Origin of the sequence: uncultured Allofournierella sp. (assembly GCA_944382705.1) — a bacterium.
Lineage (GTDB): Bacteria > Bacillota > Clostridia > Oscillospirales > Ruminococcaceae > Allofournierella.
Genome location: CALWNE010000034.1, coordinates 1 through 56680, shown reverse-complemented (window position 1 = coordinate 56680; position 56680 = coordinate 1). Strand labels below are relative to the sequence as shown.

General features: G+C 55.3%; 52 protein-coding genes (1 of these 52 cut by a window edge). 13 read left to right on the top strand and 39 right to left on the bottom strand.

The window, feature by feature from the left end:
• The 20 genes from ftsY to ACH2EM_RS05055 form a co-directional block, all read right to left on the bottom strand.
• On the bottom strand, nt 1–189 hold the beginning of the coding sequence (gene ftsY / locus ACH2EM_RS05150; protein WP_395151063.1) for a signal recognition particle-docking protein FtsY. Its footprint begins 747 nt before the window's first position; the window shows 189 of its 936 coding nt (coding positions 1–189); it begins with the start codon at nt 187–189; the stop codon falls past the left edge of the window.
• Between the two features lie 76 nt (nt 190–265).
• Complete coding sequence (smc, locus tag ACH2EM_RS05145) at nt 266–3826, bottom strand: chromosome segregation protein SMC (protein ID WP_395151062.1); 3561 nt, start codon at nt 3824–3826, stop codon at nt 266–268.
• A 35-nt stretch (nt 3827–3861) separates the two neighbouring features.
• Nucleotides 3862–4527 (bottom strand): ribonuclease III, encoded by a 666-nt coding sequence (gene rnc, locus ACH2EM_RS05140; RefSeq protein ID WP_395151061.1) that lies wholly within the window; start codon nt 4525–4527, stop codon nt 3862–3864.
• Nucleotides 4528–4532: 5 nt separating this feature from the next.
• The gene (gene plsX, locus ACH2EM_RS05135) at nt 4533–5540 is read right to left on the bottom strand and encodes a phosphate acyltransferase PlsX (RefSeq protein WP_395151060.1); all 1008 of its coding nucleotides are present in this window, start codon (nt 5538–5540) and stop codon (nt 4533–4535) included.
• Between the two features lie 68 nt (nt 5541–5608).
• Complete coding sequence (gene trmFO, locus ACH2EM_RS05130; protein ID WP_395151059.1) at nt 5609–6919, bottom strand: methylenetetrahydrofolate--tRNA-(uracil(54)-C(5))-methyltransferase (FADH(2)-oxidizing) TrmFO; 1311 nt, start codon at nt 6917–6919, stop codon at nt 5609–5611.
• Nucleotides 6920–6927: 8 nt separating this feature from the next.
• Nucleotides 6928–9009, bottom strand: a complete 2082-nt coding sequence (gene topA / locus ACH2EM_RS05125; RefSeq protein WP_395151058.1) for a type I DNA topoisomerase — start codon at nt 9007–9009, stop codon at nt 6928–6930.
• Between the two features lie 57 nt (nt 9010–9066).
• On the bottom strand, nt 9067–10167 hold the full coding sequence (dprA, locus tag ACH2EM_RS05120; RefSeq protein ID WP_395151057.1) for a DNA-processing protein DprA: 1101 nt from the start codon (nt 10165–10167) through the stop codon (nt 9067–9069).
• The gene (locus ACH2EM_RS05115; protein ID WP_395151056.1) at nt 10164–10946 is read right to left on the bottom strand and encodes a TrmH family RNA methyltransferase; all 783 of its coding nucleotides are present in this window, start codon (nt 10944–10946) and stop codon (nt 10164–10166) included. The genes dprA and ACH2EM_RS05115 overlap by 4 nt, the downstream gene beginning before the upstream one ends.
• 74 nt (nt 10947–11020) lie before the next feature.
• Entirely contained in the window at nt 11021–11374 is a 354-nt protein-coding gene (rplT, locus tag ACH2EM_RS05110; RefSeq protein WP_395151054.1) for a 50S ribosomal protein L20, read from the bottom strand.
• Nucleotides 11375–11448: 74 nt separating this feature from the next.
• Complete coding sequence (gene rpmI / locus ACH2EM_RS05105) at nt 11449–11646, bottom strand: 50S ribosomal protein L35 (protein WP_395151053.1); 198 nt, start codon at nt 11644–11646, stop codon at nt 11449–11451.
• Between the two features lie 25 nt (nt 11647–11671).
• Nucleotides 11672–12274 (bottom strand): translation initiation factor IF-3, encoded by a 603-nt coding sequence (gene infC, locus ACH2EM_RS05100; RefSeq protein WP_395151052.1) that lies wholly within the window; start codon nt 12272–12274, stop codon nt 11672–11674.
• 199 nt (nt 12275–12473) lie between these two features.
• Nucleotides 12474–12983, bottom strand: coding sequence for a hypothetical protein (locus ACH2EM_RS05095; protein ID WP_395151051.1), 510 nt, complete (start codon nt 12981–12983; stop codon nt 12474–12476).
• 189 nt (nt 12984–13172) lie between these two features.
• Nucleotides 13173–16661, bottom strand: coding sequence for a helicase-exonuclease AddAB subunit AddA (addA, locus tag ACH2EM_RS05090; RefSeq protein ID WP_395151050.1), 3489 nt, complete (start codon nt 16659–16661; stop codon nt 13173–13175).
• Between the two features lie 15 nt (nt 16662–16676).
• Nucleotides 16677–19910, bottom strand: a complete 3234-nt coding sequence (locus ACH2EM_RS05085; protein ID WP_395151049.1) for a PD-(D/E)XK nuclease family protein — start codon at nt 19908–19910, stop codon at nt 16677–16679.
• 205 nt (nt 19911–20115) lie between these two features.
• Nucleotides 20116–20901: a peptidoglycan-binding protein gene (locus tag ACH2EM_RS05080; protein WP_395151048.1), complete on the bottom strand. Its 786-nt coding sequence runs from the start codon at nt 20899–20901 to the stop codon at nt 20116–20118.
• A 99-nt stretch (nt 20902–21000) separates the two neighbouring features.
• Nucleotides 21001–21651 (bottom strand): stage II sporulation protein R, encoded by a 651-nt coding sequence (locus ACH2EM_RS05075; protein WP_395151047.1) that lies wholly within the window; start codon nt 21649–21651, stop codon nt 21001–21003.
• Between the two features lie 76 nt (nt 21652–21727).
• The gene (gene ispE, locus ACH2EM_RS05070; RefSeq protein ID WP_395151046.1) at nt 21728–22633 is read right to left on the bottom strand and encodes a 4-(cytidine 5'-diphospho)-2-C-methyl-D-erythritol kinase; all 906 of its coding nucleotides are present in this window, start codon (nt 22631–22633) and stop codon (nt 21728–21730) included.
• Nucleotides 22634–22652: 19 nt separating this feature from the next.
• The gene (locus ACH2EM_RS05065) at nt 22653–23798 is read right to left on the bottom strand and encodes a DUF362 domain-containing protein (protein ID WP_395151045.1); all 1146 of its coding nucleotides are present in this window, start codon (nt 23796–23798) and stop codon (nt 22653–22655) included.
• The gene (locus ACH2EM_RS05060; RefSeq protein ID WP_395151072.1) at nt 23791–24972 is read right to left on the bottom strand and encodes a pyridoxal phosphate-dependent aminotransferase; all 1182 of its coding nucleotides are present in this window, start codon (nt 24970–24972) and stop codon (nt 23791–23793) included. Before ACH2EM_RS05060 ends, ACH2EM_RS05065 begins: the two co-directional genes overlap by 8 nt.
• Nucleotides 24972–25451 carry an Lrp/AsnC family transcriptional regulator gene (locus ACH2EM_RS05055; RefSeq protein ID WP_395151044.1) on the bottom strand — a complete coding sequence of 160 codons (480 nt, stop codon included), beginning with the start codon at nt 25449–25451 and terminating at the stop codon, nt 24972–24974. Before ACH2EM_RS05055 ends, ACH2EM_RS05060 begins: the two co-directional genes overlap by 1 nt.
• Before the next feature lie 188 nt (nt 25452–25639).
• On the opposite strand from ACH2EM_RS05055, the gene ACH2EM_RS05050 reads away from it, so the two are divergent.
• The 3 genes from ACH2EM_RS05050 (at nt 25640) to ACH2EM_RS05040 (ending at nt 27650) form a co-directional block, all read left to right on the top strand.
• Nucleotides 25640–25909: an ACT domain-containing protein gene (locus ACH2EM_RS05050; protein ID WP_395151043.1), complete on the top strand. Its 270-nt coding sequence runs from the start codon at nt 25640–25642 to the stop codon at nt 25907–25909.
• Nucleotides 25910–25930: 21 nt separating this feature from the next.
• Entirely contained in the window at nt 25931–27292 is a 1362-nt protein-coding gene (locus ACH2EM_RS05045) for a PFL family protein (RefSeq protein ID WP_395151071.1), read from the top strand.
• A 136-nt stretch (nt 27293–27428) separates the two neighbouring features.
• Nucleotides 27429–27650: a DUF378 domain-containing protein gene (locus tag ACH2EM_RS05040; RefSeq protein WP_395151042.1), complete on the top strand. Its 222-nt coding sequence runs from the start codon at nt 27429–27431 to the stop codon at nt 27648–27650.
• 56 nt (nt 27651–27706) lie between these two features.
• Here ACH2EM_RS05040 and ACH2EM_RS05035 read toward each other — a convergent pair whose 3' ends face one another.
• On the bottom strand, nt 27707–28891 hold the full coding sequence (locus ACH2EM_RS05035) for an FtsW/RodA/SpoVE family cell cycle protein (protein WP_395151041.1): 1185 nt from the start codon (nt 28889–28891) through the stop codon (nt 27707–27709).
• Nucleotides 28892–29099: 208 nt separating this feature from the next.
• On the opposite strand from ACH2EM_RS05035, the gene tsaE reads away from it, so the two are divergent.
• The 5 genes from tsaE (at nt 29100) to ACH2EM_RS05010 (ending at nt 32099) form a co-directional block, all read left to right on the top strand.
• The gene (gene tsaE / locus ACH2EM_RS05030; RefSeq protein WP_395151040.1) at nt 29100–29525 is read left to right on the top strand and encodes a tRNA (adenosine(37)-N6)-threonylcarbamoyltransferase complex ATPase subunit type 1 TsaE; all 426 of its coding nucleotides are present in this window, start codon (nt 29100–29102) and stop codon (nt 29523–29525) included.
• The gene (gene tsaB / locus ACH2EM_RS05025; protein ID WP_395151039.1) at nt 29522–30226 is read left to right on the top strand and encodes a tRNA (adenosine(37)-N6)-threonylcarbamoyltransferase complex dimerization subunit type 1 TsaB; all 705 of its coding nucleotides are present in this window, start codon (nt 29522–29524) and stop codon (nt 30224–30226) included. The genes tsaE and tsaB overlap by 4 nt, the downstream gene beginning before the upstream one ends.
• Nucleotides 30223–30669 (top strand): ribose 5-phosphate isomerase B, encoded by a 447-nt coding sequence (gene rpiB, locus ACH2EM_RS05020; RefSeq protein WP_395151038.1) that lies wholly within the window; start codon nt 30223–30225, stop codon nt 30667–30669. The genes tsaB and rpiB overlap by 4 nt, the downstream gene beginning before the upstream one ends.
• Nucleotides 30670–30756: 87 nt before the next feature.
• Nucleotides 30757–31389 (top strand): uracil phosphoribosyltransferase, encoded by a 633-nt coding sequence (upp, locus tag ACH2EM_RS05015; protein ID WP_395151037.1) that lies wholly within the window; start codon nt 30757–30759, stop codon nt 31387–31389.
• Between the two features lie 35 nt (nt 31390–31424).
• A complete protein-coding gene (locus ACH2EM_RS05010) occupies nt 31425–32099 on the top strand; it encodes a hypothetical protein (RefSeq protein ID WP_395151036.1) in 675 nt (224 codons plus the stop codon).
• Between the two features lie 237 nt (nt 32100–32336).
• Here the strand turns inward: ACH2EM_RS05010 and ACH2EM_RS05005 are convergent, their stop codons facing one another.
• From ACH2EM_RS05005 to ACH2EM_RS04995, 3 genes are read right to left on the bottom strand one after another with little or no spacing between them, the layout of a single operon-like run.
• Complete coding sequence (locus ACH2EM_RS05005) at nt 32337–34043, bottom strand: glycosidase (RefSeq protein WP_395151035.1); 1707 nt, start codon at nt 34041–34043, stop codon at nt 32337–32339.
• Nucleotides 34044–34065: 22 nt separating this feature from the next.
• Nucleotides 34066–34254, bottom strand: coding sequence for a hypothetical protein (locus ACH2EM_RS05000; protein ID WP_395151034.1), 189 nt, complete (start codon nt 34252–34254; stop codon nt 34066–34068).
• Nucleotides 34255–34266: 12 nt separating this feature from the next.
• Complete coding sequence (locus ACH2EM_RS04995; protein WP_395151032.1) at nt 34267–34431, bottom strand: hypothetical protein; 165 nt, start codon at nt 34429–34431, stop codon at nt 34267–34269.
• Nucleotides 34432–34554: 123 nt separating this feature from the next.
• Between ACH2EM_RS04995 and ACH2EM_RS04990 the strand changes: the two genes are divergently transcribed.
• Complete coding sequence (locus tag ACH2EM_RS04990) at nt 34555–35535, top strand: LacI family DNA-binding transcriptional regulator (protein ID WP_395151031.1); 981 nt, start codon at nt 34555–34557, stop codon at nt 35533–35535.
• A 162-nt stretch (nt 35536–35697) separates the two neighbouring features.
• Here the strand turns inward: ACH2EM_RS04990 and ACH2EM_RS04985 are convergent, their stop codons facing one another.
• The 9 genes from ACH2EM_RS04985 to ACH2EM_RS04945 all read right to left on the bottom strand — a co-directional run bounded on the left by ACH2EM_RS04985 (nt 35698) and on the right by ACH2EM_RS04945 (nt 44909).
• Nucleotides 35698–36708: a glycosyltransferase family 2 protein gene (locus ACH2EM_RS04985; RefSeq protein ID WP_395151029.1), complete on the bottom strand. Its 1011-nt coding sequence runs from the start codon at nt 36706–36708 to the stop codon at nt 35698–35700.
• A gap of 11 nt (nt 36709–36719) precedes the next feature.
• Nucleotides 36720–37832, bottom strand: a complete 1113-nt coding sequence (locus ACH2EM_RS04980) for a polysaccharide pyruvyl transferase family protein (RefSeq protein WP_395151028.1) — start codon at nt 37830–37832, stop codon at nt 36720–36722.
• 17 nt (nt 37833–37849) lie between these two features.
• The gene (locus ACH2EM_RS04975) at nt 37850–39079 is read right to left on the bottom strand and encodes an oligosaccharide flippase family protein (RefSeq protein WP_395151027.1); all 1230 of its coding nucleotides are present in this window, start codon (nt 39077–39079) and stop codon (nt 37850–37852) included.
• Nucleotides 39080–39096: 17 nt separating this feature from the next.
• Nucleotides 39097–40278, bottom strand: a complete 1182-nt coding sequence (locus ACH2EM_RS04970) for a hypothetical protein (RefSeq protein WP_395151026.1) — start codon at nt 40276–40278, stop codon at nt 39097–39099.
• 19 nt (nt 40279–40297) lie between these two features.
• Nucleotides 40298–41224 carry a glycosyltransferase family 2 protein gene (locus tag ACH2EM_RS04965; protein ID WP_395151024.1) on the bottom strand — a complete coding sequence of 309 codons (927 nt, stop codon included), beginning with the start codon at nt 41222–41224 and terminating at the stop codon, nt 40298–40300.
• Nucleotides 41211–42194, bottom strand: coding sequence for an acyltransferase family protein (locus ACH2EM_RS04960; RefSeq protein WP_395151023.1), 984 nt, complete (start codon nt 42192–42194; stop codon nt 41211–41213). The genes ACH2EM_RS04965 and ACH2EM_RS04960 overlap by 14 nt, the downstream gene beginning before the upstream one ends.
• A gap of 6 nt (nt 42195–42200) precedes the next feature.
• Nucleotides 42201–43262: a glycosyltransferase family 2 protein gene (locus ACH2EM_RS04955; RefSeq protein WP_395151022.1), complete on the bottom strand. Its 1062-nt coding sequence runs from the start codon at nt 43260–43262 to the stop codon at nt 42201–42203.
• Nucleotides 43263–43373: 111 nt separating this feature from the next.
• The gene (locus tag ACH2EM_RS04950) at nt 43374–44054 is read right to left on the bottom strand and encodes a sugar transferase (protein WP_395151020.1); all 681 of its coding nucleotides are present in this window, start codon (nt 44052–44054) and stop codon (nt 43374–43376) included.
• 366 nt (nt 44055–44420) lie between these two features.
• Nucleotides 44421–44909: an AraC family ligand binding domain-containing protein gene (locus ACH2EM_RS04945; protein WP_395151018.1), complete on the bottom strand. Its 489-nt coding sequence runs from the start codon at nt 44907–44909 to the stop codon at nt 44421–44423.
• A 295-nt stretch (nt 44910–45204) separates the two neighbouring features.
• Between ACH2EM_RS04945 and ACH2EM_RS04940 the strand changes: the two genes are divergently transcribed.
• Nucleotides 45205–45885: an extracellular solute-binding protein gene (locus ACH2EM_RS04940; RefSeq protein ID WP_395151017.1), complete on the top strand. Its 681-nt coding sequence runs from the start codon at nt 45205–45207 to the stop codon at nt 45883–45885.
• A gap of 179 nt (nt 45886–46064) precedes the next feature.
• Here the strand turns inward: ACH2EM_RS04940 and ACH2EM_RS04935 are convergent, their stop codons facing one another.
• Complete coding sequence (locus ACH2EM_RS04935; RefSeq protein ID WP_395151016.1) at nt 46065–46769, bottom strand: YoaK family protein; 705 nt, start codon at nt 46767–46769, stop codon at nt 46065–46067.
• 18 nt (nt 46770–46787) lie between these two features.
• Entirely contained in the window at nt 46788–47981 is a 1194-nt protein-coding gene (locus ACH2EM_RS04930; protein WP_395151015.1) for a nucleotidyltransferase family protein, read from the bottom strand.
• 198 nt (nt 47982–48179) lie between these two features.
• Here ACH2EM_RS04930 and ACH2EM_RS04925 point away from each other — a divergent pair, with 198 nt between their 5' ends.
• Nucleotides 48180–49379, top strand: a complete 1200-nt coding sequence (locus ACH2EM_RS04925; protein WP_395151014.1) for an acetate/propionate family kinase — start codon at nt 48180–48182, stop codon at nt 49377–49379.
• Between the two features lie 114 nt (nt 49380–49493).
• On the opposite strand, the gene ACH2EM_RS04920 is transcribed toward ACH2EM_RS04925, so the two are convergent.
• Together ACH2EM_RS04920 and ACH2EM_RS04915 are read right to left on the bottom strand one after the other, a co-directional pair.
• Entirely contained in the window at nt 49494–49718 is a 225-nt protein-coding gene (locus tag ACH2EM_RS04920; RefSeq protein WP_395151013.1) for a hypothetical protein, read from the bottom strand.
• 148 nt (nt 49719–49866) lie between these two features.
• Entirely contained in the window at nt 49867–50067 is a 201-nt protein-coding gene (locus ACH2EM_RS04915; RefSeq protein ID WP_395151012.1) for a hypothetical protein, read from the bottom strand.
• 108 nt (nt 50068–50175) lie between these two features.
• On the opposite strand from ACH2EM_RS04915, the gene asnA reads away from it, so the two are divergent.
• Nucleotides 50176–51183 (top strand): aspartate--ammonia ligase, encoded by a 1008-nt coding sequence (gene asnA, locus ACH2EM_RS04910; RefSeq protein ID WP_395151011.1) that lies wholly within the window; start codon nt 50176–50178, stop codon nt 51181–51183.
• A 267-nt stretch (nt 51184–51450) separates the two neighbouring features.
• Here the strand turns inward: asnA and ACH2EM_RS04905 are convergent, their stop codons facing one another.
• Together ACH2EM_RS04905 and ACH2EM_RS04900 are read right to left on the bottom strand one after the other, a co-directional pair.
• Nucleotides 51451–53601: a Tex family protein gene (locus ACH2EM_RS04905; RefSeq protein WP_395151010.1), complete on the bottom strand. Its 2151-nt coding sequence runs from the start codon at nt 53599–53601 to the stop codon at nt 51451–51453.
• A gap of 114 nt (nt 53602–53715) precedes the next feature.
• Nucleotides 53716–56061: a YfhO family protein gene (locus tag ACH2EM_RS04900; RefSeq protein ID WP_395151009.1), complete on the bottom strand. Its 2346-nt coding sequence runs from the start codon at nt 56059–56061 to the stop codon at nt 53716–53718.
• Between the two features lie 116 nt (nt 56062–56177).
• Between ACH2EM_RS04900 and yfbR the strand changes: the two genes are divergently transcribed.
• Nucleotides 56178–56680 (top strand): 5'-deoxynucleotidase (yfbR, locus tag ACH2EM_RS04895; RefSeq protein WP_395151008.1); only part of this gene is annotated, 503 nt, incomplete at its 3' end.

Below are 56680 nucleotides of genomic sequence, written 5' to 3'. Positions count from 1 at the left end.
CACCAGACGCAGTGCCTGGTCGGCGCCGGTATCTGCCAAAATCAGCTGCTCCTCCAGGTCATCGTACATGGAATCGTCAATGTCCCCTGCGTTGAGCATCTCCAGAATGCCTGCAAAAAATCCTTTGCGGGTCTTGGCCAGACCCTGATCCATCTTTTCTTTCTTTTCTTTACGGCTGAAAAAGCCCATGCTGTTCACCTCGTTGGCAGGTTTTCCAAGCTGGCATAGCGGCCTGGTTCAAACAAAAGTATCCATCTTTTTTATATCACGAAACCAGCGTTGCGTCCACCTGTTCCAGGTCCAGACGGAGCAATTTGGAAACACCGTCCTCCTGCATGGTCACGCCATACAGTACATCGGCGGCTTCCATGGTGCCCCGTCGGTGGGTGATTACAATAAACTGGGTGAAGGCGGTAATGCGCCGCAGGTACTGGGCGTACCGGGCCACATTCACATCGTCCAGGGCGGCTTCAATCTCGTCCAGGATGCAGAAGGGCGCCGGGTTGACTGCCAGAATGGCAAAGTAGATGCTGATGGCCACCAGTGCCTGCTCGCCGCCGGACAGGGCCGCCAGATTGCGGATGACCTTGCCGGGGGGCGATACCTGGATTTCAATGCCGCTTTCCAGTACATCTTCCTCGTTTTCCAGCCGCAGGCTGGCGGTGCCGCCGCCAAACAGCTCGTGGAAGATGCGGGCAAAATGCCGGTTGATTTGGGCAAAGCTCTCGCTGAAGATGGTGCGCATTTCGTTGGAAAGCTCGCTGATTAAGCGGCTGAGTTCCGCCTTGCTCTTTTCCACATCTGCCACCTGTTCTTTCAAGAAGGTATAGCGGCCGCTTACCTCCTGATACTCCTCGATGGCACCCACATTCACATTGCCCAAACTGCGGATGCGGCTTCTGGTTTCGGCCACCTGCCGCCGCAGTTCGTTGAGATTTTCAAAGGGTACGCAAAGCTCCTGGGCCTCGCTCATGGTCAGCTGATACTCCTCCCACAGCTTGGCAATCACCTCGTCGTACTCTTTTTCCGCCGTGCTCTTGCGCTCGTTGAGACGGGCCATTTCCTGGCTCATCTTTTCTCGCTGGTCGGTAATCTGGCGCTGGGCCTGGCTCTGCTTGCTGATGCTGGCTTCCTTTTCCATACGCAGCTGCACCGCCTGCCGGATGGCCTGTTCCAGCTCCTGAATGCGCTGGGCGTCCTGCTTGCGCTGGGCGTGTATGTCCGCAATGGCCTGCTGATGCTGCTGGTTTTGTTCCGTCAGCTCATCCACCGTGCGGCGCAGGCTCTGGTGGCGGGCATGGCTTTCGCCGTGGCGGCTTTCCAGCTCCCGGATGGCCGCCTGGTGCAGGCCAATGTCCTTTTCTGCGGCCAGCCGCTCCAGCCGTTTCTGGCTCAGCTGCTCCGAAAGGGCCGAGCGGTTCTGCAAAAAGGCATCGTCGCTGCCGGCCAGCTGACGCAGTTCCTCCTCCAGGGCTGCAATCACCCCGGTAAGGCGCTGTACCTGTGCCTGGGCACGGGCCATTTCGCTGCGCTGCTGCTGAATTTCATCCTCCAGCTGTGCCCGCTGCTCCATCCGCTCCCGGCCTGCCTGACAGGCTGTTTCCAGTGCGGTGCGGATGCGGCTCAGTTCGGTTTGCGCCCGGATGCGGTCGCCGCCAGCGGTTACTGCTTCGGCTGCGGCCTGCTCCAGCTGGGCTGCAAGCTGCTCCACCTCCTGCTGGGCCTTCTGCAAAGCCTGACTGGCTTTTGCCTGACGCTGCTCCAGCTGGGCAGCCTTTTTTTCCAGCTCCTCAATCTCCTGTCGGCGGGTAAACAAACCGGCAGACTGGCTTACGCTACCACCGGTAAAGGAACCGCCTGCGTTAATCACCTGTCCATCCGTTGTTACAATGCGGTTGCGGTAATCCAGCTGGCGGGCCACCTGACTGGCCTCGTTGATTTCGTCCACCACAATGATGCGCCCCAGCAGGTTGGCCACGATGCGGTCATACTTGGGGTCGTACTCCACCAGGCTGGAGGCCACACGGGCACTGCCGGACAGGCGGGAGGCATCAAAGTGGGTTCCCTTTACGGTATCCAGAGGCAAAAAGGTGGCGCGGCCAGCCCGTTCCTCCCGCAAAAAGGCCATGGCGGCCTTGGCGGCACTCTCCCCTTCCACCACAATATTTTGCAGTGCAAAGCCTAAGGCAATTTCAATGGCCACCTCATAGCCGGGCTTTACGGTCAGAATGCTGCTGACCGGGCCAATGATGCCCCGCAGCCGGTGATGTTCCGCTGCACGGATGACGGTTTTGACGCTGTGCTGGTAGCCGTTCATATTCCGCTCCAGATCCTTGAGCAGCTGCAGCCGCTGGGCGTTTGCTTCCCGCTGGCGGGTGACCTGCTGAAGGCTGTCCTGTGCTTGCTGAAGCTGGGTGGTGCGGCTGTCCAGCTTGAGCTGAAGCCCCTGGCGGATGTTTTCCAGCCGTGTCACCGTTTGTTCCACCTTTTTCAGGTAGAGGGCAGTTTCCTGCTCCTCCTGCCGCAGCTGGTCAAGCACCTGTTCCTGGGCGGCGTGCTGCTGGTCCAGACTTTCCAGCCGCTGGAGGGTGGTTTGGGCCGCACTTTCGCAGCCCGCAGCCCGCACCTTTGCTTCGGTTTGGGTGCTGCTGGCCTGGGCCAGCTGGCCGCTTACCTGGCCCCTGCGCTGCCCGGCCTGGGCATTCTCCTGGGTCAGGCGGTCCAGCTCCTGTTCCAGCTGGGTGATTTCCTCAGCCAGCTGCTCCATGGTCTGTTCAATGGCCTGGCAGCGGCTGCGGTGCTCCTCCATCTGGGCGGTATAGCCCTCTCGCCCGGCTTCACTCTGGGCGATTTCCTCATTCAGCTGCTGGATGGATTGCTGGTTGTGCTGGATGTTGTTTTCCAGCACGGCAATGCGGCTTTCACTGGTGGACATCTCCTGAGTAATGGAGCGAATCTCACCGTTGTGGTCCTCCACCTCCATGGTAAGCCGGTTCATCTGGTTGTGGATTTCCTGGGTTTGCTCCTCCAGCTGCTCCAGCTCCTGGGTCAGCCGGTTATAGTCCGCCTGGGCCGTTTCAAACAGCCGCTGCTGCTGGCGCACGGTTTCCCGGGCGTTTTTTACGCTGTCCACCCAAAGGGTGACTTCCAGCTCCTTACGGCGGGCAGAAAGCTCCAAAAACTGCTGGGCTTTTTTGCTTTCCCGTTCCAGCGGCTCCACCCGGGCGGCCAGCTCATCCAGAATATCCCGCAGTCGTTCCAGGTTATCCTCCGCACTGGCAAGGCGGCGTTCCGCCTCATTTTTGCGGTAGCGGTAACGGGCAATGCCGCTGGCTTCCTCAAAAATTTCCCGGCGTTCGCTGCTTTTGGCACCCACGATTTCTGCAATGCGGCCCTGGCCGATGATGGAATAGCCATCCCGGCCCAGACCGGTATCCAAAAACAACTCGTAAATATCCTTCAGGCGCACGCTTTTGCCGTTGATGGTGTACTCACTTTCGCCGCTGCGGTAATACTTGCGGCCAATGACCACCTCATCGGCGTTTACATCAATGCGTCGGTCGGTATTGTCCACCGTGAGGTTTACGCTGGCATAGCCCATGGCTCCACGGGTTTGGGTGCCGCCAAAAATCACATCTTCCATTTTACCGGCGCCACGCAGCTGGCGGCTGCTGGTTTCGCCCAGCACCCAGCGGATGGCATCGGAAATATTGCTCTTGCCGGAACCATTGGGCCCCACCACCGCCGTAATGCCCTTATCGATGGGCACTTTAATGCGGTCTGGAAAGCTCTTGAAGCCCTGGATCTCCAGTTCTTTTAAAAGCATAAATCTCTCCTAGGTATGGTGTATCGGGGGTCTGGTCAGCGCACCAGGCCCATCAGCCGCAGGGCTTCCTTGGCGGCAGCCTGTTCCGCCGCCTTTTTGCTGTGCCCTTCTCCCTGGCCAATCTGGTTGGAGTTCAGGTACACCGCCATGCAAAACCGCTTGTCGTGGTCCGGGCCACGCTCGCCCACCAGCTCGTAGTGAAGGTGTTCCTCGGGATTTTGCTGAATAACCTCCTGCAGCTGGGTTTTGTAGTCTGCTTCGGCGGTTTTGCCCTGGCTCAAAAAGGGCAGGATAAAACTGCGGGCCACCTCAAGACCGCCGTCCAGATAGAGAGCGGCAATCAGGGCCTCAAAGGCATCCGATACCACGCTGGGCCGGTTGCGTCCGCCGCCCCGTTCCTCGCCCTTGCCCAGCCGCAAAAAGCTGCCCAGATGAATCTCCTTGGCAAACTCATACAGAGCACTTTCACACACCAGGCTGGCACGGGCACGGGTCAGCTCGCCTTCCTGCTGGTCGTTGGACTGATGAAACAGGTAGTCCGCCGCCACAATGGACAGCACACTGTCCCCCAAAAATTCCAGCCGCTCATTGTGCTGGATGGGGGTTTTGCTTTCGTTGGCAAAGCTGGTGTGGGTGAGGGCGGTTTCCAGCAGGGCAGGATTTTTGAAGGTATAGCCAATCTTGCGTTCTAATTCATGCATCGGGTTCACCCCTCTTCCTTTTGTTGGGTCAGGTTGCGGGCCATAACGCCGCACAAATCATTTTCCACGCAGAGCATGGCTTGCCGGATGGCCTGATGAATGGCCCGTGCATTGGAGGAACCATGGGCCTTGATAACCGGCTTTGCCGCTCCCAAAAAGGGGGCGCCGCCGTACTCATCCGCATCCATGCCCTTTTTAAAGTCCGCCACCTGCTGCTTTACCAGCAGATAGGCCAGGTTGCCCCCAAGGCCGCTTTGGAACATCCCCTTCAGCTTGCTGCCAAAGTATTTGGCCAGGCCCTCGGTGAGTTTTAAAATCACATTGCCGGTAAAGCCATCGGCCACCACCACATCCGCTTTGCCCAGCATCAGCTCCTTGGGCTCGATGTTGCCCACAAAGTTCAGCTGGGTGTTGGCTTTCAGCAGCTGGTGTGCCTCCACATAAAGGGGGGTTCCCTTGCTTTCTTCTGCACCGTTGTTAGCCAGGGCTACACGGGGGTTTGCAATGCCCATAACCTGCTCCATGTACACGCTGCCCATTACACCAAAGGCTTCCAGCATGGCGGGGCGGCACTCCACATTTGCGCCGGAGTCCAGCAGCATAAAGGGGCCGGCGCCAGGCAGCACGGTGGCCAAAGCAGGCCGCTTGATGCCCGGAATGGTGCGCACAATCAGGCTGGTGCCCACATGGAGGGCCCCGGTGGAACCGGCGCTCACAAAGGCATCGCCCTTGCCCTCGGCCAGCAGCCGCAGACCCACCACCATGCTGGAATCCTTCTTTTGGCGAATGGCCTTTGCAGGCTCGTCGCACATTTCAATTACCTCGGAGGCATGCACAAGCTGAATCTGGTCCAGCTTCAGTTTAAGCTCCTGGGCACAGGCACGGATTTTTTGCTCGTCGCCCACTGCAATGATTTCCAGCTTGGGGCCAAAGGTCTCCACCGCAGCAGCCGCACCCTTCAGGATTTCGGCGGGGGCATTGTCGCCACCCATGGCATCCAGAATGATTTTCATAAAATTGCACACCCTTTCTGTATCAAAGAACGATTCCGCTCAAACTTGCAATCGCTTACCTGGTGGGTTCAGCAGCTTTCAGCTGCCCACTGCTCCATGGCAGCCACCGCCCGCTGGGCCAGGGCCATGTAGCGCTCCCGCTTGTCACGGATGGGAGTTTCCAGCCCGGGCAGAATGCCCATGTTGGCACCCATGGGCTGGAAGTTCTTGTTTTCGGTGGTGATGTAGCGCACCAGCTGGCCCAGCATAGTCTCTGCCGGCAGCATGGTCAGGCTGCGGCCCTGGAGCCGTGCCAGAATGCTGCGGGCAGCCAGCAGGCCGCAGGCTGCACTTTCCATATAACCCTCAAAACCGGTAATCTGGCCCGCAAAAAACACATTGGGGTGCTGCTTGAGATACAGCTGCCAGTCCAGCAGATGGGGGCTGTTTAAAAAAGTGTTCCGGTGCATGACACCGTACCGCACAAACTCGGCGTTTTCCAGGCCGGGAATCATGCCGAACACTCGTTTTTGCTCGCCAAATTTCAGGTTGGTCTGAAATCCTACAATGTTGTACAGGCTGGCCTCGGCGTTTTCCCGCCGCAGCTGTACATTGGCCCAGGGCCGGTGACCGGTGCGGGGGTCAGTAAGGCCCACCGGACGCAGGGGGCCGTAGCGCATGGTGTCCGCTCCACGGCTGGCCATCACCTCAATGGGCATACAGCCCTCGTACACGGTGAGGGTGCCGTCAAAGTCGTGAAGGGGGGCACGCTCCGCCTCCAGCAGGGCGGCATGGAATGCCTCGTACTGCTCCTTATTGAACGGGCAGTTTAGATAATCCGCATCCCCCCGGCCATAACGGCTGGCCGCAAAGATTTTGTCCATGTCCAGGCTTTCGGCTGTAACAATGGGGGCAGCCGCATCGTAAAAACTCAGCTTATCGTCGCCGGTCAGGCGGCTGATTTCCTGTGCCAGTTCCCCTTCGGTGAGGGGGCCGGTGGCCACCAGGGTGAGCTGCTGGGGGTCGATGGTGGTAACCTCGCCGGTGTGCACCGTGATGTTGGGGTGCTGCTGCACCATCTGGGTGACGGTTTGGCTGAACAAATCCCGGTCCACTGCAAGGGCGCCGCCCGCTGCCACACGGCAGTCACGGGCAGCCTTCAGCAGGCTGGAGCCCAGCAGGTCCATTTCTGCTTTCAGCAGACCGCTGGCCGAGTCCAGCCGGTCGGCCTTGAGGCTGTTGGAGCAAACCAGCTCCGCAAAGCCCTGGCTTTTGTGGGCGGGGCTGAACTTGCCGGGCTTCTGCTCGTGTAAATCCACCTGAATGCCCTGGTCTGCCAGCCAGAGGGCCGCTTCGCACCCTGCCAGACCGGCACCCAGAATTGTTACTCGCTGTTCCATAGTTCTCCTTATTTGGTTATCTGCTTTTCAAATCCGCAGCCTTCCTTGGCGCAGTACAGGCGGCTGCCCTTTTTAAACAGGGTTGCGCCGCACTTTTCGCATACATCGGCCACCGGCTCATCCCAGGTCATAAAGTCGCAGTTGGGGTAGCCTTCGCAGCCGTAGTACACCCGGCCCTTGGCACTCTTGCGCAGCAGCATACGGCCGCCGCACTTGGGGCATTTGCCGCCGGTGTCCTTTACCAGCCGCTTGGTATTGGTGCATTCGGGGAAGCCGGGGCAGGCCAAAAACTTGCCGTACCGGCCTGTTTTAATCACCATTTTGCGGCCGCACTTCTCACAAACCTCGTCGGTTTCCTCGTCCGGCACCTTGATTTTTTTGCCTTCCATGTCCTTTTCGGCCTTTTCCAGTGCCTGGGCAAAGCCCTGGTAGAACTGGTCAATGGTCTGCTGCCAGTCGGCCGAGCCATTTTCCACCTTATCCAGATTCTTTTCCATACCGGCAGAGAAGGTTACATCCACAATGTCCGGGAATTCCTGCATCATCAAATCATTGATGGCCCGGCCCAACAGGGTGGGTTTGAGCTTTTTCTGCTCCCGTTCCACATAACCCCGGTCGATGATGGTGGTAATGATGGGGGCATAGGTGGAGGGACGGCCAATGCCGTTTTCTTCCAGGCTGCGAATCAGGGTCGCTTCGGTGTAGCGGGCGGGGGGCTGGGTGAACTTTTGTTCCGGCTTCAGCTCCCGCAGCTTGAGCACCTGGCCCTCCTCCAGGGGAGGCAGGGAGGTTTCCTTTTTTTCTTTGTCGTCGCTGGCTTCCTCGTACAGAGCGGTAAAGCCATCGAAGGTGACCACATAACCGCTGGCACGGAACTGGTAGTCCCCTGCGGTGATGTGGGCGGTGACGGTATCCTGCTCGCAGTCGCTCATCTGGCTGGCAATAAACCGGCTCCAGATCAGCCGGTACAGCTTGGCAATATCGCCGGAGATGCTCTTTTCCACCTCGTCCGGCGTCAGGCTGGGCACACTGGGGCGGATGGCCTCGTGGGCGTCCTGCGCAGCGGTGGCGTTGCGGCTTTTGTAGGTACGCTTGTTGGGGCAGACATACCGCTCACCATAGGCACCGGTGATGTAATCCTTGGCGCCGGCCACTGCCTCATCCGAGATGCGCAGGCTGTCGGTACGCATGTAGGTAATCAGACCCATGGTGCCGTGGCCCGCCACATCCACGCCTTCGTACAGGGTTTGGGCCGCCCGCATGGTGCGCAGAGCGGTAAAGCCCAGCCGACGGCTGGCCTCCTGCTGCAAGGTGGAGGTGATGAAGGGCGGGGCGGGCACCTTTTTGCGGCTGCCTTTATTCAGGCGGGTAACGGTATAGTCCTTGCCTTCCAGTGCCTGCACAATGGTTTCGGCCTCCTGCTGGCTTTTGACCTCCAGCTTTTTGCCGGCAGCAGTGCCGTACAGGCGGGCAGCAAATTTCTTTTGGCTGGAGGGCGGCGAAAGAGTAGCGTCCAGGTTCCAGTATTCTTCTGGTTTAAAGTCCTCAATCTCCTTCTCCCGGTCCACAATCAGCCGCACGGCCACGCTCTGCACACGGCCTGCGCTCAGGCCACGGCGTACCTTGCGCCACAAAAAGGGGCTGAGCTTGTAGCCCACCAGCCGGTCCAGAATCCGGCGGGCCTGCTGGGCGTTGAACAGGTCGATGTCGATGGCACGGGGATGGGCCATGCCTTCTGCAATGCCCTTGCGGGTAATTTCCCCAAAGGTTACACGGTTGGGCTGGGTTACATCCAGGCCCAGAATGTTGGCCAGATGCCAGCTGATGGCTTCACCTTCCCGGTCCGGGTCAGTTGCCAGATAGACCTGCTCGGCCTTTTTTGCCTCGCTTTTTAGTTCTTTAATAAGTTTTTCCTTGCCCTTGATGCTGATGTACTGGGGGGCATAGCCATGCTCCACATCAATGCCCAGCTGGCTGGCGGGCAGGTCCCGGATATGGCCCATGCTGGCGGTGACCTCGTAGCCATCGCCCAGATATTTACGAATGGTTTTCGCCTTGGCAGGCGACTCCACAATAACCAATTTTGACATAGTTTACACTCCCTTGCAATGCAAAGGGCAGGGCCTGGGTGTACAGGCCCGGTTCCCTTATCTGCTTCGGTATTGTCCGCCGGCGGAGCTTACGGCAAGGCCGCTGAGCTCCAGTTCCAGCAAGGCCGCCAGTGCCTGCCCGGCATTCAGGCCGGTGGCAGCGGCCAGGGGTTCCAGCCCCTGAGGCCGGGCGGTAAGCACCTTGGCCATGGCCGCCGCCTGGGGGCTGAGTGCGCCGGTTTCCTGCCGGGAAGGCCCGGTGGTCCGGCGCTGGGGAGCCGTTGGTTCTCTCCCCAAGTCTTTTAAAATTCGCTGGGGACTGCTGGCGGCCATAGCCTGGCCCTGCTCCAGCAGAAGATTGGTGCCTCCGCACAGAGGGCTGAAGATGGCACCGGGCACGGCATACACCGGGCGGCGGTACCGCCTGGCGTGCTCCACGGTGTTCATGGTGCCGCTTTTTTCCCGGGCTTCCACCACACACACCGCATCGCTCAAACCGGCAATCAGCCGGTTGCGCAGTAAAAAGCTGCCTGCGTTGGTGGCCTGCCCCGGCCCAGCTTCGCTGATCACCGTGCCCACCTGCTCCACCTGCTGGCGCAGGCGGCGGTTGGCAGCGGGATAGGTTTTGTCAATGGCGGTGCCCAGCACAGCCACCGTGGGCGTGCCTTCGGCCACCGCCGCTTTGTGGGCTTCGCTGTCCAGCCCTTCGGCCAGACCGCTTACCAGGCATACGCCCTCCTGGGCCAGCCCATTGCTCAGGCATACAGCGGCCTCCACCCCATAGCTGCTGGGGCGGCGGCTGCCAATCATAGCCACCGAATCGGCGGCGTTAAGGGCCGAAACATCCCCGGTGCAATAAAGCACCGGCGGAGCGTCCGGCAGGTATTTTAATCTTTGGGGGTAGTCCGGGTGGTTCCAGCAAAGCAGCTGCACCCCCAGCCGCTGGCAGCTTTCCAGCACCGGCGCAAACTCTTGAGGTGTTTTGTCCTGCAAACGGCGCAGCTGGGCGGGGCTGAACAGGGCGCTCATGTCCTCTCGGCCCACGCACTCCCACAGCTCCTGGGCGGTGCCGTACAGTTCCAGCACCGAGCCGCTGCGGGCCGCTCCAGGGCCCAGTACCCAGGCAAACCAGAGCCAGGGCAGGCTGGCGGCACTCATACCAAATCTCCCCGGAAATGCCACAGCAGCACGCTGCCCGCCACGCTGGCGTTGAGGCTTTCCACCCGGGAGGTGATGGGAATGCGCACGGCGGCATCGCAGGCGTCAATCACCTGCTGAGAAAGGCCCTGTCCCTCGCTGCCAATTACCACACATACACCACCGGCGGGGTTGGGGTCCACCTGGTGCAGGGGCTGGCTGTTGTAGAGGGCGGCAGCCAAACAGGTGCAGCCCCAGGCCCGCAGCTGGGCCAGTGCGTCCGGCAGATTGGGACAAAGCACCACCGGCAGCTGGGCGGCAGCGCCCATGCTGGCCCGCAGCACCTTGGGGCCGAACACATCGGCACAGCCGGGGCCTACAATAACCCCATCAAACCCAAAAGCAGCGGCACTGCGGATGAGCGCCCCCACATTGCCAGGGTCCTGCACCCGGTCCAGGGCCAGAAAGCGGCCCTTTTGGGGCAGCTGGCCAAACTGGGTTTGGGGCCGGGCGAACACACCGAACACCCCCTGGCTGGACTGTACCCCAGCCAGTTTTTCGGCCACATGGTCCTGCACCAGATACTGCTCGCAGTTAAGCTGGGCAAGCTGGGGCCATTTGGCGAGAGCTTTGTCGGTATAATATATTACCTTTAAAGGGCAAGCGGCTGCAAGATCTGTGCAAAGCTTGAAGCCCTCCGCAAAGAACGCTTGTTCTTCAAGGCGGAAGGCTGCACTTTGGGCCAGCTTGCAGGCATATTTAATTTTTGCGTTTTCACGGCTTGTAATGCGTTCTGGCATAGTTTGTGCTCCCTATGGCTAGATACAAAGCGACGCCCGTGCGCAGGCGCGGGCGTTGCTTTGTATGTATCAACTTACAGAGCCTTCTTGGCGGTCTCCACCAGAGCGGTGAAGGAAGCGGGATCGTTGATAGCCATCTCGCTCAGCATCTTGCGGTTCAGCTCGATGCCAGCCTTCTTCAGGCCGTTCATGAAGCTGGAGTAGTTCATGCCCTGAGCACGAACAGCGTTGTTGATGCGTGTGATCCACAGGTTGCGGAACTGACGCTTCTTCAGCTTACGGCCAACGAAAGCGTAGTTGCCGCTCTTCATGACCTGCTGCTTGGCCATCTTGAAATGCTTGGACTTGCTGCCGTAGTAGCCCTTAGCCAGCTTCAGAGTCTTCTTTCTGCGTTTGCGGGTCATCATAGCGCCTTTAATACGAGCCATTGTTATATATCTCCTTTACAGTCACAATCTAAAGAATTACGATTACCTTGCCTGTGTGGCCGCGCAAGCGGTGATTAGGCGTAGGGCAGCATAGCCTTAACAGCTGCTGCGTTGGTCTTGTCGGCGTAAGCGTTCTTACGCATGCCGCGCTTGAGCTTGGTGCTCTTCTTGGTCAGGATGTGGCTGTGGAAGGCGGGGCCGCGCTTTACCTTGCCGTTCTTGGTCAGCTTAAAGCGTTTCTTTGCACCGGAGTGAGTTTTAATCTTAGGCATTTTGAATTTCCTCCTAATGTTTGAATTACTTGGTCTGATTGGGCTTGGGGCTCATGAACATCTGCATGCTCCGGCCTTCCAGCTTGGGCTGCTTATCCACCACTGCGTCGGGCAGCGCATCAGCAAAGCGCTTTTGTACCTCCAGGCCCAGGTTGGTGTGAGCCATCTCACGGCCCCGGAACCGGATGGATACCTTGATCTTGTGGCCGGCCTTCAGGAACTTTGCAGCCTGGTTGACCTTGGTGTTGAAGTCGTTCGTGTCGATGTTGAGGGAGAGACGGATTTCCTTGATTTCAATAACCTTCTGGTTCTTCTTGGCTTCCTTCTCACGCTTCTGCTGCTCAAAACGATACTTGCCGTAGTCCAGAATCTTGCACACGGGGGGAACCGCCTGCGGGGCGATTTTCACCAGATCCAGATTCTGCTCCTCGGCCATGCGCAGGGCCTCACGGCTGGACATGACGCCAAGCTGGCTGCCGTCCGCACCGATCAGGCGGATTTCTTTATCACGAATGCCCTCGTTGATTTCAAGATCTTTTTTGCCGTTCGTAGCGATATGGATACACCTCCAATTTGATGTTATCACTGTAAAACAAAATGAAATGCGGCCGCCAGTTGGCAGCCGCATTGAAACACACACGCAGTAAGGGATTTTTAAACTTGTATTAAGTTTTATCCACTTACAACCTATGACCCGGCTCCTGACTGGAACGCAAGGTGAGCACGGCGGCTAGCCGGTTGCTGCTTTCTTTACTGGCTAAGTATAGCACAGCTTTTGCCCTGCGTCAAGAGGGAGTTTTGGGTGTTTTTTTAATTTTTATACCGGCTTATTCCAGGCCGTTCAGGGTAATGGCATCCATCTTCCAGCTGCCGTCCTGCTGTACCACCACCACTGCACCGGTGGCGGTGAGGGTGCTCTGCCCGGCCGAGAGGGTAACGGTGTAGTTGTACTGCTCGCCTTCCGTTTCACCGGAGCGCTCCTCCAGCTCCACCTTTACATTGGTAAAGTCCTCGCCCTGCTCCTGGGCTGCCTTCATAATTTTGGTGATGATGCGGTTTTCCGCCGCCTGCTCGTAGCCCTGCTGGGTCATGATGCCGGCGTACTCAGCAGCAATGTACTCCTCCAGCCCCTGCTGGCTTTCCAGACCCGGCTCCTGGCTGGGCTCTGCCGGAGAAACCTGCTGCATAAAGTCCTGGTAGTCCTGCTGGGTAACCTGAAACAGCTGCTCCAAGCCTGCCACGGCGGCCTGCTGGGCTCCATTATTACCACAGGCGGTAAGGCCCATAGCCAGCGCCGCAGCGCCAACCAGACAGGCAAAAGCTTTTGTGTGCTTCACAAAACTCCCCCTTACTCAATTCAATGGTTTAAGGCATTGGGTATGTCTGAAAGCTGCGCCCTTATGTGGGGCAGACACCCCATTGCACCGTACATGAATATACTACCATTTTAAATTTACAGTTTAAAGGTTTTTTGTAAATTTTATGCAAAACACCAGCAATTCCACCAGCTGCATACAATGGTATGGTTACAATTCAATCTCCTGGCCCAAAGCAAAGCTGTACAGGGTCATGCGGCGGATGGGTTTGGGGAACCGGCGGCGGATGGCCTGGGCGTACAGCTCCAGCTGGGGGCGGTACTCCTGCGCCAGCTGCTGGGCGGTTTTGCCCCGGTCGGTTTTGTAGTCCACCAGTTCAATAAAGTCCTCAAATTCCAAAATCAGGTCTGCCACACCCTGCACCAGTACCTGAGCGGCGCCGTAATCCGCTGTTTTGTCCACCGCCGCCCGCTGGGCAGGCAGCGCCGTAATAAACTCAAACTCCCGGTGCACCTTTTGGGCGGTTTGCAGCCGGGCATACAGTCCGCTGGCAAAAAAGGTCTCCAGCTTGGCAAAATCCAGCTTGTCGTACAAATCCGGCAGCAGCAGCTTCTGCTTGACCTGGCGCTGGGCCTCCGCCCGCACATCCCGTGCTGCGGCGTCCAGGTCTGCGTGCTGCAAAAAGGCGTGGAGGGCTGTGCCCCGCTCGGCGGCGGTAAGCCCTTCTTTGTATAAAAAGGCAGGCCGCTCCAGGGTCATCTCCCGGGCGGTATGCACCAGCGAGGTAACGCTTACCTTGGCAGGCACCTTGGTGAGCGCCTGCCGGGGGTACTGCCAGTCCAGCCGCTGAGCCAGTGCCTGTGCAAAGGCCTCATCCGGCTGGGCCTGGGGCAGGCTGGCAGGGCTTGCCGGCAGAACCTCCTCCGGCTCGTCCAGCTGGAAATTCACCTGAAAGCAGTGGGCCAGCTCCTTCTGGCTCACCAGCGCACCGGGGGCGATGTCCACCTCCATCTGGCGGCAGAGGGACTGGGCCGCAGGGTGCAGCAAGGCCGCCTGCATCACCCACTCGCCCCGGCTCTGGCAATGCTCCAGCAGATAGGGGTCCGGGGCACCGCCTCCCAGCCGCAGGGCCATTTTTTGCACCAGCTTTGCGGCATCCTTGGTGGGCATGGTAAGGACCAGCCGGTCCCGTGCACGGGTAAAGGCCACATACAGCACCCGCATCTCCTCGCTGAGGCCCTCCTGGGCCAGGGCGGACTGCACCGCCCGGTAAGGAGCGGTGGTAAAGGTTCCCCCCTGCCCTGCCCGCAGGGTCAGGCCAATGCCCAGTTGGGGATGAAAGACCGCCGCCGCCCGCAGGTCCTCCTTGTTGAATTCTCGGCCCAGGTCGGCACAGAATACCACCGGAAATTCCAGCCCCTTGGAGCGGTGCACCGTCATAATGGTTACACAGCCGGGGCGGCTCTGGCCCTGCTCCGGGCCGGGCACGCCGCCGCTGGCCAGGGCCGCATCCATGGCACGCACCAGGCCGGGCAGCCCCTGGCGGCCACAGCTGGCCGCAAACTGGGCAAACTGACGCAGATTTTCCCGCCGGGCTTCTCCGTCCGGCATGGCGCCGGCAGCCGCCAGGCAGCCGGTGCGCAGAAAAATCTCCTCCATCAAACGGTCCACCGGAAGGCTGCGGGCTAGGCCACGCAGGGTGGCCAGCCACTGGCCAAACTCCTGCACTTTGGGCTGCTGGCTGGCCATCACCGCACCGTAAAAGCTGCCCTTGCGGCATTCGGTACGGATGCGCACCAGGTCATCCGACACAAATCCCCCCAGGCCGCTGAGCATCACTGCTGCCAGATGGATGTCCTGGGCAGGGTTATCCAGCACACGCAGCAGACTGGCCACCGGGCGCACCTCCGGCGCATCCAGCAGATTTTCCGCCCGGTCCACATACACAGGGATGCCCTGGCTTTCCAGCTGGGCTGCGTAATCGCTGAAGGCACCCCGGCTGCGCAGCAGAATGCAAAAATCCTCGTACACTGGGGGACGGGGGCCATCCTCCCCCCGCACGGTAAAGCCGCTGGCTGGGTCCATCATCTGCTGGATGCGCCGGGCAATGAGGGCTGCATCCCCTGCGGGCTGCTGGCTTTCCACCAGTTCCAGCTGGCAGTCTCCGGTATAACCGCCGTAGTTCTCCACTTCACCCAGGCCGGGCACCAGCCGCTCGCCGGGGCCGTAATCCACACCGCCCAAACTGCGGGTCATGATGGGGGTAAACAGGGCGTTCACCGCCCCAATCACACCGGGTGCGCTGCGGAAGTTTGCATCCAGAAACAGCTTTTGGTCGCCGGGGGTTCCGTATTCCACAAAGTCCCGGAGTTTTTGTTGAAAAATGGTGGGGTCTGCCTGCCTAAACCGGTAAATACTCTGCTTTAAGTCCCCCACAAAAAACAGATTGGAGCCATCCGGCTTTGCCAGGCAGTGATAGAGGGTGTCCTGCAAGGCGTTGGTGTCCTGGTACTCGTCCACCATCACCTCATAAAAATGCTCGCTGATTTGCGCGGCCAGCGGGGTGGGGCTGCCGTCCTCATTCTGCAACAGCCGCAAAGCCAGGTGCTCCACATCGCTGAATTCCAGCATTTTTTCTTCCAGCTTGGCAATGGTAAACCGCCGCTCAAACTCCTGCTGGGCTCTGGCCAGCGCCCGCACCAGGGGGGCTGCCTGGGCCTTGTCCTGCTGGAATTCCTCCTCGGTGCAGATAAAGACCTTTTCCTGCAATCGTTTGAGGGTGTCCTTGAGCAAATCCCGCCGGTCCTTCACCGTCTGTATCACGGTGCCCGTGTAGTCCTTTACCGGCTTGAGCCGCTCGTATTTCAGGCTTCGGCTGGCGGCACACAGCCCGTCCCAGGGCTGCTGCTCCACTGCATCCAGCAGGGTTTCCACCGCCTGTACATCCCCTTGCAGGGCAGGCAGATAGGCCGTTTCCAGCTGGGGGTCCTGCTCCGCCTGCTCCAGATTCAGCTGGGCCAGCTCCAGGGCAGACTCCAGCCCTCGCCGTGCTTGCTGCCGCAGAGCCTGCCCCCACAGACTTTCGTCCAGGGTGCCGGGCTGCTCCCACTGGGCGCAAAACTGCTCCAGTGTTTTGGCCGGATAAGGCATACTGCTTAAAAAGTCGTGAAGCTGCTCCACCACCCGGCTGGCCATGGCGTCGCTGCGGCCCTTGCCATAAAGGTCTGCAAAGGCGCAGAAATCCGGGTCCTGGCAGGCAACCTCCAGCGCATCGGCCAGAGCCTGCCGCCGCAGCTGGGCAAGCTGAGGCCCATCTGCCGTGGTGAAATCCGCCGGGATGTCCAGGGTTTGGAAGTTGGCCTGCAACAGCTGCAAACAGTAGGAGTCAATGGTGCAGATGGGGGCCCGCTGCAACAGCATCCGCTGCCGCTGCAGGTGGGCGGAACCGGGGTTTTTGGCCAGCTGGGCCGCCAGCCGCTGGCTCAGCTTTGCCCGCAGGCTGGCAGCTGCCGCCCGGGTAAAGGTAACAATAAGCAGCCGGTCAGCGTCCACCGGGTCCTGCTCCCGGCACATCAGCCGCACCGCCCGTTCCACCAGAACCGCCGTTTTGCCGCTGCCTGCTGCTGCACTCACCAGCAAGGCCCCCTGCCGGTGCTCAATGGCACGGGTTTGGTCGGTGGTAAATTTGATTGATGCCATGGTTGCCTCCTTGTGTTATTCTTCCTGGTGTCCGCACACGCTGCGGTAGTCGCAGTACTGGCAGGGGGTATCGCCCCGTTTGCCCCGGGCCAGGGGCTGGGCCGGAATGCGCCCCTCGTACAACTGGTTTGCCATCTGCACCACCAGTGCATCCAGCTCCTTTTGCAGCTGCTCCAGTGCTTCCAGGCTGGCCAGTGCCGCCGATGTTTTGGGGGTGCCGTCCTTATCGAACTTAAAGGGCACATACAGGCCCTTGCGCTCGCTGTCCATTGCATCGATGACGGCATATTCATCTGCCACCAGGCCCTCTACCTTGTATTCCAGGCCCTTGGCCGCCTGCTGGCGGCTGCCCCGTGTGGGGGCTGGGTCTGCCATCAGATAGAGTACGCCGGCTGGGGCTGCCTGCCCAAAATTCTGCTCCCCCTGCCGGGTAAGGGTGAACAGATACAGCAGCATCTGGCAGTTCAGGCCCTTGCGCACATCCTCCAGCAAAAATTCCTTGCTGCCGGTTTTGTAGTCCACTACCCGCAGCCAGGTGGTTCCGTTTTGTTTAAAGGCGTCCACCCGGTCGATTTTGCCAATCATCCGCACGGTTTCGCCCCCATCGGTGGTAAGCACCACCGGGGGCACATCCTCCGGCCCGGAGCCGATGCCCATCTCAAAGGCCACCGGCACAAACCGGCCCTGCCGCTGCTCCTGCTGAATATATTCCAGCAGGTTAGCCGCACTTCGCTCCAGCCGCCGCACCAGATACTGGAACCGATGGGCTGCCAGGGGCATTGCTTGGGCCACATACTCCTGGGCAATTTCGGCCGCCAGCTGCCGCAGCTGCTCCACCGTGAGATTTACAAACTCCGGCCCGGTACGGCGCAGGGCCTGTTCCAAAATGTAGTGTACCAGATTGCCGCTCTGGTCCGCCGTGAGGGCGGCCTGCTTGCGGGGCTTTGCCCCCAGCACATACTCCATAAAGTAGGAGAAGGGGCAGGAATAATACCGCTCCATCCGGCTGGGACTGAGCCACAGTTCCCGGCCCAACAGCCCCCGCATGGCGGCCCGGTCCTGCACCGCAAAGGGCTCGGTGCTTACTGCACGCTCCACCGGCTGCAAGGTTTGAGGGCTGCGGCTGCTGAGGGTCTGGTACAGGGCAGCGGTGCAGCTGCTTTCCGCATCCCAGGTTTGCCCCAGCAGGTCTAGCGCCATGGGGCCGGTGGCTGCCCGGTCTGCCGCCTCCAGCTGGGGGGCGGCAGGCTGCATGGCACCCTGCACCCCGGTGAGGGCACTGGTGACCGGCAGGCCGGAAGGCCCGGCCGCCCAGCTGAGCCACAACCCCTTGGAAGATGCTGTAAGGGCTTTGTAAAAACACACCTGCTCACGAATCATGCGGTTTTCAAAGCAGTCGGGCATATCCACCCCCTGGCGAATCAGGCTGTCACGCTCGGTGTGGGTGAGCAGACCCTGGTCACCGGGGGCTTTGGGAAACTCCCCTTCGGCCAGCCCCAGCACAAAGCACCAGGCAGGGTTGTCCAGCCGCATACGGCCCGCTGTGGTAAAGATAACTGCGTCCAGTGTTTGGGGGATGTGCCCCAGGTCGGTGCTGCGCACCAGCAGGTTGAACAGCTCCACCGCTTCCTGAGGGGGCAGTGCCTCCTCCTGCACCAGCTGGGCCAGCTGGTCCAGCAGATTGGCGGTAACATTCCACACTCGCAGAGTTTCCTCTGCGGCAGGGATGCCCTCCCGCTCTTTTAATTCCTGGGCCAGCTGGGTAATGCGTTCCTCTGCCCCCAGCTTTTGCATCAGCTTGTAAATCCGGGCGCAGAGCTGGCTGGCTGGCAGTTCTCGGCATTCCTTTGCAAAGCGGTCCAAATCTGGTACCAGGTAAAGACGGGCCTGCTCTGCCAGTTCCAGCTGGTCCCGTTCCTCCGGCCGCATCCGGCTAAGATCGTTGTCCTCTCCAAAGCCACGGGGGGAACGGTCGAAGGGCTGCCGCCACTGGGCAGCGGTAAGCTGCCAGGTGTAGGCGTAATTTTCCAGTGCGCAAAGCTGGGCTTCGGTCAGCCGGGTCAGGCCGCTTTTGGCCACCTCCAGAATGGGGTCGGTGGCAAGGCCCCGGCGCAGCAGCCCCAACAATCCCTGCACCAGCCGCACCGGTGCGGTGTGCTCGGCGGTGGTTGCCTCATCGCAGAACAAGGGAATGCCCGCCAGCCGGAACTCGTACCGAATGGCAGACAAATAACTCTCGCTGTCCCGGCAGATCACCGCCATATCCCGGTAGGGCACCCCCTGGCGGGCCAGCTTTAGGATGGCCGCTGCCACCTCCTTGGCCTCGGCTGCCCGGCTTTCTGCCTGCCACAGGGTCAGGCAGGCAGGGTCTGAGGGAGCACTCTCCACCAGCTGACCTGCCAGCAGGGCGTTCAGCCGCCCCAAGTCCGGGGCGGTCTCGTGCCGCCAGTCCCGTTCCAGTACCAGCGGAGCCGCCACTGGTATTCCATTGCGGCGGGCCATCTGCCGCAGGGTAAGAGCCATCTTTTTTGCGCCGCTGAACAGGCCCAGTCCGTTTTCGTAGTCCTCCATACCATCGGCACACAGGCCCACGGTCACGCTTTCGGCCATGCGCATCATCTGCTCCAGCATGGCCCGTTTGGAGGCATTGAAGGTATCAAATTCATCAATGAACACGGCCTGCCCCTGCAAAAAGTCCGGCTGAATGCTCCTTGCTGCCAGTAGCACCCGGTCGCCGGGGTCCATGGCGGACTGCTCCAGCAGAGCCTGGTAGGCAGCAAAGATGGCGGCCAGCTCGGTGAGTTTTTGGCGGCTGTGGCCCGAACCGGCGGCCAATTCCTCCAGGCGGACCGGGTCCAGGCCGGCACTTTTCAGCTCGTCCAGGGTTTGGGCACACCGCTCACAGAATGCGGTGCTGCGCCGGTGGCGGCTGTAATAGACCAGATTGGGCCCCATGGCCTGCAAGGCACGGCGCACCAGCACCGCACGGCCTGCATCCGTAAGGGTTTGAATGGCACTGCCCCCATACCGCTCCAATACCGCCTGGGCCAGGCTGGTAAAGCTGTAACTGGTTACATAACCGGAATACTCATCGCCCAGCACCTCATAAATGCGCCCTTCGGTGGAGGAGGTGAACTGTTCCGGCACCAGCAAAATACTGTGCTTGCCCTCCAGTGCACGGCGCCGTATCTCCTTGAGCAGATGCCCGGATTTTCCGCTGCCGGAAAGCCCCAATACCAACTGTAACATGGGTGTTGAACCGCCCCTTTCCTGTGTTTGGTGTTCTGTTGGCTATTGTACCACACCAAAAATGGTTTGTCCCCCCATTGCTGCACCGCATCTGGCGATACATCCGGTTTAAGTCTCTTTTTATGTCTTTTAGGCAGAATTTGGACCGGCGGGCAATCCGCCCGCCGGTCCATTTCATGGGATTCAGATGCAGGTGCTGGGGTGGTTACAGACTGCCGTTAAAGACCTGAACCACGCTTGGCCAGGTGGCGGTGCCCACCTTGCCGTCCACCGTCAGGCCCTGCTGGGCCTGAAAACTCATCACGGCACTCTTGGTGGCAGGGCCAAACCGGCCGTCCACCGTTACCTTGGGCACACTGCCCCCTGCGCTGTTCAGGTAGCTTTGCAGAAAACGCACCCAGTCGCCGCTACTGCCCTGCTGGAGCACATAGCCGGGGTAACGGGTAACCACATGGGTGGGGTTGCCCGCTGCCGCCGCCTTGGTAACCTGAGCCAAGGACGCAAAGGTGTTTTTGCCCAGCAGCGCATCAGCGGTGAGGCCGAACTGAGGCTGAAAACGGCGCAGGGCGGCGGAAGTACCGGCCCCAAACACGCCGTCTGCGCTGATGGTTTGAATGCCGGAATAAACCTTGCTTAAAGCTGCCAGTTTTTTCTGCATGCTTTTGACCACGGCACCCACGGCACCGGGGGCACCCACATAGCCGGGATAGATTTCGCCCTCTCCGTAAAGGCCTGCATAGGTGTTGTAGAGTGCGCTCCAGGTGTTGGAACCAACCTTACCATCCGAGGTAAGGCCGCTCAGGGTTTGGAACTGAGCTACTGCCTTGGTTACATTTCTGCCGTACTGACCATCCACCGTAAGGCTGATGATCTGGGGCCACTTCTTGCGGATTCCGTTGAGCCAGGTTTGTACCTGAGCCACATCGGGACCCTTGCTTCCACTTTGTAATACGCGCCCGTAGTACGGGGGCTGTGCGGTTAATACTGCCATATAAGCATCCCTCCTTGGCCCCAGTATATGCGCTGGCCAACAGAAGGTGCAGCAGGCCTTTGCCCTGCCCTGTTAGCCCTGGGCCGCATCCGGGCTGGCTTACTGGGAGCCATCTGCCAGGCTTCGGGCTGTTTTAAGAGGGGTACGCCGGGTAATGGACTGGGCCAGTTCCAGCGCTGCAAAGCGGATTTCGTACCGGCTGCTTTGTTCCACCAGCTGCTGCTCCCGGCTGGTGGGGTACTGGTTGTTCTGCGCTCCCGGCACACACAAGCCCGGATACAATACGCAGAACCAATTATGCCCCTCTGCCCGGCCAATGCGAATGCGCAGGGCGTCGTATTGCCCCGCCGGCAAGGAAAACGCCGGGTAAACAGTGGTGGAAAAATGCATATTGGTTACAGACACCTGCACCGGCAGCGAGCAGCCGGCCTGGTCCAGGGTTTGGCGGGCCACCTGCTGAATGCTGTCCAGATTTTGCCGGGCCAGCTCCACCGCCTGCTGCTGGCTGGACGCTCCTGCAAACAGCGCCTGGGTGTGGCTAAGTACTGCATCCCGCACCAGCAGCTTGAGGGCCTGGTCCTGGGGCTGGTCGGAGTTGGCCTGGATGTGCAGCCGGAGAGTATTCTGCTGAAGCTGGCTGCAATCCTCGGCAAACCCTGCAAACCAGCCGCTCACCGCCACCGCCAGCAGCAAGCCACCCAGCATAGCCCATTCCAGCAGTCTGCCCCGCTGTACCTTCCATCGTTTCAAAAAAACACGCCCTTTCTACTGGTAAATCATGCCAATAGAATGGGCGTGTCTGCACAAGTTTATTCCTGTGTTCCCTTTAATTTTTGCGCGCCGGGCCACGGGAGTGGTGTTTTTTAGGAGGAAGCACCCGTGCGCCGCCCCGGTCGGGCTGCGCCACATACACCTGGCGGTAATGGCTGCTCAGCTCTCTGGCAGCCTCTCGGGCGGCTTGCTCCTGCTCAAAAATGCCAAACACCGCTGCCCCGCTGCCGGTCATCAGGCTGGCAAGGGCACCCTGCCGGGTAAGCAGTTCCTTAATGGCTCCAGTCTCCTTGGCGCCGCTGCATTCCTCCAACGCATTGCCGGTGGCTGCACAGAGGGCGTGCAGGTCCTCGGCTCGGATGGCGGCCTCCGCAGCCGCTCCATCGGGATGCACGCTGCTGCCCATGGTGTCGTACCGGGCAAAGGCCTCGGGGGTGCTTACCCCCACGCTGGGCATTACCACCACAAACCAACAGTCCGGGCAGGGGGGCAGGGGCTTCATCATATCCCCCTTGCCCTGCACCCGGCAGGTGCCGCCCAGCAGCGCAAAGGGCACATCCGCACCAATGCCTGCACCCAGAGCGCACAGCTCGCTGAGGGAAAGCTTTGCGCCATATAATTCGTTCAGCCCCACCAGCACAGCCGCTGCATCCGCACTTCCGCCCGCCATGCCTGCACGCACCGGCGTATTTTTTTGGATTTCAATTTCCACCCCAGCCAGCAGCCCGGTGTAGTGAAAAAAGGCCAGCGCCGCTTTGTAGGCGGTGTTTTTATCGTTGGCAGGCACCCGGCTTCCCGGCAAACGGAGCACCAGGTCCTGACTTTTGCGCAAAGTCACCTTTTCGTACAGGGTGATGGTTTGCATAATCATGTCCAGGGCATGGTAGCCCCCCGGCAGAAGACCGGTTACATCTAAGGTAAGGTTCAGCTTGGCAGGGGCCAGCACCGTTACCTGTTTCATAAGGAATGCTCCTTCCTTGTTATAGTGTTTTAAAAAGGAAAAACCGATGGGTGTCGATTGCCTTCACCGGGCACATCTCATGGCAGCAGAAGCAGCGGATGCAATCCCTTTTGCGGATGTGCGCCTTGCCCCCCTTAATCTGGATGGTATCTTGAGGGCATATCTCCGCACATTTGCCGCAGCCAATGCACCGGGCAGGGGCAATCACCGGGCGGGGTGCCACCAGCTTTTCCACCGCAGGCACCGCCCAGCGCAGGGCACGGGGGGCTTTATCCGCAAAGTCCACACTGCCCCAGCTGCTGGGCAGCTTGTAACCGGCAATGGGGCGGCAGAGCTGCCGCTCTCCCCTGGCCCACTCCTGGCAAAAGGATTCCTCGCACAGACCCCGGTCCATGGCGGCTTTCAGGTAAGGTACCTGTTTGGGGTCCAGATTGAGCATATGGCACAGGGCCAAATCCATCTGCAAATGGTCCTCTGCCGCTGCCACCAAACCCACCATCCGGGGAGTACCGCCCGCCGGGCCGTCCCCCTCCTGGGCCAGAATGCCATCCAGCACCGCAAAGGAAGGTTTGACCGTTTGCAGCAAATCCACCAGCATACCGCCAAAGCGTTCCCGGTCCGGGTAGCGCATATGCCACTCGGCCTTGCGCAGACCGGGAATGCAGCCAAACAGGTTTTTGGTGGCGGCAGAAAGTCCCGTCATCATGTGGGTTTTCAGCTTGGGCAGGTTGATGATTACATCGCAGTCCAGCACCGGTTCCAGCAGTTCAAATTCCTTCGCCAGGGGGGTATTCACCGGCACCATCCGGCTTTTGCACTGGGTGTACAGCTCCACCCCTTCCTGCTGGCAGACCTGCTCCAGCCCGCTTGCTTTGTAAATGGAGCGCACCAAAGCCGGGTTGTAAATGCCGCCGGGGGAATCTGCCAGCATAATGGAAGCGGCTTTGCGGCGGCGCACCGCCCGGATTACCGCCTGCACCAGCACCGGGTGGGTGGTCACCGCCCGTTCGGGGGTGTGCTTTGCCAGCAGGTTTGGTTTAAGCAGCACCCGCTTGCCCTCCAGTTGGCCGGCTGCTGCCAGGTTTTGCAGCACCTGTTCCACCGCCTGCTCCACCAGCTCCAGCTCGTACCGGGGTGCCGAAGCAAAAAACACCTGTTTATCCATGCTGCACCTGCAATTCCTCCAGGAATGCCTCGATGCGGTCCAGCGCCTGCTCCAGATGCTTGACCGAATAGGCATAGCTGATGCGCACAAAGCCCTCGCCGCACTGGCCAAAGGCCGTGCCGGGCACCACTGCCACCTGCTTTGCATACAGCAGCTTCTCGCAGAATTCTTCGCTGCTCATGCCGGTGCTGCGGATGCTGGGGAACACATAGAACGCTCCCTTTGGCTCAAAGCATTGCAGCCCCATCTGGTTGAGCCGCTTTACCAAAAAACGGCGGCGCATATCGTACTCCTGGCGCATCTGCTCAATTTCCTCGTCGCATTCCCGCATGGCCACAATGGCAGCGTGCTGGCTCACGGTGGGCGCACACATAATGCAGTTTTGGTGAAGCTTGGTCATAACCTGAAGCACCGGCTTTGGCCCGCAGGCATAGCCCAGCCGCCAGCCGGTCATGGCAAAGGCCTTGGAAAAGCCGTTCACCACAATGGTGCGTTCGGCCATGCCTGGCAGGCTGGCAATGCTCACATGACGGTTGGGGCCATAGTTCAGCTCTGCGTAAATTTCATCCGACAGCACCATAATGTTGGTGCCTTCCAGCACCTGGGCAATGGCCTCCAGGTCACTGCGTTCCATCACCGCCCCGGTAGGGTTGGAGGGGAAGGGCAGCACCAATAGCTTGGTTTTGGGGGTAATGGCCCTGCGCAGTGCCTCGGCCGTCAGGCGGAAGTCATCCTCTGCCCGCAGCTCCACCGGCACCGGAACACCCCCTGTAAGGGTGGTGATGGGTTGGTAGCACACAAAACAGGGTTCCGGGATAATGACCTCATCCCCCGGAGCTACCAGACTGCGGATGCACATATCAATGGCTTCGCTGCCGCCCACCGTTACCAGCACCTCCCCCTCCGGGTTATAGCGCAGGCCAAACCGGCGGTTCATGTAGGCGGCAATTTCCTGGCGCAGCTCCTTCATGCCTGCATTGGCGGTGTAGGTGGTGCGTCCCTTTTGCAAACTGTGGATGCCTGCATCCCGAATGCGCCAGGGGGTTTTAAAGTCCGGCTCGCCCACGCCCAGGCTGATGCAGTCCTTCATTTCCGCTGCCAAATCAAAAAATTTGCGGATGCCCGAAGGCCGCATGGCAGCAGCAGCCGGGGCAATCAAGCGTTCATAATCCATCACAGCGTTGCCCACTCTCTTTCGTCCGTTTCATCCTGCACATAGCATACGCCGTCCTTTTTGTAAGTACGCAGCACAAAATGGGTGCCGGTGGAGAGTACATCGTCCATAGGAGAAAGGCGCTTGGCCACAAACAGGGCAATTTCCTGGAAGCTATGGCCCGCAATCACCAGCTGCAAATCGTAACCGCCGCTCATAAGGGTAACGCTCTGCACCTCGTCAAAGCGGCTGATGTCCTGGGCAATCTGGTCAAAGCCATGGCTCTTTTTGGGGCGCACCCGCAGTTCGATTACTGCCTGCACCTTGTCTGGGCGCACCTTTTCCCAGTCTACCATGGCATGGTAGCCCCGGATGACCCCCTGTTTTTCCCATTCATCCATCTGGCTGGCCACCTGATGGGTAGTCTGGCCGGTCATGGCTGCCAGGTCCTCCAGCGAGAGCCGGGCATTTTGTTCCAGCAGTTTCAGCAGTCGTTCCATCGTTGTATCGCTCCCTTTGTTTAGGGCGGTCCGCCCCACATGGACAGCCGCCGGATTTTACCCCATTATAGAAAAAAATCATCGCAAAGTAAACCATGGCCAAGCAAAATCTGCTATAATAGGCCCATACGCATTTGAGGGCAGGCCCATTGCCTTGCCCCTAAGCTGAATTGAGGGAGGATTTTGGCATGAAAGCTGTTATTACCGTTGTAGGCAAGGATACTGTGGGTGTAATTGCAAAGGTGAGTGGTGTGTGCGCACAGTTGAATATCAATGTACAGGATGTGACCCAAAGCATTATGCAGGATATGTTCTGCATGATTATGCTGGTGGATTTAAGCCGCTGTTCTATTGACATTGCCTCCGTGCGCAGCCAGCTGGATGCCGTTGCCGCTGAGATGGGCATGGAACTGCACCTGACCCGTGAAGAAGTGTTCGACGCCATGCACCATATCTAATGAAGGAGACCTGCTATGAGCATGATTAATACCCACGACATTCTGGAAACCATCCAGATGATTAACTCCGAAAGTTTGGATGTGCGCACTGTTACCATGGGCATTAGCCTGCTGGACTGTGCCGACCCGGACCCCGTCAAGGCCTGCGAAAAGATTTACAACAAAATTGTAACCAAAGCAGCCCGCCTGGTGCCTGTAGTGGAAAAAATCGCCGCCGATTACGGCATTCCCATCATCAACAAGCGCATCAGCGTTACCCCCATCGCCATGCTGCTGGCCAGCGCACCCCAGGCCGATCCTGTGGAGTATGCCAAGGCCCTGGACCGGGCTGCCAAGACCGTGGGCGTAAACTTCATTGGTGGATTTGGCGCTCTGGTGCACAAGGGCTTTTCCGCCGGGGATGAACAGCTGATTCGCTCCATCCCCCAGGCACTGGCCCAAACCGATATTGTGTGCAGCAGTGTGAACATCGGCTCCACCAAAACCGGCATCAATATGGATGCAGTGCGCATGATGGGCCAGGTGGTGCGCCAGGCTGCGGAAATTACCGCCCACAACCAGTGCATGGGCGCTGCCAAGCTGGTGGTGTTCTGCAATGCGCCGGAGGACAACCCCTTCATGGCGGGTGCGTTCCACGGCGTGGGCGAGCCGGACTGTGTGGTTCATGTAGGCGTTTCCGGCCCCGGTGCGGTGCGGGCCGCTCTGGCCAAGCTGCCCAAGGACGCTCCCCTGGACGAGGTTGCCGAACTGATTAAGCGCACCGCTTTCAAAATTACCCGTATGGGCCAGCTGGTGGGCAATCTGGCCGCCAAAGAGCTGGGCGTGCCCTTCGGCATTGTGGACTTGAGCCTGGCCCCCACCCCCGCCATTGGCGACAGTGTGGCCAACATTCTGGAGGAGATGGGTCTGGAAAGCTGCGGCTGCTGCGGCACCACCGCTGCCCTGGCTCTGCTGAACGATGCCGTTAAAAAGGGCGGCGTTATGGCCTCCAACCATGTGGGCGGCCTGTCCGGTGCTTTTATCCCCGTAAGTGAGGACGACGGCATGATTCAGGCAGCCCGAAAAGGCAGCCTCACCCTGGAAAAACTGGAAGCCATGACTGCCGTGTGCAGCGTGGGCATTGACATGGTGGTGGTTCCTGGCGATACCCCTGCCGAGGTGCTCAGTGCCTTGATTGCGGACGAAGCTGCCATCGGTATGGTAAACAGCAAGACCACCGCTGTGCGTGTGATTCCCGCCATTGGCCGCAAGGCTGGCGAGGAGCTGGACTTTGGCGGCCTGCTGGGCTATGCCCCCATCATGCCCATCAGCCAGTACAGCCCCAGCCAGTTTGTCAACCGTGGCGGACGCATCCCCGCTCCCCTTCAGGCTTTGAAAAACTAACACAGGCCCCTCTTGCCCCCGGCTTGCCCCTTGGCGCCGGGGGCCTTTTATCTGGCTTTTTTGCTGTTTGCAGCAGCCCATGTATAAGCGCTTTCAAAGCCGGGCAGACTAAGGCCAGAAAAGGAGGGATTCGACCATGTCGGTATTCTACAAATTCTGCATTGTACTGTTGATTGTGGGCGGACTGAACTGGGGCCTTGTGGGCTTGTTCAGCTTCGACCTGGTGGGTTGGCTGTTCGGCGGCACTGCCAGTGCCATCAGCCGCATTATCTTTACGCTGGTGGGCCTGGCGGCACTGGGTGCAATTCCCAGTCTGTTTGTCGGGTTTGACACCGTGCAGCGCCCTGCCGAACATTGACGAAAAAAGGCTTGCTATTTCGCTTTTGCGAAGCAGCAAGCCTTTTTGTTTGCAGTTCAACTGCTGAACAAGGTCTTTTTGTTGTGCATATACACGCTGGTGACCAATCCCACGCAGAGGTACATCATCAGTGCACTGCTGCCGCCTGCCGAGATAAAGGGCAGGGTTACGCCAATCACCGGCAGCAAAAGCAGATTCATGCCCAGATTGATGATAATCTGCCAGGCAATGGCCGCAAACACACCCACGCAGATGTAGGTGCCAATCCGGTCCTCACTGCGCAGGCCCACCACCAGGGTGCGCACCGTCACAGAAAACAGCAAAAACAGCACGATGATGCAGCCCACAAACCCCACACACTGGCCAATGTAGCTGAAGATAAAGTCGTCCTGTGCATTAATGACATAGGAGAGGTTGTCGTTAAAAAAGCCCCGGCCAAAAATCTGGCCTGCACCAATGGAAATGCGGCCGCCCTTTTGCTGCTGCATAATGTCCTTCCACTTGGGGTCATCCGGGTTGAGCAGTGCCAGGATTCGGTCTACCTGGTAGCCCTTGAGGGTATCCGGGAAGAAATTTAAAATAATGGCAAAGCCGCCGCCCCCCACAGCCAGGGCCGAAAGGATATATTTCCAGGAAAGGCCCGCTGCAAACAGCATCATGCAGCCCATGGTACCAAACACAATGGCTGTGCCGTCATCACCCTGAATGTGGATGATGCCCACCGGCACCAGAATGTGCAGCAGCAGCTTGCCCAGCACCGAAGGCTGGTTAATGGTTTCCCGCACATTGTCCAGATGCATGGAAAAGGTGAGGATAAAACTGATTTTGGCCAGCTCGGTGGGCTGCAAACTAAAGGAGCCCAGGCGCAGCCAGCTGTAGTTATCGGTTCCCTGGGGGGCATCGCCAAAGGTGATGGGCCCAATGGTCAGATGGGTGAGTGTTAGCAGCACCAGGCCCCAGGTAAGCACCACATGAAGGGGCCAAAGCCTGGCCAGGCTGCGGTAGTCGATGCAGGAGAGCACAACGGCGGCAATCAGGCCCACCAGGCTAACCGCCGCCTGCATAACGGCATCCCGGTATTCACCAAGGCCGGTAATCTGGCCGGTGAAGGAATCCACCTGGAAGCCTCCCTTTCCATATCCAATGCTCAGCAGCGTTATCACACTAAGCACCGAACAACAAATACACATTAGCAGGTAAAACCAATCGGTCACCTTGAGATATTGGCGGATGACTTTCAAGGTCCCACGCCTCCTTTCCTTGCCCGGCAGGGCAGTTACCTTTTATTATAGCCCAGGGCCGCACCGCTGGCAATGATTTTGCACCGCTTTGTGTTGAACTTTACCCTGCCAGCGGCTATACTTAAACATAGACCAGCCAGGCAGCTGCCGGGGCACTGCCCCCCTGCCCTGCTGCTGGCCGTTCACCCAAAAGGGAGGAAAACCATGTATGCAGATTTTTGAAACCCACAGCCGCACCGAAACCGTGGAGCTGGGCCGCCGCTTAGCTGCACGGCTGGCTCCCGGCAGCCTTGTGTGCTTTACCGGCGGGCTGGGGGCAGGCAAAACCGCTTTTACCGAAGGGCTTGCCCAGGGCCTTGGCTGTACCGACCCGGTAAGCAGCCCCACCTTTGCTATTGTAAACTACTACCGGGGGCCCCGGCCTCTGGCCCATTTTGATTTGTACCGTATTGCCACCGAGGAGGATTTAAACGCCGCCGGGTTCTACGATTATCTGGACCAGGGGGCGGTAGTAGCCGCCGAATGGAGCGAAAATTTTGCCCAGCTTCTGGCCTTGGAGCGCCCCATCCAGGTGGACATCCAGCCCCTTGGCCCCACCCAGCGGCGCATTGCCATTGAGGGGGTGGAGCTATGATTACCTTCGGCATAGACACCAGCGGCCGCACCGTGAGCGTGGCCATTACCCAGGACGGGCAGCTGCTGTTTGAATCCTTCTGGAACGGAGGACTCACCCACAGCGAAACCCTCATGACCCTGGTGGACACGGCATTCCGCTCCACCAATCTCACCCCGCAGCAGGTGGATGTGTGGGGCGTGTGCAGCGGCCCGGGCAGCTTTACCGGGCTGCGCATCGGCATTGCCGCCGTAAAGGGCCTGAGTTTTGGCACCGGGGCCGAATGTGCCGCCGTATCCAGCCTGGAGGCACTGGCCCAGGGGCTGGTGGGCGAAGGCACCGTCATCAGCGCATTGGACGCACGGCGGGGCCAGGTGTACTGGGCCGCCTTTGACCTGGGGCCGGAGCATACCCGCCTTACTCCAGACACCGCCGCTTCGGTGGATAGCCTGGCTGAGTTTGTGGAAAATTGCAAAAAACCTTTATTTTTTGTTGGTGATGGGGCTGCCCTATGCTATAATAAGTACGATACCGTTACAGGCGTGCAGCCCTGCCCGCCTGTAATGCAATGCTGCCGGGCTGCCGCTGTCTGCCTGACGGCCGAACACATGAAGGCGCAGGGCCTTTGCACCGCTCCCGACCAGCTGCTGCCCAGCTATCATAGGCTGAGCCAGGCGGAGCGGGAGCGCCAGATGCGCCTGGAAGGAGAACCTGTAACATGACAAAACCCGTAGCTCTGGCTGCCGACCATGGCGGCTACGAACTGAAAGAAGCCATTCGCAAGCACCTGGAGGAACAGGGCATCGCCTATAAAGACTTTGGCTGCTTTGACGGCACCTCCTGCGATTATCCGGATATGGCCAAGGCCGCCTGTGATGCTGTGGTTGGCGGGGAATGCCGCTGCGCCCTGCTGTTCTGCGGCACCGGCGTGGGCATTAGCATGAGCGCCAACAAGATTCGGGGCATTCGTGCCTGCTGCTGCAGCGATGCATTCAGCGCCGAATACACCCGCCGCCACAACGACGCCAACGCCCTGTGCCTGGGTGGCCGTGTGGTGGGTGCCGGTCTGGCCACTACCCTGGTGGACCTGTTCCTGAACACCCCCTTTGAGGGCGGCCGCCACGAGGGCCGTATCCAAAAGATGATGGCTCTGGAGCAGCTGTAAGCCTGTGCATCCCCTGCTCCACCGGCTTTCGATGGGGCGTAGTTTGGCATTTTAACTTGATACATCTTTTTGAAGGAGCGTACAACTATGAGCAAGAATCCCATGATTTTGGACCATCCTCTGGTACAGCATAAGGTAAGCCACCTGCGTGATAAGAACACCGGCACCAAGGAATTTAAGGAGCTGGTAAGCGAGCTGGCCATGCTGCTGTGCTACGAGGCCACCCGTGACCTGCCCACCGAGGAAGTGGAAATTGAAACTCCCATTGCCATTGCCAAAACCCGCGTTCTGAGCGGCCGCAAGCTGGCTCTGGTGCCCATCCTGCGTGCAGGTCTGGGCATGGTGGACGGCATGCTCAGCCTGCTGCCCGCCGCCAAGGTTGGCCATATTGGCCTGTACCGCAACGAGGAGACCCTGGAGCCTGTGGAATACTACTGCAAGCTGCCCAGCGACATTGCCGAGCGTGATGTTCTGGTTTTGGATCCCATGCTGGCCACCGGCGGCAGCGCAGCCGACGCTATCTCCCAGATTAAAAAGCGGGGCGCCAAGAGCATTAAGTTCCTGGCCATTCTGGCTGCTCCCGAAGGTTTGGAGCGGCTGCACAACGCCCATCCCGATGTGGACATCTATGTGGCCGCTCTGGACGAAAAGCTGAACGAAAACGGCTACATTGTTCCCGGCCTTGGCGACGCTGGCGACCGTATCTTCGGCACCAAGTAATTGTGACGCACAGAGTGTGAGGTGCTCGTTTTTTTATGAAAACTGTTATAAAATCTTTCGCCGTAAGCCTGCTGCTTACCGCAGTGATTGCTGCCGCCTTTGCGGTGTTTGAACAGGGCACCTTTTTTACCCCCTTCATCAATCGAGTAACCGAGGTTTGCCTGGGTTTGCTGCTGGTGGCGGTATGGTATCTTTTTGCGGTGAGCATCTGGCCCAGCCGCAAGCCTGCCCCCAGCGAACCCCCGCAGCCCGAACCAGAGCAGCAGCCCCAGCCTCAAGAGCCTCTGCCGGCCGAGCCTTCCTCTGCTGCCTCTGAGCCAGAAGCGGTAAACAGCGAAAACACCGTATTTGTTCCCCCGGCTCCTGCTCCTCAGGAGGAACCGGCTCCTGCACAGGAACCGGAGACCGAGGAACAGCCTGACCAGCAGCCAGCCCAGCAGCCCCCCTCCAAGCGCAAAAAACTGAATGCTGCACAGCGGCGGCGCCGCCGGGAAAAGCAACAGGCCGAAAAGAACCGCCAGCGGGCGCAGGCACTGGAACAGGCTGCACAAAAAAAGCAGCAGCAACGCCAGCAGCGGCAGGAACAGGATGTGCTGCTTCAGCAGCAAAAACTGGAGCAGCTGCAAAAGCAGGCACAGGCCAAAGGCAAACTGCCGCCAGAGCAGCCTTCCCATGAAGCTGATGCTGCCCAGGCTTCTGCCGACGATTGATTGACCCTTTGCGAGCACGATGGGCGCTGCAAGACTGCAAGCATTCCCTGATTGTTCTGCAAAGAGCATCTGCCCTTGCAAAAAGGCCGTGGCCCACAGGAGGAATTTCCTCTGTGGGCCATGGCCTTTTTTATCTGAACATCGGTTTTTAAACCTTCTGTTCCTTCTATGCCCCCACCTGCCGCCATGCTCCTTGAGCAGGCAGCAGGTGGGGACTTTTGATTGTTCCGGGCAAGCTTAGCCTTCCTGGAATACAACCTGGCTGGTGCCGTTCTCGCCCACTGCAATGGTAAAGCTTTCGGCCTTCAAATCCATGGTGAGGGTGGCGTTGTGGCCATCCTTTTCCCAGCGCAGGGTAATCTGGTGGGCAGCGGGCTGCTCCACGGTAAGCTTTGCATCCCAGCCAAAGGCGGGGCAGGTGTTGCGCAGGTGCAGCAGCTCCAGCTGGCGGCGTACCACAGGCTGATTCAAACCGTCCTTTGCCTGCTCCAGGGTCAGGTTGGTGCGGTTGATTTCCTTGTGGCCCGCACCACCGCTGCGGCGTACTGCTTCCAGGTCGTTGCGACCTGCAAACAAATCCAGATACCACACCTGGGGCTTGCCGGGCATGAACAGCTGCAAGGCACGGGCCATGAGCATCCGGCGGTCGCTTTCGCCCAGGGCGCTGTAATAGGTGCAGTTCACCTGGTAGTACATATTCTTGGCGCCATGCAGGTCCTTTACAAGGCCGCCCCGGCCCTTGAGGGTCTCCACTAGAGCCTCAATGCGTTCTTCGGGCAGCAGGCCCTTCAAGTCCAGCACGGGAATGCCGTCGTGGCAGCCCAGCATATTTACCACCCGCATACCCTTGGTCTGGATGTCCTCAATCCAGCGCACCAGGTACTCAAAGTTCTGGTGGTCAAAGGCATCCAGCAGCAGACCCGGCAGGAAGAAATCGTAGGTAATGCAGCCGGACTGACAGAGTTTTTCGTGGGTCTTTTCTCCGTAGCTGGAGTGAATCTCCGGCAGGATGCTCAGGCCATACTGCTGGGCAATGCCGCCCACCCGCTGGAGCATCTCCCAGGTGTCCGGCTCGTTCAGGAAGTTGCGGGCGCCGGGGGTCTTGGGTGCGTAGGCAAAGGCATCCAAACGGATAATCCGGGCGCCGTAGTCTGCCAGCTTGCGCAGGGTTTCGTCGTAGAACTGCCATACCAGAGGGGAAGCCACATTTAGGTCCATCTGGCCCAGGTAGCTGCGGCGGCTCTCCAGCAGATCCACCACCGCTGCTTTGTGGTTCTCAAATGCGCCAAAGTCCATGGCGGCGGGCTTTTCGCCCCGCTCCAGTGCCTGGTTTACCAGCTGGGCAATCTGGCTGGCAGCCTGGTACTGAATGCCCAGGCACTCCACCAGCTGGCTGGCATCCACCGGACGGTAGCGAACCTCCTGGTAGAAGGTGTTCCAGTAGGGTACCTCCCGGCCGTCCGGCATCCGCACCATCAGAATGGGCAGGCCGGGCTTGCGGAAGAACATCTCCCGAATCAGTTCTTCGTCGGGCTGGATGTATCCCTCCGGGGTCATCTGGCCGTGGCCCTGCCAGAACTTGTTCCAATCAATGAAAAAGTCCTTGTAGGGAGAATTTTCGCCGTTCTTCAGCAGGTCCTGAAACTGGGGCGACAGCACCGAAGCATGGTTCAAAATCAAATCAAACTTCATGTCAATGCCCAGCTGGCCCAAAGCGTCCAGATCCTGCTGCGTGGCGTAACATTCGTTCAGGTTGTAGTCAATCACCGAGAAACCCCGGTCCAGGTCGGTATTAAATACGCTGGGCAGGATGTAAAAGGCATCAAACACCTGCTTAAATTCAGGCTGGCGCAGCAGGTCCACAATCTGGGCCATGGTGCCGCCCATGCTGTCCGGGTAGGCATTCAGCATTACACCGGCGGAAAGTGCAGTTTTCTGTTCCATTGTATTGTTCCTTTTCCTTCTATTACAGGGTTTCCATCATGGCCCGGTACTCGCCGTAGCTCAGCAGCTGGCCGCTCTTGGACAAAATCGCAGCTGCCTTGTGTGCCTGAGAGGCCAGCAGAGAGGCAGTTTCGCTTTTGCCAACGCCGGAACCGCCGCACACGCTGATGACGCAGCGCTGCAGGGGCTTGTTTTCCAGCTGTGCAATCATCTGGTCCACCAGCTAGGGCAGAATGGTCTTGGCCTTGGCCACATGGCTCTCGGTAATCAGCACCTTGTCGCCGGGCATATCGCCGTGGGGGATGGATTCGGGCAGAGTGAGGGCATCCAGACGCTGTGCCAGACCCTCACGGGCGGCTTTCAGGGTATTGAGCAGAGTGTTGTTCATGTGTTTGTTCTCCTTTTTGCTGTATAACAATTCTATCAAAACATTTGAAAGGCCGGTTTGACTTCCCCCTGCCGCTATGGGATAATAACGGGTAGATTTTGCAGCGAGAGGAGCAACAGCCCTATGGCAACCTTAAAAGATGTGGCCAGACTGTCCGGCGTGACGGTGACCACTATTTCCCGGATGCTGAACAACCGGGCCAATGTGAGCGAAAAAACCAAAGCCAAAATTTTAGCAGCCATGGAAGAACTGGACTACCACCCCAACGAGCTGGCCCAGTCTCTTATCAAACAAAAAAGCAGCTTTATTGGCCTGATTGTGCCATCTGCCAAGCATTTCTTTTTTGGGGCCGTCATCGACTGGGTGGAGCGGTTTGTGTGCGCCAATGGCTACAAGCTGCTTTTGTGTGTTTCGGACCTGGACGCCCAGAAGGAAATTGAGTATTTCCATATGCTTAAAAGCAACAAGGTGGCCGGGGTGATTCTGGCCAGCCATACCCAGAACCTGCTGGACCATGTGAATGTGGCCAACCTGCCTGTGGTTACCCTCGACCGCACTTTGGCCCCCTCCATCCCCAGTGCCTGCGCAGACAACTATTCTGGTGGGTGGCAGGCCGCAGAACATCTGCTGGGCAAGGGCTGCCAGCACCTGGCCTACATCAGCGGCAGTGCCGAAATGGAGATGGACGCCAACAAACGGTTTGTGGGTTTTTGCGATGCCTGCCGCCAGCGAGGTGCCGCTTTGCCGGTAATGGTGGATGCCAGCGAGCGGGATTTTATCTCCATGCGCTACCAGCCGGTGATTCATCACCTGTTCCAGACACATCCGCAAGTGGATGGGGTGTTTTGTTCCAACGACATCATTGCCGCACAGGTGCTGCAATATTGCAGCCAGCAGGGCATTGAGGTGCCCCACCGTTTGAGGGTGGTGGGCTACGATGACACCGATTTGGCCTGCCTGACCACTCCTCCCCTGACCACCATCCACCAGCCGGTGGAGGATTTATGCCGCTGGGCTGTGGAGCGGATTGTGGCCGGTGCCGAAGCAGCCAGCCCAGACAGCGTGGTGCTGCCGGTAACTTTGGTGGAACGGGAAAGCACCTGACCGGCCCAAAAGCCAGCCAAGGGCCCTTTGCCGGTTGTTCCCTCCCTCATAATAAAAGATGCAGGGCAAAATATCAATCGTTTGACATTTTGCCCTTTGTAGAAAAATCCCCCCAGGCTTTTGTGTAGGATAAACAAAAGCTTGGGGGGTGTTAATTTTAGGTTAATTATCTTCTTTTGTAAATTTTCGAACCCGGAAGTGATTGATGATTCGAGCAGCGCAATAAGGACTAAGCAAATACATAAAAGCTTTCATTTTTTCTTTCATTGAAACAGGTGCTTTAAATGCGCATACCGCCTCTTTTTGGCATACACTTTTAATTTGCTTATACAAATCCTCATGCTTTTGCTTTACTCCGCACCCAATGATTGTATTAATACAATCGCAATGGGTATGCCAGTTTGCATAACGGCATGCATCCACCAGTGAGGGAGTTTCTTTAACAAGTCTGGAACGAATAAACTTTTGTGCATTGATGCTGCTGTTAATCACAAACAAGCTGAATTTTGTCATTCCGCTTTCTGGATTATCTACACGGTAATAGTATACCTTTTTATGCCCTACCGCAACTCTTTGAGCGCGCTGAAAACAATCTACCGAAAAACTGAAGCCTTCTCCACTAAAAAACTTGGTACAAAATTCCAGATTGTTCTTGCGAATCAAATCCATACTAATCATTTTATTCCAGGGCGCAATAATGAATTTATAGTATAGGATTGCCGCTGCAGCCTGTTCACCGCTCCAAACCTCAACCGAATCTTGTGTTTTATCCTCGGTCAAGCCTTCGGTAGATACAAACCTTCTTGCTTGTGGTGTTAGCGCAATTTCAGCCCTATTTTCTTTAATTAACCGGTAAAAATACGAAACATAGTCTGTCGCAACACAATCATCCTGATCAATCAAACACACATAGGCACCTGTTGCCCGGCGCAGGGCATTGTTTCGGGCTGCACTCACTCCTGCATTTTCTTGATGCAGTGCAATAACACGAGAATCTTTGCGAGCAAACTCATCAATCAGTGCTCCGGAATTATCTTTAGAGCCATCGTTCACCAAAAACACTTCAATGTTTTGATAATCCTGTGCCAGAATAGAATTCACACATTCCGGCAAAAACCGCTGGCCATTATAAACCGGCACAATAATGCTGATTTTTTCCTGTTGACAACTCATTGTTACTCCTTTCAGCTCATTCTTTCCTCTGCCATTTTCTTAACATGTTGCTGAACCATTGTTAAAAACTCGTCGGTTTTCTTGCGTTCCTGATTCAGAATTTGGTTGACTCGTTCAAAATCAACGGGTCTGTTCAGCACATCAAAATCCTCAAAATCATTTGCATGCCGGTGGCCAGCTTCAACCAGATTCAAAAACTCGGATAGACGGCAGGAATAATCGCTGGGATAAATGCAGATAGGTTCTGTATTCATATTCATGGAAAACGCCGTAGCATGGAACGAATCCGTCAACACGATAGAGGCGTTATCAATTAAGGAAACGAACTCCAAAATATCCGGAATAAGCAAGCTTTTCCCGTTTTTAATCATCTGATCGAAACGAGTGCAGAAACGATATAATTTTAATCCTGTGCGCTTTTGCAATTCTTCTGCGTATTGATCAAATTCCTTACTTCTCTGCAGATTATAGATAAGAATGTAGTCCTCTTTGATTTTTCGAGCCGGAGCAACTTTGCGCCAAAATTCCGGAGTCATAGACAAAGTTGGATCCAGAATTCGGTAAACATTTTGATAGTTATACTGCTCTTTAAGCAGCGGAACTCCGCTTTCTTCTCGCACAGTAATAAAATTATACCGGTCGATGTAACGCTTGGAATCCCTTACTTCTTGTTCCGATACTTTTGAGCGTCCAAAGCTAGATGCGTAGGCATATTTAGGTTTTTCATCTGGTACAAAGCTAAGATACATAGGCGGAATAATTCCCTTATTCCATCCAGCATTCCAAACTTGGTCACTTCCAGAAAAATAGACATCTGCACAATCTTTGAATCGGCTGAAATCTTCGTTGTTCAAATATACATTTGAGTCAATGTTAAGATATTGTTTTTGAAATTTCCCAAAAACACGCTTCCACCACAAAAGTGTGGGAAGGATAACCGGAATCTTTAAAGGATTTCCTTTCACAAATGTTTTAAGCAGACCCATTCCATAGGTATCGCTCCGTCTATAATCAATAAAAACAACATCATCAAAATACTCTTTCAATTTTTCCTGAGTTGCATATGCTTGTAACTGCGTTCCGTAGTTGCATACAGTGTGCAATGTAATTACTGCGGCTTTCATCCATTTCCTCCATTATTTTATGTATTAAAAAGATGCTTGTACTTATTGAAATAATAAAATCTTATAGCAAAAAATAGAATCTCTGTAAGCGATCGAACGAGCGCAATATTGAACAAGGTAAAGGAATTTGTAAAAACCAGGAATACTAGCAATGCAATATGAAGCAAAACAGAGCAAATGGTGGAAACAGTTGCCTCCTTTTCTTTGCCTATTGCACCCAGTACTGGCCAACCAAACATTACCGCCAAGAATCCGAAAAACAGCACCGGAATTAGTGCCCGAAAAACAGGTACCGCAACCAGATACTGCTCGCCGCCCAAAACATCTAGTGCTGTTCCAGCAAAGACATACGCAACGCAGCAACCTACCGCAATAATGGGCAACAGCGCTCTAATCATTTTTTGTATCAATGTAATATTGCGATTTTTTATCATTTCCGGATACACACCATCTGCGAGAGGTGTATAACACGCCTGAATAGCGTTAATCACCTGCATACAAACACTCCAGTATGCCACCTGCGAAGAGCTGATTTGTACTCCAATGATTAAAGTGCTTAGAGCATTGAATGAAGTTGAAGCTGCGCTTGAAAAGAAATACACCATAGACTGCCTGATGCTTTGAATCGCCTTTTCAAAGCCTGTAAACCTCGGCTTTAGACCAAGTTTAATTACTTCGTAGACTGCCATCAAAACAGCAATCAGTGAACTCAAAATATCAAACACAGGAATCAAAAGCAGTTGTGCATCGCTCTTGACAAAAACAAATGTAAGAATGGTTGATATTGTTTTCATTACAATAAATCTTATCGTAATGATATGCATAATCTCCAGGCCGCGAAACAAAAATTCCAGCAAAAAAATAGATATAAAGACCACTAAATAGGAAAGCAAAGTATACAGTGCATTGCTGCGCAAAATTGGTAAAGCAATAATTAGCGCTATCAAAGTAAACAGCGCAACAATCCCCAGCAGCATCTTTCCTGCAATAGTGTCACCAATTACGACTTCTAATTCATGCTTGTTATTTTTTGCTTGAATCACATCTTTTGTTGCAGACAGCACAAATCCAAAATCTACAAGGATTTGCATATAGCTCATAACTGATTTGACATAGGCTACAGTACCATACGCATCGGTGGATAAAACACGCGTTAAATAGGGCAATGTCACGAATGGAAAAAACATTTTAGCGATATTAAGCGCTAAAAGCATTCCCGTGTTTTTTACTACATTTTTTTGTTTCATATCCTAACACATAAAATTTATTTTACTCTCTTTGATTGACTGTTTAAATGTATGTTATACATACCATACCCTAGTATAAAAGACAGCATCGGATTTCCAAACTGAACTGAAGAAAACATCATTGCGCTTATACACACAAAAATAGGGCCATTATTCTTAAAACCTTTATATAAAATTTTGGAAATAATATATATAAAAATAACTCCTAATATTCCCATTTCATACAAAAGTGTCCCATATCCACTTTCCACTCTGAAGGAAAAGTCCTCATAAATAAATCCATGAGGAATTCCTCCATATGCAAAAAATTCTCTTATAGCTGTAGCAACTGAATTTACTCTAGTTGCTACACTATAATCCAATTGGTACAATTGTTCAATGCTAGTTATACTATCAAGATTTGAAATAAGGTTTTTCCAAAGAACAATCATTCTCGTGTTTCCAAAAACACTTATCAAGTCATCTCCAAATTTTAACACAAAAAAAACAACTATCATTGAAATAAAAATCATGCCAATCACTTTTTCAGGTTTTTGCTTATAAATTAAAACCATTTGTTTAATAATATAGCACGCAAAAAGAATCGCTAGATAAATTAGCGAAACTGCCGATTTTGCAAAAAGCACAATTTGAATTATGCACATCGCCTGAAATAATATTTTACTTTTTTTAAATTGACTTGCAATCAAAAAGAAAAATATCATCATGTATCCATAAAATGAAGGTTCAGAAGCAAGCCCAATAACTCCTCTTGCGCCTCCAGTCCTTGCGTTAGACACAAATTGCATCATGAAATTAGGATAGATATATGCCTGTATAGCTCCTACTAAAAACCATATGGAAATAAATAATTTTTCCCAAAATTCATTTATCCCATTGTTAGCTATCAGCATATTATATACAGCAGTACTAACTACAAACAAACTTACATAGTTAAAAGTCTTCCTTAGTACTAGAAATTTTTCAGACGGCTTTGCTAAAATTATTGTAACCAATGCTCCAACAACAATTAAAATATAAATCCATATAATATTATAGAATATTTTTGGAATTTTTACTTTTCTTACGACTACACAAAATACACATGCCATAATAAATGCATATGGCTGTGTGTCGCTTGGAATCGGCAACAAATAGAGGAATGGAACAAAACAAAAAAAACACAACAAAAAACTAATCGGTTTCAGCAGCTTTATCATTTTATTTTCAACCAACCTATTAAATACACAAAATAATCAACATAATTTTTCTACTAAAAGGCATCTTCCACTGCATCAATTTCCAAAAGTCTTTACGCAATTGATTCTTCAATTTCACTCTTATTGCTTGTAATTTAGGGTCGGACTTATCATATCCAGATACAAGCATTTTAGTGAGTATTGTAAAATTGGCTCTTGCTAGATTAATTTTTGAATATTCCTCAAACTCTGGAGAAACACTTTTTGCGATTCTATTCCAAACATCAATGTATTCTAAATCTTTCTGCGTAACCGGCGATTTTGTAACCCCAGATTCATTAACAAAATAGTAATACAAAATTTTATTGGAAGAAACCATCCATGTGGCCGACGAAAAGAAATCAAAATTTGCTGCTACATCCTCACTGATTGTGCCTTCAATAAACGAAAAATTCTTTAGTGCATCACGACGAATTAGCTTATTCCAAATGCTGTAGTTGCTCTTTTCTCCGTTGACCCTAAAAAAATATTCCATCATCCGCTTCTGATTCCACAATTCTATATGCTCAGAAATCTTGGGTAATGGATGTCGCTCACTGCTTACTTGAACTGATTCGCATTGCGCAATCTGCGCTTGGGGATATTTTTTAAATAAGCCAAGCAGATATTCATACATTTCAGGCGCAATCCAATCATCACTATCCACAAATCCAATGTATTCGCCTGCAGCACAAGCCAGTGCTGCATTTCTAGCAGCACCCGCTCCTCCATTTTGTTTATGAATTACACGAATCCGGCTATCTTTCTTTGCCCATTCGTCACACATTTGAGGACACCTGTCCGGAGATCCGTCATCTACCAAAATCAATTCAAAATCTGTAAAAGTTTGATTCAAGATAGCGTTAATGCATCGGTCAAGATAAGCTTCTACCTTGTAGACAGGCACAATAATACTAATTTGTGGCATATTGTTTACCCCCCTGCTTTTCTCTCCTCATACCGAACAATACAGCTATTGCAGGCAACTGTTTTAAAACAAAAATCATCATTGCTTCCATCAAAAACACTAAAACAGTATTCCCAACAATAAGTAATAATGGGTCAGCAAGCCCCAATCGCACAAGCAATGTACGACTTACCCCCAAGGTGATTCCATTAAACAAATAAATCTGCAACGAATATTGACCTGCCAGTTCTAAAAGCCGATTCTTTCCACATGCAGTAATCCATGTACTCAACTGTATGGCAAGCCAGCAAGCGGCAACAGCAACCAGAATGTTGGTAAAACGATTTCCAATCCATCCCAGAGTAACTACCAATAGAAAACTTGCGCATCCAATCAATTGGTTGTGCTTTAAAATCCTTTTTTCGTATTCTCTGTAATATCCACCCAGTAAATAGAAGAACAGATAGTACGATGCCTGATCGACTCGGAACAACTGAGGAAAAGCAAAAAAACGAGTGGCAATCATTAATACCGCACTAATCGCAAACAAAGCATTTCTATTGCCGTAAGTCACCCACAGACCTGTTACTGCCTGCACTAAAAACATGGCAATTAAAAACCAAAAATATCCGCCATATAGCAAGATGTTGAGTATAGAATTTTGAATATTAGACGGGTTGTGCACAAAACTTTGCAAAAACAATCTGGGCAGCATATCAACCACTCCCATTGCAAAGCACGGCAGCAACAATCTTTTGCAGTGTTTTTGCAGCCAATTTGCCGGAGAGTCAATTTTTTGAACGGATGTCAAATATCCCGAAAGAATAAAAAACAGTGGCATATGAAACGAGTTAATAAAGTTACTCAACACCACACACCACTGGGCTTGTGCCCGCAAGTCAATAGGGTATCGAATAATCGAATGTTCCAAAACTACCAAAAACGCCGCTATCCCTCGGCAGGTCATCAAGTTGTGATTTACCTGTTTCATCAGCTCTTATCGCTCCGCTTTTAATCTGGCAAACAATTTTGTGTTGCCAGACTTTACTTTGGAAATGGTGCAGCCTTCCCAATAGGTCAAAAGTACGCTGCGCATTTTAATGGGCAAAATCATTAGCTTCATCATTCCCGACTGAGGTCTCATATAACGCAGAGCCGTGCGACAGCAATCAGAAGTGATAATTTGCTTGATTTGCGCTTTTTTCTCTCTGGCGGTTAAGTCGCATTTTTGATTGGTCAAATTTTCAATGCAACCAATCAAGCGTTCAACATACCGTCGAGAAATCATTTCTCTGCTTGCTTCATCGTGGATGTTCCAGTAACCATACAGTTCCAGCATCCACTGATGTTCTTCCTCTCGCTTTTGATACATCCTAGGATTGTACTTTGCCGTTTCGGATTCAGCACGCTTGCGCAAAAAATGGTAATAGGCATTTTTCATGACAGCCACACGCTCAACATTACGCACCACGCTTAAGCAGAAGGGGAAATCGTCCCAAAATGTGGTAGGAAAGTAAAGTTCGTTATCTTTCAGATAGCTAGCCAAAAACAATTTATTCCAGGGTGTGTACAGCAAATTTTTATCGAACAAGCGGTAGGCATCCCGACGAAATTCTTGTTGACTTTCATATACCCGGCTATCCACACATTGCGTCTGCGTGTACTTTTCGGTGTCGGTGTAGTATGTATCAATGTAAAAACCAGTTACCACCAGTTGCAGACTGTGCCGCTCTGCCAAAGCCACCATATCTTCCAGCATGGTGGGTTCTGCCCAATCGTCAGAATCCATAAAATAAAAATATTTTCCGCTCGCCTGCTTCATGGCCATATTCCGGGCGCTGGGTGCACCACCATTTTCTTTGTGAATCACATGAATGCGGGAATCTTGCTTAGCATACTCATCGCAAATTTTTCCGCTATTGTCAGGTGTTCCATCGTCCACCGCCCAGAGTTCCCAGTTTTGAAATGTCTGTTGCTGAATGCTCTCAATGGATTTCCCTACATATTCTTCTACTTTATATACCGGCATGATAATGCTTACCATTGGATTTTGATTCATAATTCCGCACTCCTCTTTTATTACCACTTTCAAGTTGTAGGGCAATATATGTGATGTAACCCCAATTTTTCAGCGTCTAGTCAAGAACAATATTTTGCAATATGAAATTCATCAAGACCCTTCTCTTGATGAGACAGTAGTTATCCCCTCATGGATATCATGCCTACCAATCACTTTCAGCACACTGCCCAGAAAAACTTTCATATCAAAAGCAATACTTACATTCTTCAAGTACTCACGGTCATAAAAAACCTTGTCGTAATCGTTTAAAAGGTCACGTCCGTTAATTTGTGCCCAACCAGTGATACCAGGTTTTAACTGATCCACTCCATAGTAGCGGCGCAGGTAATGAACATTGCGCTCGTGACGAATCAGCGGTCTTGGGCCAATCAAACTCATATCCCCAAAAACAACATTAAACAACTGAGGCAATTCATCAATGCTTGTGTCTCTTAAAAATCGCCCTAGTTTGGATATGTACTCTTCTGCATTCTCCAACTCGCCAGTTGACGAATACTTTGGCGCTGTGCTTTTCATTGTTCTGAATTTTATGATATAAAAAACACGGCTATTTTGGCCAACCCGTTTTTGTCTAAAAAAGATAGGCTCCTTGGGACTATTTAGTTTTTGTAATATCGCAATTACAGCAAATGGGATGGCAAGTACAACAAGTGCAAAAGATGCGATTATTGTATCTAATAAACGCTTCCACCTCAAATATTTTTTTTGCTTCTGAGTCAACAAAATACGATGTTGCTTCATAATTTGACGAATTGGCTGCTGAACGGTCATTATCTACTTCCCCCAAAAGCACTATCTTAATTTTCTTTTTGGTAAGTTGTATAACCCTATTAAGGTCCTTTTTATGCCTTGTCTTATTTTTGCCAAAAATACACTCTTATTTTAAATCATAACTCATTTAGTTGCTTTTGGCAATGAATTTGCGCCAAAAATGTCGGGAATATTGCTATTTTCAAAATTAAGAACTAAAAATGTTTTTATATTTCGCTTAGACGCACTGCCTTACGCAATAAAAGGTTCCCGGATGCAGTCAAACTGTATTCCAGGAACCTTTTTATACAATACAAGGGCTTTTGTTGGGTTTGCCAAAAGCCAGCCACAGCCCTTTTGCCGGGGAACTTGTGCAGCCCCAAGATGTTATACTTTGCCGCTCCCCTCCCCTATGGATGCTCTTTGCACCCTCTCGGCAGGGATAAAATGGGCCTGTCGGTAGGCTCTGGGAGACATCCCGTACACCGACTTAAACGCCCTGGAAAAATGCAGCGGGTTTGCAGCTCCCAGCCCTGCACGGGTCAGGCTCTCCCGCACACGCAGGCCGTCAAACTCAATCCAAGTGTACTCCCAGGGGTCCTGCTCGTCGGCGCAGTAGGTGGTGGTTTGCCCTGGCAGTATCAAAAAGCCCTGGCCGGCTTCCACCGGGTAGCGGTGTTCCTCGGCATACAGTACTCCTTTGCCGGAAATCACATAATGAAATAGGTAGTGATTACGGCGATAAGGCCCATAGGAGTGCAGAGGCTCGGTGCGTTCCCAGCCATACTGATACAGATTCAGGTCCACAAAGCGTTCGTCCTGGAACACATGAAACAGCAATTTATTGACCGTATTTTCTCCTTTGGTGGCTTTCACGGAAAAACAACTTCTTTTCTGTTCATTGTGAATATTATATAGCATAATGCTATATTACTTCAACTTAAATCTAAATAATCCTTTAAATTGAGAGATAAAAAGCGGCAAAATGATATTTATATTTTTAGTCAAATTATATAATGAACACATTAAATTTGGAAATAAATTGTATATTATGCACATTTTACAAAACTTATCCCTATTTTTCAGCAGAACAACTAAATCTGTTGCTTTTTGTATCCGGCCGGTCAAAAAGCAGCTGATTCACAAAAGGTAAAACAGGAGGAACCAACCCATGAGTTTGATGCGCAGACTGGCCTGTGCCGGACTAAGTGCCTGCCTGGCTGCAAGCCTGGTTGGGTGCGACTCGAAGGATGACACCGTAAACCTGACCTTCCAAATTTGGGATGTGGCCCAGCGCGATGGCATGACCGCCATGTGTGAGGCTTACACCGCCCAGCACCCCAATGTACATATTGAAGTACAGGTAACCAGCTGGAGTGAATACTGGACCAAACTGAAGGCCTCTGCCATGAGCGGCAAGATGCCTGATATCTTTTGGATGCACACCAACGAAATTTTGAAGTATGCCGACAACGGCAAGCTGGCAGACTGTTCTGACATTGTGGAGACCAGCAACTTCTCGGGTGTTTCCCTTGCAAATGCCAGCGGTTCGGACGGCAAGCTGTACGCCGTACCCAAGGACAAGGACACGGTGGACCTGGTTCTCACCCATCCCGAAGCCAACCCCCGGCCCCTGCACCTGTGGCTGCGTGGCTTGGAGCCGGATGCCCTCTACCGGGTGGAAACCCTTAACATCTATGGTTGCCACAGTGCGCCCCAGGCTGGCCTGGACCTGGCACAGCAGGGTGTGGGTGCCGTGTTCAGCGGCAGCACTCTAATGAATGCCGGTTACACCCTGCCCCAGCTGGCAGGTGACTATCCCAGCGTACAGCTGTACCTGACCCGCCTGTAAAGGCTTGCCCGGTCAGGGGTATCTCTCATCACATAAAATTGCAAACAAAAGCCGCCCGGTGGATGTTCCTCCGGGCGGCTTTTGTTTGCCGTTTGATTTTTAAAAAGCAAAGGGGCCATGCCCATGGTTCCGTGGCATAGCTCCCCCAAAACCGCCTGCATTCAGGCGGGATGTATTTGTTATGAATCTACTTGCAGGGTTGGGAAGGAGGCAAAAAACAAGCAGCTGAATACCACTACCAAAGGCAGACAGGCCATCCAGATTGCCTGCTCCTTCAGGACAGGGCAGGCCAGGCCCCCGATGGCGGCTCCCACCATAAACGCCAGAATGCCCCCATAAAAATTCAGTGCATGGTACAGATGCTGTTTTTGGCGGGTTGCAAAAAACTGCCATAGCTCCTCGGTGCCGCTGCGCAGGTTGCCGGTGCACATAATAGTAGCAAAGGCCTGCCCATGAATGCGCCGGAACGCACCGTATTGCAGGGAGCACACAAAGGCTACGCAGATGTTTGCCACTCGGTTCCACCCTTCGGATTGAGGAATAAACCCCACCCCCCACAGCACGGTCAGTTCCGCCAACAAAATCCACTGCCGCCAGTGGAGATAGCGGCCAGGCTTCTGCTTGCCTCTGGCACGCACCATCCGGGTAATCACAATGCCCAGGGTAAACGATACAATTGGCACCAGATAATCCAGCGCCTGGGCCCATTCCCGCTGCACCGTGTGCATAGCCAGCAAGGCCAGATTTCCGGTTTGCGCATTGGCAAACACAGCGCCCCGGTTCAGATAGGTGTACACTTCCAAAAATCCACCAGATAACCCCAGCAGCATGGCCACCCGAAGGGCCTCGCTGCTTTCCACCCGCTGGAGCTGTTGTTCCTTCATGCAAAATCCTCTTTTCTGTTACTGCTTGCGTTTGCCCACAAAGCAAGGCGGCTGGGTGTAGCACTGCCCCATAGGCCCTGGCTGGGAGCGGCACAAAGCCGCCAAATCCGCAGCGGCGGCATGGGCCTGTACCTGGCCCGGCTGGGCCTGGCCCAGCCGGGCCAGCCGGGCCAGAGAGGTATCCGCCGGAAGGGCGGCCCCCCGCAGCAGCTCCAGCCCCTGGGGTGTAGCCCCCAAAATATGCAGGTAGCTGGGCATACCGCTGGTTTGGCCGGTATAGCCAAGAGCCGCACAAAGCACATACCGGCGCAGCCGGGCATGGGCGTATCGCTTGGTTTTTAAAAGGCTGTACAGTTCTTCCAGGCTGGTGGCACGGGCCACTGCCTGGGCCAGCCGATGCTCCAGGCCTTCCGCAGTGTCCCGCACCTGAGCCAGCTGCTCCACGGATGCCGCCCGCAGCCGGCTTAGAACTGCCAGCTCAAACCGAAAACCGCTGATGTCCAGCCCCTGCTGCTGGGCCTGCCGGTAAAGCTCCAATGCCTGGTCCGGCACATAGCCTTGCAGGCCCTGTGCGCCCTCTCTGGCCCATGCCTGGCGCAAAAAGGTGGCACTGGCAAAGCCCTCCTGGCCAGGAGTAAGCTGCCCATGGGCCGCTCCCTTGCGGGGCAGGGGCACCGGTTCAAGATGGCTTTTACTGCGCCGGATGGCCTTACAGTACTCCACACCCAAATTGTTGTTGGGGCTGGCCAGCACCTGCCCGGCCAAAGAAAGGAGCCTTGCAGCTGCTTTGGCTCTTGCGGCGGCAAAGGAGATGCCGGTGGCCAGCTGCCTGCTTAACTCCTGCTGAAACTCCGGCTCGTCCAGCAGGGCTGCGGTTTGTTTTAGTGCCTGTACCTCTGGGCTTTCGGCCCCAAACACCAGCCAGGAAAGCCCCGGCAAAGCCGTGAGCGCCGCCACCCCTGCGGCAGCAAAGCCCTCGGCGCTTTGCAGGGCACAGGGAGCGGGCAGCCCCAGCACCAAATCCGCCCCCGCCTGCAAGGCGGCCTTTGCACGCACCCAGGGTGGCAGCAGGGCCAGACCGCCCCGCTGGGTAACATCGGTGCTCATGCACACCGCCACAGCCTGGGCCCCCAGGGCCTTTGCCTGCTCAATCTGCCATGCGTGCCCTGCATGAAAGGGATCGTATTCGGTAATAATGCCTGCTGCAAGCATGAAAGGGCCTCCTTTGGGGCAGTTTTATGCTGGTTTTTTAGGTTGCAAACGAACTTATTCCATTATATAATAAAATCAAGACAATGAAAAGCTGTACTGCCTTTGGGCCATACCTGGTTCAGTGCTATGCGCACTGGGCTTGCTTTTTGCTTGTGCTTTTATTATTTGAACGAACAATTTTCGGGAGGAAACGATCACATGAAAATTCTGGTTATCAACTGCGGTTCTTCTTCTTTGAAGTACCAGCTGATCGACATGGAAAACGAGAATGTGCTGTGCAAGGGCCTGTGTGAACGCATTGGCATCAACGGCAGCAAAATCACCCACAAGGCCAACGGCCAGTCCTGGACCGAAGAAGCTGAGTTCCCCACCCATACCGAGGCTTTCTCCAAGGTAGTGGAAATGATGACCACCGGCGAGGGCGCCGTTGTGGCCGACAAGAGCGAAATCGGTGCCATTGGCCACCGTGTGGTGCAGGGCGCTGAGTTCTTCACCGAGAGCTGCCTGGCTGACGATGCTGTTATCGACAAAATCGAGGAGATTGCTCCTCTGGCTCCCGTGCACAACATGGCTCATGTGCAGGGTCTGCGCAGCGCCAAGGCTGTGTTTGGCGAGCATGTGCCCAACGCTGTGGTATTCGACACCACCTTCCACCAGACCATGCCTCCCAAGGCTTATATCTACGGCGTAAACTACGAGATGTACGAGAAGTACTCCATCCGTCGTTACGGCGCACACGGCACCAGCCACCGCTATGTAAGCAAGGCTGCTGCCGACTACCTGGGCAAGGATCCCAGCGAGCTGAAAATCATCACCTGCCATCTGGGCAACGGTTCCTCCATCACCGCTGTGGACGGCGGCAAGTGCGTTGACACCAGCATGGGCCTGACTCCTCTGGCCGGCGTTATGATGGGCACCCGCTGCGGCGACATTGACCCCAGCGTTGTAACCTACATGGAGCAGAAGCTGGGCATCCATGGCCAGGAAATGGCAGACTACCTGAACAAGACCAGCGGTCTGCTGGGCATTTCCGGCATCTCTAGCGACAAGCGTGATGTGGAAGAAGCTGCTCTGGCTGGCAACGAGCGTGCCAAGCTGGCAGAAGATATGCTGAACTACCAGATCAAGAAGTACATCGGTTCCTACACCGCTGCCATGAACGGTCTGGACTGCATCGTGTTCACCGGCGGCATTGGCGAGAACGACCACGGTCTGCGTGCCGGCGTGTGCGAGAACATGGACTTCTTCGGCATTAAGCTGGACCTGGAGAAGAACAAGCTGCGCGGCGCCGACATCATCGATATGTCCGCTCCCGACAGCCGTGTAAAGATCCTGATGATCTGCACCAACGAGGAGCTGATGATCGCTCGCGATACTCTGGCTCTGGTAAACGGCTAATTGCATTTTTGATGCTATACAAAAATCCCTCCTGCCAACCGGCAGGAGGGATTTTTCTTGCTAAAAAAACAGGCAGCAGGGCCCACACTGCCCTCTGCCTGGTGCGGGCAGTGCTTACTGCGCTGCCACTGCGTTATAAATGCGTTCAATCTCCTCCGCATTTTCACCCATCAGTTTGACGGGGTGCTTATAGTCCAGGTTCATCAAGCCCAGAATGCTCTTGGCGTCGGCAATGACACCCTTCAGATCCTTTACATTCACCTCATGCTCACATTTTGCTGCGGCATTCACAATGTCCTTTACCTGCTGGAAGCTGGAAACCTTGAGCTCTTTGATCATTCTGCACGCCTCCTTTGCTCGTTGGTCAACCGGTATACGGCTTTGGCCGAAAAGCTGTGCTTTCCTGGCAAACAGACAGTTTGCGGCGGGCTGCCAGCCGTTTTGCAGCCTCCTGTCCTGTTCACTGGCGCATTATAGCACAGAAAAATCAATTTGTATCCAATTTGATTATTTTTCTACCAGTGAAACAATTTAGCTCCACAAATACTTCTATTTTTGGTGCAATTCCATTGCACTTTTGCTGCACCTGCCAGTTCAACAACAGCACTTCACAGGATAGCCCACTTGTTTGCAGTTTATACATTCCTGCTGTTTTTTGCCTTTGGGTGTGCTGTTTTCCTTGCTCCAAAGCCCTTGCATCCCCGCTTAAAATCAAGTATACTAGACAGCAAGAGATAATGCAATACAGTAGTGCTTTAGTGTAAAAAATCATCCAAGCGCAAAAAGGAGGCTCACCATGAACCATGTCACGCTGCCTGCCGGGTACACCCCCTGCCTGGGTTTATACGACACCCAAAAAGCCATTGGCCTGATTAAGCAGATGTTTGAAATCAAGCTGTGCGCCGCTCTGCACCTCAAGCGGGTTACGGCACCCCTGTTTGTGGACCCTGCCCTGGGCCTGAACGATGATTTGAACGGCATTGAACGGCCCGTAAGCTTTGATGTGCCCGCCACCGGCTGCAATGCCCAGGTGGTGCACAGCCTGGCCAAGTGGAAGCGGCTGGCCCTGCACCAGTACGGCTTCCGGGTGGGCAACGGCCTGGTAACAGACATGAACGCCATCCGCCGGGATGAGGAACTGGACAACCTGCACTCCATCTATGTGGACCAGTGGGACTGGGAAAAGGTGATTGATGCCTCCCAGCGCACCCCGGAGTTTTTGCAGCAGACGGTGCAAAACATTGTGTACGCCATCAGCTCCACCTTGGATGAGCTGAAATGGCAGTTCCCCTCCCTCAACACTACCCTGTGCCGGGAAGTAAGCTTTGTAACCAGCCAGCAGCTGGAGGATATGTACCCGGATTTGACCGGTAAAGAGCGGGAAAACGCCTACCTGCGCCAGCATCCCACCACCTTTATTATGCAGATTGGCGGCGCACTCAAAAGCGGCCGCCCCCACGATGGCCGTGCCCCGGACTATGACGACTGGAGCCTGAACGGCGACCTTTTGTTCTGGCACGAAACCTTGCAGCAGGCCGTTGAAATCAGCAGTATGGGCATCCGGGTGGACCCCCAGGCCCTGGACCAGCAGCTGACCCTGGCCGGATGCGATGACCGGCGCAGCCTGCCCTTCCATCAAATGCTGCTGGCAGGCCAGCTGCCCCTTACCATCGGCGGCGGCATTGGTCAAAGCCGCCTGTGCATGCTGCTGCTGGGCAAAGCCCATGTGGGCGAGGTGCAGGTAAGCCTTTGGGATGAGCAAACTGTGGAAGCCTGCAAACAGGCAGGCATTCCCCTGCTGTAACATTGCACGGGGCTGAAAATTTCACAAATTGGCAATAATTTTCCAACAGTTCCCACATATCCTGGGGGTATACTAACACCATGGTCTTATTCCCCTGGCAGTTACTCCACTGCCAAGACCACTCCTCTTCATTCTTTTTTTGTGATTGAAATTCTTGCAAAAAATCCGCCCTGGCAAGCAGCTGCTTACCGGAGCGGATTTTTTGTGTTATATGGGGTTCAGTTTTTTCAACAGCTCTTGCCGGGCTGCCGGTTGTTCCGGTGAGTGTCAGCCGTTCAGGCCCTTCATGGTCAGGCTGATGCGCTTTTTCTTCACATCCACCTCCAGCACCTTCACCTTTACCACATCGCCCACCTTGACGGCCTGGCTGGGGTGCTTAATGAACCGGTCGCTGAGCTGGCTGATATGCACCAGTCCATCCTGATGCACGCCAATATCCACAAAGGCGCCAAAATCGATGACATTGCGCACGGTACCCATCAGCTCCATATCCGGCCTCAGGTCCTCCAGCCCCATCACATCGCTGCGCAGCAGGGGGGCGGGCAGCTCATCACGCATATCCCGGCCGGGGCGCAGCAGCTCGGCCATAATATCCCGCAGGGTAGGCTCGCCTGCGCCGGTTTCTTTGCAGAGTGTTTCAAACCCAATGGCCTGTGCCTTCTGGGGCAGCTGGGCAATGGCAGGGGTGCCAATATCCTTGGCAGTAAAACCGCAAAGCTCCAGCAGGGCAGCGGCTGCACCGTAGCTTTCGGGGTGAACTGCGGTGGAATCCAGAGGCTGCTTTGCCCCCGGCAGGCGCAAAAATCCGGCGCACTGCTCAAAGGCCTTGGGCCCAAGTCCCTTCACCTTTTTCAGCTGTGCACGGGAGGTAAAGGCCCCGTTCTCCTCCCGCCAGGCTACCACATTTTTAGCAGTGGAGGCGCTTAAACCTGCCACACGGGCCAGCAGCGGTGCACTGGCGGTGTTCAAGTCCACACCAACGCTGTTTACACAGTCCTCCACCACGCCGTCCAGGGTTTCGTTCAGGCGTTTTTGGGGCATATCGTGCTGGTACTGGCCCACACCCACCGCCTTGGGATCAATCTTCACCAGCTCGGCCAGGGGGTCCTGCAAACGGCGGGCAATGCTCACGGCACTGCGCAGGTTTACATCAAACTGGGGGAATTCCTCTGCCGCCAATTTGCTGGCGGAATACACGCTGGCACCAGCCTCGCTCACCACCATGTACTGTACGCCGCCCCCAATTTCCCGAATGACCTGGGCGGCAAAAATTTCGGTTTCCTTGCCCGCAGTGCCGTTGCCGATGGCAATAATCTGCACCCCGTGGCGGGCAATCAGGTCCTTGACCTTGGCTTTGGCCTGTTCCACCTTTTTGAACTCCGGAACCGGGTATACCACCGCCGTATCCAGCACCTTGCCGGTGGGGTCCACCACTGCCAGCTTGCAGCCCATCCGGTAGCCGGGGTCCATGCCCAGGGCCACCTTGCCTTTGATGGGGGGCTGCAACAGCAGCTGGCGCAGGTTTGCACCAAACACCTGAATGGCACCCTCTGCGGCCTGTTCACTCAGCAGGCTGCGCATCTCCCGCTCCATGCTGGGATGAATCAGCCGGGTATAGCTGTCCTCTGCAGCCAGTTCCACCTGGCGGGCACTTTCGCCGCCGCTGCGCTTCACAAACATCTGGCGAATGCCGCCCAGGGCCTTTTCGGTGTCCACCTCCACAGCTACCTTCAAAAAGCCTTCCCGCTCGCCCCGGTCCAGGGCCAGAACCCGGTGTCCGGCTGCCTTACTCACTGGCTCGCTGTAATCGTAGTAGGGTGCATAAACGCTGTCCTCCTCCTTTGCGGCCTTGCTTACCAGCCGGCCAAAGGTGGTGTAAAACCGGCGCAGCTGGGTACGCAGGCCAGCGTCATCGCTAATCTGCTCGGCCAAAATATCCCGTGCGCCAGCAAGGGCACTTTCTGCGTCCGGCACCTCCTCGCTCAGATACTGGGCAGCGGCAGCCTGCACATCCAGTGCTCCATCCTGGGCAAACAAGGCATCTGCCAAAGGCTGCAACCCACGGGCCTTTGCCACGCTGGCCCGGGTTTTGCGCTTGGGCCGGTAGGGGCGGTACAAATCCTCCAGCTCTGCCAGGGTTACAGCAGCCGCCAGAGCCTGCTCCAGCTCCGGGGTCATGGCTTCCTGCTGGCGGATGGCTGCATCCACCTCCTGACGGCGTTTTTCCAGCCCCCGCAGGTATTCCAGCCGGTCTGCCAGCTGGCGCAGCACCTGGTCATCCATTGCTCCCGTGGCTTCCTTGCGGTACCGGGCAATAAAAGGGATGGTGTTGCCTGCGTCAATCAGTTCCACCGCCGCTTCCACCTGCCGCTGGGGCAGGTTCAGTTCGGTGGCCAATACCTTGCAAAATTCCGTCATATTAGGCTCCTTTTCTATCTAACAGGGCAAACACAGCGCCGCCGGGCAGGCCAAAAGCCTGTGGGCAGCGCTGTGTACAGCAATTCGTTTTAAATAAGGGCGGGGTTTTCTTCTTCACCGCCGAAACACATTGGCCTTTGCAGCCTTGGCATCCATTCTGCGGCCCAGCAGGATATACACTGCCCAGACCACCAGGCAAACCGCCGACACCGCCAGCGAGACATTCAGCCCCTTGGTGTGGTATTCCAGCTGGATGGTGCTGTCCCCCTGGGGCACCTGCACCGCCATCAGTCCGTTGGAGACCTTCAGCACCGGCACCGGCTGGCCATTTACCGTGGCGGTAAAGCCCTCGTCATAGGGTACAGCCAGCAGCACCAGACTTTCCTGCTCTCGCTGGATGTGGGCGGTAAGGCCGCTGCCGGTGAGCTCCACCTGATAAGCCGCCATGCTGGCCCGCTGCTCCAAATCCTCCTGGTAGGCCTGCTGGGTAAGGCCGCTGCATTCCTCCGAGGTAAGCTGGCGCAGCAGGTGGCCGTACTGGGCAGCCTGTTCCTGGTCCAGCACCATGGCCCGCATCAGCAGATTGGAGCGGTTGCTTTCCGCCACTTCCTCCCATTGTTCGTTGGTAACATAGGCATCGTAGGCGTACACCATAGGCAGCCATTGGGTGTTTTCGTAAACCGCCAGGCTTCCCTGGGTGGCATAGTACCGCCAGGTATCCCCCAGTTTTTCCTCCAAGTCCGCCTGATCCTCCACCGGGCAGACGGTAAACCGCACGCTCAAAAGCCCCCGCAGGGCATAATCCTCCAGCTCTGGGGCACTGCGTACATCCCGCTTAACCCCCACGCTGGGGTAAAACTCTAAAATGGACGGGGCCACCGTGGAGTTAAAGGTCTGCAAATCGCTTTTGTTCATCCACAAACCCAGGTTATCGTAGCATTCGTAGTCATCAATGCGGTAGGCACCCTGGGGCAGGGTCTGAGCCAGGGTTCTTGCGTCCAGATACTGCTGCTGGCGGTAGTTTTTATCGTTGTCCCACTGGGCAAACTTGCCCACCGCAATGTGGGCTACCCCATACACGCAGCCAAAGGCCAGCACCGCAGCTGTAAGGCGGCGCACCAGCAGGGCGGGGTTTTTCTGCCGGGTCCATAAATACCAGAACACCAACACGCCCAGCGTACCCAAACCGAAATTCATCCAAAACTTGGCCGGTTCCTTCATAACGCCAATCTGCCAGCTTTCCTCCACTTTGGTGGGCACCAGGGCAAAGGCGCAATAGGCAGCCAGCACCGCCAGCGTAGGCCCAAAGCCCTTTTGCAAATCCACCTGGCTGGTGTGCTCCAGGCTGTACACCGTTGCGGCGCACATAATCAGCAGGGGCATATAAAACCACCGGGCATAGTAGCTGGAGTTCATGGCATAAAACAGCGAGTTCAGCCCCGGCACCAGCGCCATCACCAGGCAGATGCCCAGCAGCCGCTTAAAGGCAGTTCCCTTGCAGCTGCGGCAGTAGGCAATCACACCCACCATGCTTACCAAAGGCAGGTAGGCGGTCATGCTGGTCCATTTAATAACGCCCTCGGTAAAGATGGCAGGCATAAAGGGGCAGTCCGGCGGAAAAAACAGGCTGTACAGGATGGCTGCATACTGCTGGGGTTTGCTGTACAGCAGCAGGCCGAACCCATTGGAAAACTTGGATACACGGGGGTTGTTGGCCAAACTGTACACGGTGGGAATCAGCAGCACGCAGCCCATGCCCACACCCAGCAAACTTTCCCAGGCAAGGCGGCCAAACCTGCGCCAGTCCATCTGCCAGGGGCCCCAAAGGGTCATGCAGCAGAAATACAGCAGCAGAAACACCACCTGCCCCGCAAAAAAGAAGTAGTTGTTCAGCAGGTTCAGGGCCACCAGCAAGGCAAACATACCCCGGCGTTTTTTGTATACCGCCTCATCCAGCGACCAAAGCAGATAGGGGAACAATGCAATTACATCCACAAAGTGGTTAAAGAACACATTGTACACCGTAAAGCCAGAAAAAGCGTATAGGCAGCCCCCCAAAACCGCCAGGTTAGGTTGGCGGGTATACCGGCTGACCCACAGGTAAGCGCCTGCACCTGCCACCGCAAACTTTAAACAAAGCAGCGGCACCATCAAATAGGGCATCCAGCCAGAGGGAAACAGCAAACTAAGCCACCAGAAGGGACTGCCCACCAGATAAAAAGAGTAGCTGTTTAAAAAGCCGCTGCCCAAATCGGTGGCCCAGCTAAAGCTGGCCCCACTTTTTGCAAATTCGTTGGCGTAGTAATAAAAGGCAATCTGCTGGCTGTTAAAATCTCCAGCGTACAGAAAGAACCCTTGATCCACAATATAAAAAGGCAGCAGCATCATGGCTGCGCCCAAACCGCACAGCCCAAAGGTCAGCCAAAACTTATTTTGGCGGGGCTTTTGCAGCGTTGGCATTGATTGTTCACCCTTTCCTGTGTTGATGATTTCACATCTGCATCCCTTCAAAGTAGCCTCAAACCGTGCTACAATAGGCACAGTTACTTTGGTAAGCAAGGAGCGTGGCTTTTGTTATGAATACCTATCCCTTTAATGCCCTGGTCAGCCGGATGAAGTACATCCGCCGCTGGAGCCTGATGCACTCCGCCCGGCCGGAAACCCTCAGCGAGCACACCACCGAAACCGCCATTCTGGCCCACACCCTCTGCCTGATTGCCCAGGAGGTAACCGGCACACCGGTACGGCCCGAAACGGTGGCTGTGGCAGCCCTCTACCACGACGCCCAGGAAATTCTCACCGGGGATATGCCCACCCCGGTGAAATACAAAAACGAACGGCTGAAAAACGCCTATAAGGCCCTGGAAACCGAAAGTGCCGTGGCCATGCTGGGGCTTTTGCCTCCTGCTTTGCGCCAGCCCATGGCAGGCTACATGACCGGCCGTATTCTCACCGAAGCGGAGCAGCGGCTGCTGAAAGCCGCCGACCGGCTGAGTGCCCTCATTAAATGTATGGAGGAAGTGCAGGCCGGCAACCGGGAGTTTGCCGCCGCCATGGCCCAGCAGCGGGAAGCCCTCGC

Excerpts from the sequence above, each read along its gene's own strand:
- ACH2EM_RS05010 (WP_395151036.1), top strand. The coding sequence starts at position 31,425 with ATGAAAACTGTTATAAAATCTTTCGCCGTAAGCCTGCTGCTTACCGCA.
- ACH2EM_RS04990 (WP_395151031.1), top strand. The coding sequence starts at position 34,555 with ATGGCAACCTTAAAAGATGTGGCCAGACTGTCCGGCGTGACGGTGACC.
- ACH2EM_RS04965 (WP_395151024.1), bottom strand. The coding sequence starts at position 41,224 with ATGCCACAAATTAGTATTATTGTGCCTGTCTACAAGGTAGAAGCTTAT.
- ACH2EM_RS05065 (WP_395151045.1), bottom strand. The coding sequence starts at position 23,798 with ATGGATAAACAGGTGTTTTTTGCTTCGGCACCCCGGTACGAGCTGGAG.
- dprA (WP_395151057.1), bottom strand. The coding sequence starts at position 10,167 with ATGAGTGCCGCCAGCCTGCCCTGGCTCTGGTTTGCCTGGGTACTGGGC.
- infC (WP_395151052.1), bottom strand. The coding sequence starts at position 12,274 with ATGCGGCTGCCAACTGGCGGCCGCATTTCATTTTGTTTTACAGTGATA.
- ACH2EM_RS05080 (WP_395151048.1), bottom strand. The coding sequence starts at position 20,901 with ATGGCAGTATTAACCGCACAGCCCCCGTACTACGGGCGCGTATTACAA.
- ACH2EM_RS04955 (WP_395151022.1), bottom strand. The coding sequence starts at position 43,262 with ATGAATCAAAATCCAATGGTAAGCATTATCATGCCGGTATATAAAGTA.
- ACH2EM_RS04900 (WP_395151009.1), bottom strand. The coding sequence starts at position 56,061 with ATGCCAACGCTGCAAAAGCCCCGCCAAAATAAGTTTTGGCTGACCTTT.
- ACH2EM_RS04950 (WP_395151020.1), bottom strand. The coding sequence starts at position 44,054 with ATGACCGTTCAGCAGCCAATTCGTCAAATTATGAAGCAACATCGTATT.
- topA (WP_395151058.1), bottom strand. The coding sequence starts at position 9,009 with ATGTCAAAATTGGTTATTGTGGAGTCGCCTGCCAAGGCGAAAACCATT.
- ACH2EM_RS05115 (WP_395151056.1), bottom strand. The coding sequence starts at position 10,946 with ATGCCAGAACGCATTACAAGCCGTGAAAACGCAAAAATTAAATATGCC.
- tsaE (WP_395151040.1), top strand. The coding sequence starts at position 29,100 with ATGCAGATTTTTGAAACCCACAGCCGCACCGAAACCGTGGAGCTGGGC.
- upp (WP_395151037.1), top strand. The coding sequence starts at position 30,757 with ATGAGCAAGAATCCCATGATTTTGGACCATCCTCTGGTACAGCATAAG.
- ACH2EM_RS04980 (WP_395151028.1), bottom strand. The coding sequence starts at position 37,832 with ATGAAAGCCGCAGTAATTACATTGCACACTGTATGCAACTACGGAACG.
- ispE (WP_395151046.1), bottom strand. The coding sequence starts at position 22,633 with ATGAAACAGGTAACGGTGCTGGCCCCTGCCAAGCTGAACCTTACCTTA.
- ACH2EM_RS04925 (WP_395151014.1), top strand. The coding sequence starts at position 48,180 with ATGAAAATTCTGGTTATCAACTGCGGTTCTTCTTCTTTGAAGTACCAG.
- ACH2EM_RS04930 (WP_395151015.1), bottom strand. The coding sequence starts at position 47,981 with ATGCTTGCAGCAGGCATTATTACCGAATACGATCCCTTTCATGCAGGG.
- ACH2EM_RS04935 (WP_395151016.1), bottom strand. The coding sequence starts at position 46,769 with ATGAAGGAACAACAGCTCCAGCGGGTGGAAAGCAGCGAGGCCCTTCGG.
- ACH2EM_RS04940 (WP_395151017.1), top strand. The coding sequence starts at position 45,205 with ATGAGTTTGATGCGCAGACTGGCCTGTGCCGGACTAAGTGCCTGCCTG.
- ACH2EM_RS04920 (WP_395151013.1), bottom strand. The coding sequence starts at position 49,718 with ATGATCAAAGAGCTCAAGGTTTCCAGCTTCCAGCAGGTAAAGGACATT.
- tsaB (WP_395151039.1), top strand. The coding sequence starts at position 29,522 with ATGATTACCTTCGGCATAGACACCAGCGGCCGCACCGTGAGCGTGGCC.
- ACH2EM_RS04905 (WP_395151010.1), bottom strand. The coding sequence starts at position 53,601 with ATGACGGAATTTTGCAAGGTATTGGCCACCGAACTGAACCTGCCCCAG.
- rplT (WP_395151054.1), bottom strand. The coding sequence starts at position 11,374 with ATGGCTCGTATTAAAGGCGCTATGATGACCCGCAAACGCAGAAAGAAG.
- asnA (WP_395151011.1), top strand. The coding sequence starts at position 50,176 with ATGAACCATGTCACGCTGCCTGCCGGGTACACCCCCTGCCTGGGTTTA.
- ACH2EM_RS04975 (WP_395151027.1), bottom strand. The coding sequence starts at position 39,079 with ATGAAACAAAAAAATGTAGTAAAAAACACGGGAATGCTTTTAGCGCTT.
- ACH2EM_RS05040 (WP_395151042.1), top strand. The coding sequence starts at position 27,429 with ATGTCGGTATTCTACAAATTCTGCATTGTACTGTTGATTGTGGGCGGA.
- ACH2EM_RS05085 (WP_395151049.1), bottom strand. The coding sequence starts at position 19,910 with ATGTTACAGTTGGTATTGGGGCTTTCCGGCAGCGGAAAATCCGGGCAT.
- ACH2EM_RS05060 (WP_395151072.1), bottom strand. The coding sequence starts at position 24,972 with ATGGATTATGAACGCTTGATTGCCCCGGCTGCTGCTGCCATGCGGCCT.
- ACH2EM_RS04960 (WP_395151023.1), bottom strand. The coding sequence starts at position 42,194 with ATGAAACAGGTAAATCACAACTTGATGACCTGCCGAGGGATAGCGGCG.
- rpiB (WP_395151038.1), top strand. The coding sequence starts at position 30,223 with ATGACAAAACCCGTAGCTCTGGCTGCCGACCATGGCGGCTACGAACTG.
- ACH2EM_RS05045 (WP_395151071.1), top strand. The coding sequence starts at position 25,931 with ATGATTAATACCCACGACATTCTGGAAACCATCCAGATGATTAACTCC.
- ACH2EM_RS05050 (WP_395151043.1), top strand. The coding sequence starts at position 25,640 with ATGAAAGCTGTTATTACCGTTGTAGGCAAGGATACTGTGGGTGTAATT.
- rnc (WP_395151061.1), bottom strand. The coding sequence starts at position 4,527 with ATGCATGAATTAGAACGCAAGATTGGCTATACCTTCAAAAATCCTGCC.
- trmFO (WP_395151059.1), bottom strand. The coding sequence starts at position 6,919 with ATGGAACAGCGAGTAACAATTCTGGGTGCCGGTCTGGCAGGGTGCGAA.
- ACH2EM_RS04970 (WP_395151026.1), bottom strand. The coding sequence starts at position 40,278 with ATGATAAAGCTGCTGAAACCGATTAGTTTTTTGTTGTGTTTTTTTTGT.
- addA (WP_395151050.1), bottom strand. The coding sequence starts at position 16,661 with ATGGCATCAATCAAATTTACCACCGACCAAACCCGTGCCATTGAGCAC.
- ACH2EM_RS04985 (WP_395151029.1), bottom strand. The coding sequence starts at position 36,708 with ATGAGTTGTCAACAGGAAAAAATCAGCATTATTGTGCCGGTTTATAAT.
- rpmI (WP_395151053.1), bottom strand. The coding sequence starts at position 11,646 with ATGCCTAAGATTAAAACTCACTCCGGTGCAAAGAAACGCTTTAAGCTG.
- ACH2EM_RS05005 (WP_395151035.1), bottom strand. The coding sequence starts at position 34,043 with ATGGAACAGAAAACTGCACTTTCCGCCGGTGTAATGCTGAATGCCTAC.
- ACH2EM_RS05055 (WP_395151044.1), bottom strand. The coding sequence starts at position 25,451 with ATGGAACGACTGCTGAAACTGCTGGAACAAAATGCCCGGCTCTCGCTG.
- plsX (WP_395151060.1), bottom strand. The coding sequence starts at position 5,540 with ATGAAAATCATTCTGGATGCCATGGGTGGCGACAATGCCCCCGCCGAA.
- ACH2EM_RS05000 (WP_395151034.1), bottom strand. The coding sequence starts at position 34,254 with ATGATTGCACAGCTGGAAAACAAGCCCCTGCAGCGCTGCGTCATCAGC.
- ACH2EM_RS04995 (WP_395151032.1), bottom strand. The coding sequence starts at position 34,431 with ATGAACAACACTCTGCTCAATACCCTGAAAGCCGCCCGTGAGGGTCTG.
- smc (WP_395151062.1), bottom strand. The coding sequence starts at position 3,826 with ATGCTTTTAAAAGAACTGGAGATCCAGGGCTTCAAGAGCTTTCCAGAC.